The 47,983-nt window shown below is 39.9% G+C and carries 34 protein-coding genes; 6 read left to right on the forward strand and 28 right to left on the reverse strand.

Features of this window, described 5'->3' with window-relative positions; translation table 11 throughout:
• From AC07UV_RS23620 to AC07UV_RS23640, 5 genes are all read right to left on the reverse strand, one after another.
• Window positions 1-195: hypothetical protein (locus AC07UV_RS23620; RefSeq protein ID WP_495185518.1), on the reverse strand; the 195-nt coding region annotated here is incomplete at its 3' end.
• A gap of 109 nt (window positions 196-304) precedes the next feature.
• A complete protein-coding gene (locus tag AC07UV_RS23625; RefSeq protein WP_495185519.1) occupies window positions 305-1,360 on the reverse strand; it encodes a FecR family protein in 1,056 nt (351 codons plus the stop codon).
• A 60-nt stretch (window positions 1,361-1,420) separates the two neighbouring features.
• Complete coding sequence (locus AC07UV_RS23630; RefSeq protein WP_282255656.1) at window positions 1,421-1,969, reverse strand: sigma-70 family RNA polymerase sigma factor; 549 nt, start codon at window positions 1,967-1,969, stop codon at window positions 1,421-1,423.
• Between the two features lie 230 nt (window positions 1,970-2,199).
• Complete coding sequence (locus tag AC07UV_RS23635) at window positions 2,200-3,399, reverse strand: transglutaminase-like domain-containing protein (RefSeq protein ID WP_495185520.1); 1,200 nt, start codon at window positions 3,397-3,399, stop codon at window positions 2,200-2,202.
• Window positions 3,400-3,597: 198 nt separating this feature from the next.
• A complete protein-coding gene (locus AC07UV_RS23640; RefSeq protein ID WP_495185521.1) occupies window positions 3,598-4,596 on the reverse strand; it encodes a hypothetical protein in 999 nt (332 codons plus the stop codon).
• Between the two features lie 590 nt (window positions 4,597-5,186).
• Here AC07UV_RS23640 and AC07UV_RS23645 point away from each other — a divergent pair.
• Window positions 5,187-7,724, forward strand: coding sequence for a TonB-dependent siderophore receptor (locus AC07UV_RS23645; RefSeq protein ID WP_495185522.1), 2,538 nt, complete (start codon window positions 5,187-5,189; stop codon window positions 7,722-7,724).
• A gap of 88 nt (window positions 7,725-7,812) precedes the next feature.
• On the opposite strand, the gene AC07UV_RS23650 is transcribed toward AC07UV_RS23645, so the two are convergent.
• The gene (locus AC07UV_RS23650) at window positions 7,813-8,001 is read right to left on the reverse strand and encodes a hypothetical protein (protein ID WP_282255660.1); all 189 of its coding nucleotides are present in this window, start codon (window positions 7,999-8,001) and stop codon (window positions 7,813-7,815) included.
• Window positions 8,002-8,204: 203 nt separating this feature from the next.
• Between AC07UV_RS23650 and AC07UV_RS23655 the strand changes: the two genes are divergently transcribed.
• On the forward strand, window positions 8,205-9,251 hold the full coding sequence (locus AC07UV_RS23655) for a hypothetical protein (protein ID WP_495185523.1): 1,047 nt from the start codon (window positions 8,205-8,207) through the stop codon (window positions 9,249-9,251).
• A gap of 419 nt (window positions 9,252-9,670) precedes the next feature.
• On the opposite strand, the gene AC07UV_RS23660 is transcribed toward AC07UV_RS23655, so the two are convergent.
• From AC07UV_RS23660 to AC07UV_RS23675, 4 genes are all read right to left on the reverse strand, one after another.
• Complete coding sequence (locus AC07UV_RS23660) at window positions 9,671-11,902, reverse strand: glycoside hydrolase family 3 C-terminal domain-containing protein (RefSeq protein WP_495185524.1); 2,232 nt, start codon at window positions 11,900-11,902, stop codon at window positions 9,671-9,673.
• Between the two features lie 463 nt (window positions 11,903-12,365).
• A complete protein-coding gene (locus AC07UV_RS23665) occupies window positions 12,366-14,312 on the reverse strand; it encodes a right-handed parallel beta-helix repeat-containing protein (RefSeq protein WP_495185525.1) in 1,947 nt (648 codons plus the stop codon).
• Window positions 14,313-14,374: 62 nt separating this feature from the next.
• A complete protein-coding gene (locus AC07UV_RS23670; protein ID WP_495185526.1) occupies window positions 14,375-16,654 on the reverse strand; it encodes a hypothetical protein in 2,280 nt (759 codons plus the stop codon).
• 38 nt (window positions 16,655-16,692) lie between these two features.
• Window positions 16,693-18,945, reverse strand: a complete 2,253-nt coding sequence (locus tag AC07UV_RS23675; protein ID WP_495185527.1) for a hypothetical protein — start codon at window positions 18,943-18,945, stop codon at window positions 16,693-16,695.
• A gap of 562 nt (window positions 18,946-19,507) precedes the next feature.
• Here AC07UV_RS23675 and AC07UV_RS23680 point away from each other — a divergent pair.
• Entirely contained in the window at window positions 19,508-20,389 is an 882-nt protein-coding gene (locus AC07UV_RS23680) for an AraC family transcriptional regulator (RefSeq protein ID WP_282255666.1), read from the forward strand.
• On the opposite strand, the gene AC07UV_RS23685 is transcribed toward AC07UV_RS23680, so the two are convergent.
• The 13 genes from AC07UV_RS23685 to AC07UV_RS23745 form a co-directional block, all read right to left on the reverse strand.
• On the reverse strand, window positions 20,376-20,807 hold the full coding sequence (locus AC07UV_RS23685) for an L-rhamnose mutarotase (RefSeq protein ID WP_495185528.1): 432 nt from the start codon (window positions 20,805-20,807) through the stop codon (window positions 20,376-20,378). The two genes, AC07UV_RS23680 and AC07UV_RS23685, sit on opposite strands and share 14 nt — an antisense overlap.
• Window positions 20,808-20,886: 79 nt before the next feature.
• Window positions 20,887-22,446, reverse strand: coding sequence for a sodium:solute symporter family transporter (locus tag AC07UV_RS23690; RefSeq protein ID WP_495185529.1), 1,560 nt, complete (start codon window positions 22,444-22,446; stop codon window positions 20,887-20,889).
• Window positions 22,447-22,466: 20 nt separating this feature from the next.
• Window positions 22,467-23,639 (reverse strand): enolase C-terminal domain-like protein, encoded by a 1,173-nt coding sequence (locus AC07UV_RS23695; protein ID WP_495185530.1) that lies wholly within the window; start codon window positions 23,637-23,639, stop codon window positions 22,467-22,469.
• A complete protein-coding gene (locus AC07UV_RS23700) occupies window positions 23,636-24,532 on the reverse strand; it encodes an aldo/keto reductase (RefSeq protein WP_495185531.1) in 897 nt (298 codons plus the stop codon). The genes AC07UV_RS23695 and AC07UV_RS23700 overlap by 4 nt, the downstream gene beginning before the upstream one ends.
• A gap of 32 nt (window positions 24,533-24,564) precedes the next feature.
• A complete protein-coding gene (locus tag AC07UV_RS23705; protein ID WP_495185532.1) occupies window positions 24,565-25,101 on the reverse strand; it encodes an RNA polymerase sigma-70 factor in 537 nt (178 codons plus the stop codon).
• Between the two features lie 269 nt (window positions 25,102-25,370).
• Entirely contained in the window at window positions 25,371-26,714 is a 1,344-nt protein-coding gene (locus AC07UV_RS23710) for a MutS-related protein (protein WP_495185533.1), read from the reverse strand.
• A 187-nt stretch (window positions 26,715-26,901) separates the two neighbouring features.
• Window positions 26,902-28,515: a glycoside hydrolase family 43 protein gene (locus AC07UV_RS23715; protein ID WP_495185534.1), complete on the reverse strand. Its 1,614-nt coding sequence runs from the start codon at window positions 28,513-28,515 to the stop codon at window positions 26,902-26,904.
• Between the two features lie 134 nt (window positions 28,516-28,649).
• Window positions 28,650-31,061: a hypothetical protein gene (locus AC07UV_RS23720; protein ID WP_495185535.1), complete on the reverse strand. Its 2,412-nt coding sequence runs from the start codon at window positions 31,059-31,061 to the stop codon at window positions 28,650-28,652.
• A gap of 72 nt (window positions 31,062-31,133) precedes the next feature.
• Window positions 31,134-33,137 carry a DUF5054 domain-containing protein gene (locus AC07UV_RS23725; protein WP_495185536.1) on the reverse strand — a complete coding sequence of 668 codons (2,004 nt, stop codon included), beginning with the start codon at window positions 33,135-33,137 and terminating at the stop codon, window positions 31,134-31,136.
• A gap of 352 nt (window positions 33,138-33,489) precedes the next feature.
• Window positions 33,490-35,355 (reverse strand): RagB/SusD family nutrient uptake outer membrane protein, encoded by a 1,866-nt coding sequence (locus tag AC07UV_RS23730; RefSeq protein WP_495185537.1) that lies wholly within the window; start codon window positions 35,353-35,355, stop codon window positions 33,490-33,492.
• Between the two features lie 25 nt (window positions 35,356-35,380).
• Window positions 35,381-38,554 (reverse strand): SusC/RagA family TonB-linked outer membrane protein, encoded by a 3,174-nt coding sequence (locus tag AC07UV_RS23735; protein ID WP_495185538.1) that lies wholly within the window; start codon window positions 38,552-38,554, stop codon window positions 35,381-35,383.
• 285 nt (window positions 38,555-38,839) lie between these two features.
• Window positions 38,840-39,094: a hypothetical protein gene (locus AC07UV_RS23740; protein WP_495185539.1), complete on the reverse strand. Its 255-nt coding sequence runs from the start codon at window positions 39,092-39,094 to the stop codon at window positions 38,840-38,842.
• 147 nt (window positions 39,095-39,241) lie between these two features.
• Window positions 39,242-40,642 (reverse strand): MFS transporter, encoded by a 1,401-nt coding sequence (locus AC07UV_RS23745; protein ID WP_495185540.1) that lies wholly within the window; start codon window positions 40,640-40,642, stop codon window positions 39,242-39,244.
• A 77-nt stretch (window positions 40,643-40,719) separates the two neighbouring features.
• On the opposite strand from AC07UV_RS23745, the gene AC07UV_RS23750 reads away from it, so the two are divergent.
• The 3 genes from AC07UV_RS23750 (at window position 40,720) to AC07UV_RS23760 (ending at window position 43,477) form a co-directional block, all read left to right on the forward strand.
• Window positions 40,720-41,568 (forward strand): AraC family transcriptional regulator, encoded by an 849-nt coding sequence (locus AC07UV_RS23750; protein ID WP_495185541.1) that lies wholly within the window; start codon window positions 40,720-40,722, stop codon window positions 41,566-41,568.
• A gap of 522 nt (window positions 41,569-42,090) precedes the next feature.
• On the forward strand, window positions 42,091-42,666 hold the full coding sequence (locus tag AC07UV_RS23755; protein ID WP_495185542.1) for a Crp/Fnr family transcriptional regulator: 576 nt from the start codon (window positions 42,091-42,093) through the stop codon (window positions 42,664-42,666).
• 115 nt (window positions 42,667-42,781) lie between these two features.
• Window positions 42,782-43,477 (forward strand): type 1 glutamine amidotransferase domain-containing protein, encoded by a 696-nt coding sequence (locus AC07UV_RS23760; protein WP_282255683.1) that lies wholly within the window; start codon window positions 42,782-42,784, stop codon window positions 43,475-43,477.
• A gap of 155 nt (window positions 43,478-43,632) precedes the next feature.
• Here AC07UV_RS23760 and AC07UV_RS23765 read toward each other — a convergent pair whose 3' ends face one another.
• The 5 genes from AC07UV_RS23765 to AC07UV_RS23785 all read right to left on the reverse strand — a co-directional run bounded on the left by AC07UV_RS23765 (window position 43,633) and on the right by AC07UV_RS23785 (window position 47,906).
• A complete protein-coding gene (locus tag AC07UV_RS23765; protein ID WP_495185543.1) occupies window positions 43,633-44,076 on the reverse strand; it encodes a tetratricopeptide repeat protein in 444 nt (147 codons plus the stop codon).
• A 62-nt stretch (window positions 44,077-44,138) separates the two neighbouring features.
• Window positions 44,139-44,630 carry a hypothetical protein gene (locus tag AC07UV_RS23770; protein WP_495185544.1) on the reverse strand — a complete coding sequence of 164 codons (492 nt, stop codon included), beginning with the start codon at window positions 44,628-44,630 and terminating at the stop codon, window positions 44,139-44,141.
• A 457-nt stretch (window positions 44,631-45,087) separates the two neighbouring features.
• Window positions 45,088-45,930: a hypothetical protein gene (locus AC07UV_RS23775; protein ID WP_495185545.1), complete on the reverse strand. Its 843-nt coding sequence runs from the start codon at window positions 45,928-45,930 to the stop codon at window positions 45,088-45,090.
• Window positions 45,931-46,048: 118 nt separating this feature from the next.
• Complete coding sequence (locus AC07UV_RS23780) at window positions 46,049-46,795, reverse strand: hypothetical protein (protein WP_495185546.1); 747 nt, start codon at window positions 46,793-46,795, stop codon at window positions 46,049-46,051.
• 19 nt (window positions 46,796-46,814) lie between these two features.
• Window positions 46,815-47,906: a DUF8184 family protein gene (locus tag AC07UV_RS23785; protein WP_495185547.1), complete on the reverse strand. Its 1,092-nt coding sequence runs from the start codon at window positions 47,904-47,906 to the stop codon at window positions 46,815-46,817.
• Window positions 47,907-47,983 lie beyond the last annotated feature (77 nt).

Below are 47,983 nucleotides of genomic sequence, written 5' to 3' on the forward strand. Positions count from 1 at the left end.
CTCGATTGAAGTCAAGAGATTTTTGAGCCGAACCTCTTCAAATCGTAAAGAAACCGTTTTCTGCGCTTTAGATTCTTTCGCTAGACCAGTTGCAACACATGCGAATAAGAAAATGATTAAAAATTTGGCCATTAACAACCATTTTAGGTAATACGAGATAGGCACATGATAAAGTACATGTGATTTTTTTTTCATAATTTTGGTATTTAATAATAATCGATTGGCATCCTACTTTCCTAGGGTCCGATGCCATTGGTTAAAACGTATGGGTATTGCTCACTATGAGGGATACCCTCTTTTAATTTTACTTTACATAAAGTGTATCATTTAGGGTATAGTAATTTAGTTTTATGCCGGTTCGCTTGATCATATCCAAGAATTCCTCGCTCGTTGTTTCTTCGAATATACCAGTGACATGCTGTTCCGCCAATCGCTCTGTTTTGATAACAACAGGTTTTCCAAACCAACGTTCCATCTTTCGGGCAACGGTATTAAAATCATCACCTTTAAGCACCAGACGGTTCTTCATCCAGAGTGTTTCCGTAGCTTCAGTCTCGACTATATCAAGTTTTTCAAAAGCTACCTGCTGCTGTATAACAGCATGCTTGCTTTTATTATGGCTTGGTTCCAGCACCGAATTAACCACAGAGATTTTGTTTCCCGGCAGGAGTTCATAGGTTTTTGTTTGCTTATTCTCCACGACTTTCAGTTGTACCTTACCTTCAATTAGCGAAGTCGTTGTTATATTTTCATATGGAATTGCACGGAGATTAAATTTAGTACCCAGTACGAGTACCTCTGCGTGCGCTGTCTTAATGGTCAAAGGCAAATTTGGATTCTTGGCAATCGAGAAGTAGCCCTCCCCTATTAATTGCAATACCCTGTCAGTTTTCCCAAATCCACTTTTCAGTCGCAGGGTGCTTTCATTATTAAGCCAGACCTCAGATCCATCACTTAATTTGATCGATTTACGTTCTCCCTTTCCTGTAGCAATTGTTTGCCATTCTGAATCAATATTTACCTCTTTGTCTCTTTTTATAGACCAAAAAGTCAACAATCCAAATACCATCAAAACACTAGCTGCAATGGATATTATTTTTATTTTTTTGTAATTTAAAAAGGGGTGGACATTAGAATCCCTATCGGCAACCAATTCTATAGGTTTTGACTTTTCATAGATAATCTCGGCCTCGATATTTTGCCGTTCCTCCTGCTCACTTTCCAAGAAGGCAATTAGTTGTCTTTTATTTTCATCTGCTCGCAGTAAATCATCCAAAACACTCCTTTCCTCTGCTGTGAGCGTTCCTTCAAGCAATCGATTGGCTAAAAATAAAAAGTATTCTTCTTCAGATGAAAACATACGCATTCGGTGTATTTGTGATAGAGACACCGAAGCAATACAAAATCCCCAATAAAAAAATTACTTTTTTTCTTTCATGCAGGCCCATAGTTTTCCAAGGGCTATTTGAATATGTCTATCTACAGTTTTTTTAGATATTCCCATCGTTTCCGCAGTCTCCAAATACGTCTTCTTTTCTTCCTTCACCAATTTAAACGCTTCTTTTGTTTTTGGCGGCAAACATTCTACAGCCTGTTGTATCCGTTGGATGCTTTCGGTAGATATCAATATATCTTCAGGTGTATTGCGATCGATTAATGTATCTTGATATTCAATGCCATCTGTTAGTACGAGCTGACGAACCCGGAGCAGGTTCAGGCATTTATTTTTGATCGCCCGAAGGAGGTAGCTTTCGAGACTCACGATATTCATAAGATCCGGTCCTAAGTACCAGATTTTCCAAAGTACTTCAGAAACTACATCTTCAGCCAATTGTTTATCTTTTATAAAAGAAAATGCATTACTTTTTAGCACCCCATAATTAGCCAAAAAATAGGCCTTAAAAGAGTTCTCATCTCGATGAATAGCAATATTCCTCTTATTTTCTTCGGATAAAGGTTTCAAATACATTGGTTGTGTCACAATTCGATTGGCAATTTAAACAAATTCGGTTTAAGATTGCAAAAAAAAAGTTACATAACCTGGTTTTCTCAGCTTTAATCGCAATTAGACAGCTGTTTTTCTCCGACAGGAAATACCAATAAAAAATCTTAGATAAAAAAACTCGCTCTATTATCAGATTCTAAAGGGCCATCTGACAAGAGAGCGAGTACAATTTATAATTAAAAAGATTTTGTCTTCTAATCAAGGAAAATGGTTACTGTCATAGGATCATTCTCTACCTTCACCTGCTTTTCCACTGTACCTTGTTTATTATTATATTTAAGCGTATAAATTTTGTTTTTTTCTACTGCAAACTGCAACCTGTCGTTTGCATCTTGTCTTGCATCTTTGGTAGAACCTCCGCCTACTTGATCCTTCCCTTGAAAGATATCGATATTACACTTTTTCCGATCTTCGGGTGTGGTCTTGTCCTTACTTTCGTAAGCAATAACATAAATTGCCGTATGCTTATTGTCTATGTTAATTTGTTGCTGCTGCTCGTTATATAAAGCTTTATAAGTAGGCGTTACATTCACCCCATTCACATATTTCAAGTTTGTATCCCAAGCTAAAGGAAAGTATGTTTCTGCCGCTTTGAAAGAAGAAGCATAAATGGCATGCTCCCGGTTACTTGCATCCGCTTTGCCCGCATCCGCTAAGAACCAAGAACGATTCAGCTCTTTATCGGGGTAATATTCTGTAAAATACCATTTTCCATCTATCCAGACCTCACACCAGTTGTGATTTCCACGATTGTCAAACCAGTTTAAGGTTCCCGCTACCCTGGATGGAATACCCACTGCACGAAATGCATCAGTCAACAAGATTGACAGCCCACTACAGGAAGCCATCCCTTGATCAATGGATTCCGCGGGAGATTGATCCGGCCGTTTTCTTTTTGTGTTATAATCAACCATAACTTCGTCCCGAATATTTTTATTGACAGCGGCGATGGCCTCACGAAGTGTCTTACAAGACTCCACATACTTTGAAAACCTATTAAAGAGTTCTTCACGCCATTCGTCCCGATTTTCATTGAGCACGGCATAAGGCAATACCTCATTTAAAAAAATGGAATCTGGTAGTTGTTTCGTCCAAGGGAACTTCTCTTTTGCCCGATAGGCCAATTCAATATTGCGCAATAAGAAATCGCTGCTTAAGGATTCCAGATCCCGTTGTGGCATATAGGAAATTAAGAAGACTGCACCTTCCTTCATATTTTTGGGCACGTCTTTGAGCACTTTTTCCAATGAAGCCCTATTTTTCCCTGCTTTGGAAAGGGCTATTTCAAGAGGTTTGTCATCCTGTTTAGCATTGGTGCGCGTATCTGCTGGCTGCGCTAGACATAAGTTAAAAAGTGATACCAATAGGGCAAAAAATAAAGAGCGTAGTTTCATAGTAATTCAAAAAAATAAAGCTACTAATTTTTGCTGAGCTATTGCAAGCCATCGCCGCAATAAAAATGGCATGAAATTCGATAGATAGAGTAATAATTAACTGTATAAATAAAAATGAAAAGAACTAAAATTACTTTTAGCCTTGGTAGCGAGGACACTATTGATTACATCATACGGAAATAGTACGGTATAAAAACTTTAATTACCTTTTTCCTCACGGACAAGAAAATCATAGGAATACCAAAACTTCAAAGGTGAAAAATTGTCTAAACTTCTGAGCGAATAACTGATAGGGAAATCAAATGAATTACTTTGTTTTTCAAACTCTTTTTTAAATTCTGTTATCAGTTTAGTTATTTCTTGCAGACCGCTTTCGCGCTTGATAAAGCTTTCTCTTTTACCACCACGTAAATAAATTAGCAGATCCGAAGCGTTTAAAATTGTTTCCTCCTTCTCCGTCAGTGGTTGCCCTTCCAATAATTTATCAAGTGCATTTTTGAAATCAATCCGAGGATAATCGCTTTCTCCCATCATAATCAAATGCGTACCGTAATTCACAATATTTGTATAATAGGGATTAAAACCAGCTTGTTTTAGCTGAGCAACATCTTTACGGCCAAAAGCCGAAGAAAACTCATTGAATTGTGCCATTAATGAAAATGCAATATTTTCACTTCGCATCAAACAGCTATAAGCTCTTTTGATTGTTGTTGAATCATGGTGTTCGACAAGCTTTAAAACACTATCTACGTCAGGGCTATTATTGAGATGATAACGGATTGATTCATAATCAAAGAAATCTGTTATGGAAAAACCTGACATCGTCAGCTCAGTGCTTTTATTTTTACGGGCATAGGAACGAATTCCGTCGAAGGTTGGAACGATCTTCGCATTTGAAATAGCGGAAGTGGTAGGCACAACTGTAATTTTAAATGGCTTATAACGACTACGAAGGGAAGTTAGCTTCACAGTCGGTATAGTATCTTTCAATCCCCATACTGTTCCCAGGTAGAAATTTTTGTCTATAGTTTGATCTACATAAATCTGGTTTACTGAAAAACCAACAGAACGACCTATAAATTGAAACTTTTTGGCTAATGCAGCACCGTCGATCTCCATGGAGTCTGGATCACCTTCTTCCTTGTCACAACTGGACAATAGGAATAAACCGAGCAATAGTACAAAAAGATATTTCATAATTCAAAAATTACTCGTTCCCCAAAAGTCGAAATATCTCCATGTTAACAACGGAAAGGCTAAAGGCTTTTGGTTCTTTATCAAAGATATATAAAAATACCTATCCAACCTATATAAAAATCAGAATAACAAAGGAATAAGATAAAATGATCTTTATCGCAGGATAGCATTAGTGTCTTGAACAGAAAATTCAGTGATGGAAAGGATTATGACGATACAAATTTATAAAAAGTGAAAGCCGCTGGAATGGGGAATTCCTAACGGCTTTCTTCTAACCTAATGAAAAACATCGATACCGTGATCGGTACGGTGTTGATCTCCTAGTTCCAAATATATCAAGTCTATTTTTCCTGTGTATCATTCATTTACAATCCGCGCTTGTGATTTACGATTCGTAGTGGTTAATAAAAATATCGTATACATGTTAATATCAATACATTAAACACCAAAACAAGCAAATATTCCAGTATTATTACCTACAATAGTACTGCATAAAAGGTCTGTTATTTTTTTATTTTAAATCAGTCTAAATAACTAAATTAATTGTATGTTTGCGCCGATAAATAATTTAGACTAATTCAATATTAACAATGAAAAGATCTCTTCTGGGGCTTATCTTAAGTCTGGGATTGGTAGGTGCGACACAATTGGATGTGTCGGCGCAAAGCAAGGGGGTACATGGACGCGTCAAAACCAAAGATGGCGCAGCGATCGAGTCAGCTACAGTAACCATTACAACACTTGGTAGATCAACTTCCACCGCCCGTGATGGCAGTTTTCATTTCCCCGATCTTCCGGATGGGACCTATACCATTCGAATCAAGAGCATAGGCAACGCTGTGGAAGAACAAACAATAACTGTTAAAGATGGTAAAGCGCAGGCAGTTCATGTAGCGATGAATATTTCTGAGTCGCAATTAGAGCAGGTTGAAGTATTTGGGTATAATTCCCATAATAATAAAACGGTCAATGTTGGAAAAGCTGGTATTATTGATAAAGACTTGCCGCAAAGTGTGCAGATTATTAATAAGCAGATCATTACCGATCAACAAATCAACAGATTGAGCGATGCGCTCAAAAATGCGAATGGTTTAGCCATGGGTGCAAATCGTGGTGGTGTAAATGAAAACTTCTATGCGAGAGGTTACAGCTTGGGAGCAAACAATATCTTTAAAAATGGCGCGCGTACAAATAATGGTGGTTCAATAGAAGCCAGTACATTAGAGTCCGTTGAAATCCTTAAAGGAAGTGCTGCTTTACTATATGGTGGTGTATCCGGCGGTGCGGTCGTTAATCTGGTTACCAAAAAGCCTAAGTTCTTCTATGGCGGAGAAGCTTCAATGCGTGTAGGTAGTTATGACTTTTATAAACCTACAGTCGATGTTTATGGCCCAATTTCAAATAAAGTCGCTTTTCGCATGATAGGCACCTATGAAAAAGCTGGCAGCTTTAGAGATCAGGTAAAGTCAAAACGAACTTATGTAAACCCATCTGTATTATATAAGATTTCCGATCAAACGGATCTAAACTTTACATTTGATTACTTGAAAAGTGATTTCACACCAGACTTCGGAATAGGGACTGTCGACGGCAAATTAAATCAATCTGTCGGAAGAAATACATTCTTAAATGTACCTTGGGCTTATAACAATACAAATACCTCAAACGGTCAGATCAATTTTAATCATAGATTTAACGAATCTTGGAATTTAAATGCGATCGCAAGCTATCAAACCTATGATCGTGACTATTATGGTTCTGATCGCATCCAAGCGGATAAAAATGGGATTGCTCCCAGAAATTTGACAAGATCCAAATCAAACGAATTTACAGCCAACCAGCAGTTAAATTTAACCGGTATTGTAAAAACAGGTTCTATTAAGCATAAAATTCTAGTCGGTGCCGATGCAGATCAATCGCATTCAAATGTATATGCGTTTTTTATGGAGGGGATTAATTATTATGATGACAAAAAAGTATTAAAGGCGAATGCTTACGATTCGATTTATGTTTTCAATCCGAGTCAAACAGCCCAGCATATGGCTTCAGGCCGTGGATTGAGATCCGATATCCCCGGGGCTGATTTGTTGACAAAAACCACAACAGATATCTATCGATACGGTGTATTTCTACAGGATTTAATCGAACTGAATGAGAAGTTTAAAGTTTTGGCCGGAATACGCTATTCGTATCAGCGTACGCCTAATTCTGAGCGATTTACTTACAAAGAAAATAAAACAGAAGACGTTATTACGAAAGATGGACAAGGGAATCCAATGGGAGCCAAAGTTGATAAAGCATGGTCACCTAAATTCGGCTTGATTTATCAGCCAATACCTTCATCAAGTATATATATCACTTATGCAAATAATTTCACCTCAAACTCCGGCTACGATATCAACTATCAACCTCTGGCACCATCAATAATTGATCAATATGAAGCCGGTATCAAGAATGATTTTTTCAATGGTCGTTTATCTGCGAATCTTGCCTGGTATAGAATCAATAACAACAAATTCGCTCAGCAGCTGCTACTGAAACCGGATGGCTCTGAAAACGGCGATGCCAACATGAAGGAATTTTCCGGAAAAACAGCTTCGGAGGGTCTAGAAGCTGAAGTAACGGGAACATTATTACCAGGTCTAAATGTGACAGCAGGTTATTCCTATAACTATATGCGTTATACCCATACAAATCCAATTTCAAGCTATACAACAACAGTCGGAAATGACACAAAAACTGTAGAAATTTCTGGAAGTGAGGAAAACGTACGTTTAGTGGGTACCACTGCTCATACCGCAAATGGAACAGTATTTTATACTTTTCAACAAGGAACTGTCAAAGGATTAAAACTGGGCTTCTCTTCTTTTTATACTGGGAGACGTAATGCCGGATGGAACAATACGAAAGTAAATATCCGAGATGGTGTAAATCGTCTAATTTCTGTCAGTCCCTTTACCACAATTGACTTTTCCGCCGGATACAGTTATAAAAATTGGAGTATTCTTGGAAAATTGTCCAATATCAACAATGCATTTAATTATTACATCCACGAAAACTATAGTGTAAACCCTATCCCACCACGTAGTTTTATGGCAACGCTTTCGTATAAATTCGAGAAAAGATAGCGATTATTTTTTCGATCTAAAAGAGGGGTGTTTTTACATAAAAAAGCGCCCTCTTTTTTCTATTTTGCGGATTTCAAACAATAGGACCTTATGCTTCGTTTTTATTTCTTTTTAAAAAATCAGTTGACAATAAAGCAGTAATGGATGCCGCCGCCAACGCAGAGATTCCAATATTTAGCGTACTGACCAAAAAGTGATCGGAAAGTGAATACTTAATACCATAATAAGTGATGACGTAAGTAACCAGATAAGTGATAAATGCTTTAATAATTTCCATAAACTAATAATAGGATACAGCTAAAATAATTTCCCCATACAAATATAAAGCGCCATTTACAGTTGTTTTTCCTGCTCTTACAATTCGCCGCAGATGATTTATGATTCGTAGTTCTGACAGTGATTTTTGCACAGAATTTTAACTTTATGAGTAAATAATATAAAATATAATACCTATTTTCAAATCAAATTAAAAGTAAATCGATGAAGTCATTCAAACATCAATATCCACTATTGTTGCTGATGCTATCATTTGGTATGACAGCATTTTCTCAAACCAAAGAAGAACTCAAAAAAAAGTACGAGAACAGCAGTATAGATCAAGAGCTCAAGAAAAAGATGGCTACGGAATTCGTCTTTCCTGACAGCTTAATATTGCCTCCTTTACACTATACCAATTCCTATTATGTGTTGGATTCGGCAATCAATGATTTCCAATCTATTTCCATCGATATTATAGTGCAGGACGATATACCAGATCACTATTCATTTTATATTTCCTCTTTTAATATTGCGCTGAACGATATTCCTTTGTATTGCGGTATTCAATCTGCTGGTGGTGGTATTAGTGTGAAGACAGGCAAGGAGCAAGAAATCAAATATAACGGTATCTTTTCACGCTGGTTTGAACGGACGAAAAACGCATTGAAAACCACAGGATATTATGCCAGTTCAGACGCCGAAGGTGATTTTATTAGCGTCCGCAATACAGTGGGATGGCATAAGGGATCTTATCGGATAACGCTAAAAAAAGAAGGATATATTCCCGGCAAGGCAGTACCTGATTCGATCAATCACAAAGAGACCTATTTCAGTTGGGGAGATTATGAGCACTCCTGGATCAGCATGTATGTTGAAGATTTAAGCAGCAAAAAGATCACCAACGTGGGGTCTTTGGCATTCCCGGGTAAAAAGATTAAAATGGAGAAACAAATCATCTCGTTCTTAGAACAATACAAATACTTTATAGATTTTGCGCAAAGACCGAGAAATCTGGAAGGGATGAATGTGATCCGTTATGACAAATTACCTAAAGTAACCATTATACAGAAAAATTTACGGATCAATGGCAAAACGGTCCATCTTGAGAAGGTGCCCACATCCCACAACCGTACACATAATCCCGAACAAAGTAAGGTAGCCGGAGAAATGCCCATCTTATCAAAAGACAGTTATAATCCTTCCACTGGTGAGTTAACATTAGAGACGGGTCTATTTGTTGGATGGCCAAAGAAACGAGAAACAGAATAAATGGAAAAATTGCTAAAATCCAAAACCAACAAAACCATCTTACAGAACGGTTTTGTTGGTTCACCTTAAACTTAGAACAGGTTATTTGACCATTATTTTTTTCAAGATTCATTTTGCCACTCGCATTGGCATGAAGGTTTACAAATCCACAGGTAGTCGCCACCTGTTTTCCAGGTTTATCTTGCGCATCCAACTCGAAATAAGTGGCTTTTACCTCAGCATGTACTGGAAAAAAACGGAAGTTATCCAATGTTATTTCGTTCTTTATCGTGGCGTATTGATCGTTGATAACCGGTGTTGTCCAAATACGGAGAAGGATAACAGTACTGGGATCATTCCGAAAATTGCTTTCATTTATTATTATTTATTCGTTCATTATTTAAAGACATGCATCTATACAAGTCTTCTTCTATATTGCCTTAATAAGGTCGATACGCTGTTCCTTGCATTGTGATTTCACGCTCCACTCCAACAGATTTCCCCGGTTGACCGCCTCCGATATATATTTTCACAGATCCCATTTTTTGTATCAATTCACCTTTTTCGTTTACCAAGGCCAAGTCTTCTGGTGTCAGTGTGAAAGTTATTTTTTGAGAACGTCCTTTTTTGACGAACACGCGCTGAAATCCCTTTAAAGCACTGTTTGGAACCTTATCGTTCCCTTCTTTCGGATGAACAACATATAATTGTACAACCTCATCTCCATCACGCTCACCCGTATTTGTAACTTGTACCGTGACTTGAATATCTGTTCCCGTTTCCACCATCGCCGGAGCATTTAGCTGATCGTATTCAAAATTAGTATAGCTCAGGCCGTAACCGAACGGATAACGTACTTCACCTTTAAAGTAACGGTAAGTTCGGTTTGCCATCGAATAATCCTCAAAATCAGGTAAATCGGCATCACTCTTATAGGTTGTTAAAGGCATACGGCCCGCGGGATTATACCGACCAAAAAGCACATCGGTAATGGCATCCCCAGCAGCCTGTCCACCATACCATGCCTGCAATATAGCATCGACATGTTGCGATTCCCAGTCAAAACTCATCACAGACCCCGACATATTAACCAAAATAAGAGGTTTTCCTGCCTTCCTCAGTTCTTTCAAAAGCGTAGTTTGTACCTCAGGAGAAGCCATAGTAGAACGGTCGCCGTTCACAAAAGCACCATAGCCCGCTGCGCCTGCATCGCCTGCTTCACCTTCATAATCTGCAGTTATACCACCAACAAAGACAATAACGTCTGCTGCACTAGCATTTTTAACAATTTCTTCAAAAGAAGGACCGCCATCTATTTTTTTCATGATTTCAGTTCCTGCGAAATAGTCAATGGCGATTTGCTTACCATAACGTTTTTGTAAACTACTCAATGGGGTTATGATTTCTGAGGGGGTACCAAAATAATTGGCTAACTGCGCATGTCCATTATTGGCATTGGGGCCGATCAAAGCAATTCTTTTTATTTTATTGGGGTCAAGGGGTAGAATACTGTGCTCATTTTTCAATAGCACCATAGACTCCTGTGCCATTTTATAAGCATGTGCTTTATGTGATTTACTTTCGATAACCTCACGACCGATCTTCGCATAAGGCACGAGCTCCTGTGGATCAAACACGCCCAATTGAAACCAGATCTGTAAAAGTCGGGTCAAGGATACATCGATATCTTTTTCAGATAAAGCACCTTGCTTTACCCCCTGTTCCAGCAATTGATATAAATTGCCACATTCAAGATCTGTTCCCGCTAATACGGCAGCACTAACGGCCGCTGTATTATCCGGATGTGTATTATGCCCACTGGCAAAATCATTAATACCGCCGCAATCCGATGTCACATAACCTTTAAAACCCCATTGCTGACGTAAAATATTATTGAGCAACACATTATTTCCGCAACAAGGCATTCCATCCAAACGATTATAGGCGCACATGATACCATGTACCTTAGCTTTTACGACCAATTGGCGAAACGCAGGAAGGTAGGTATCCCAAAGATCATAAGGTGTTACTTCGGCATTAAAAGAATGTCTGTTATGCTCAGGTCCGCTATGCACAGCATAATGCTTGGCCGCAGCAACTGCCTTTAGATAATGCGGATCATCCCCCTCCAGTCCCTGAACAATTGCTGTTCCGATCTGTCCCGTTAAATAAGGATCCTCACCATAAGTTTCCTGTCCCCTTCCCCACCGTGGATCGCGAAAGATATTGATATTAGGTGTCCAATAGGTCAAACCCCGGTAACGTTTACCTGTCTTTCCGGTCTTTAAATCCTCATTGAAAAGCGCCCGTCCCTCAGTCGACGTGTAATCACCCATCTGTCTGACCGCTACCGTATTGAAGGTTGCAGCCATCCCTATTGCCTGTGGATATACAGTTACCTTTTCTGCTGTACGGGCGACACCGTGCAGTGCCTCATTCCACCAATCGTATGCTGGAATGTCCAATCGTGGAATTCCTTTAAACTCATGTTTCATCATCTGCACTTTCTCGGATAAAGTCAGTCGTGCAATCAGATCTTGTATACGTTCTTCGCGGCTCTTTTTCATATCTAGGAAAGCATAATTTTTGCTTTGTGCCATAGCCTGCTTTCCTCCACATACAAGCAATAGAAAAAGTATAGTCAATTGCGAAAAACAACAGTTAAATTTCATCGTTATATTTATTAATCAGTAATGATTTTCTCTTTTCAATTGTTCCAAAACAGATTATCTTTATATCCACCATTGCAAAGTCGAATCGGCTAGCGCCCTGTTGATCAAATCAAATTGTTTCGTTCCAGAGGCCAACTACAGGACAATGTAATCTAGCGAACAGCCGCCAGATAAAAGCGGTCTCCTTTTTTCCTATCTATTTGTAGCCGGTTTCCTTTCATTAACAATGTCTTTTTCCCGTTTTTTTGACAGGAAACCTGTTTACCCGGCCAGGGGTTATCCAAGATCAGCGGCAGTCTCTGTTCACTTGAAATTTCGACATAAACGACGGGCCCATTTTAGCTCCAGCCGGTGATCCATATTTAGATAGGTACTTAAATCCATCGCAAGCTATAATGACCTCAAAGAAAATAATCTTAAGATCTGACGATTTTATCATAACACTTTGTTGGGAAATTATCGGTTAACGTGGTAATTTTTTGGATTCAGACCATATCAATTGCGGTTTATCCCCTTTACTGATATATTCAAAAGGTCCGGGAAATGGGTTAGACGGCTTTCTTTTTTTGCCAAAATAGTCGCGATCAATCTGAAGTGTTGATCCATCATGATTCTCGAAAGGCAGTTGCGAAATTACCGTTGGCAACAATAAATTAGAAGTCACCAGGTTCCTTTTTTGTTTTAACCATGTTTCGGAGAATGGAAATAATAGATAAACCTTGCCATCTTTTTCCATCACCTTAACTTCAGCTACTTCATTGGTATCAATTAATGCTCCCCTTTCCACCGCAGCATGAAGCGTATAGGATTTCATTCGCTGCCCGGCATCTGCGTGCACCTCGCCCATACGCGTATTTATCTTATCTGTGGTGAGCCCAACACTCCCTTCTGTGTACACATTTCCCTTAAGTAATACCGGAAGATAAGCTTTTGTATAATCGCTAATATCCGCACCTTTTGCGAAAATATTATTGATAAATTGTACATCGCCGCCTGGATTATCTTTTAGTGCTGTAAGTATTGTTGAATGAGGTCTTTGATAGGGTGTCAACCGGCTATCGTAAGCAATAACATCTATTTTTCCCGCAAAAAAATTATGGGCAAATGCTGTCCCCTGTGCATTCATCAACAGGCTTTTTGGCGATAGCATGATATTATTGGCTACGACAGTCGGGCCGTGTGTCACCTCTAAAAATAGATCAAGATCATTTTGGTACAATAGATTATTGCTGACCTGGGCCCCTTGGGCCATCCAATCTAGCCAGATTGCCTTATCAGTCCGAAAGATGCGATTATTACGAATATTCACATCCACTGCACCGTGAAATTTTATTCCGGCCATCTCGGCTCCAGTAAATAAGCGTTCGATATGGATATCATGGATGGTATTGCCTTCGACTGTACTAAATGCACAGCCCATGCTCCCCACAACAGCAGCCTGTTCACAGTATGCAATCCTGTTATTACCTACATAATGACCACCAACACTGTCTTTGTTCCAACCAAAAGCAAGTGCTCTTTTTATTGTGCCGACATAGCCTTCGGCAGACTCCGTATCTTTATTATCGTAGTTATCGCCATATTTTCCCAATGCAATTCCAACACATTTAGAGTACTGTATGGTATTGTTTACGATGCGCCAGCCCTTGCTCCAATGTGTACCCAAAAGTCCCTCCTGCTCGGCTGTTGGCGGAGCCCAGTTGGTGGCTGCCTGTTCCAGTACAAAACCGTCCACGGTAATGAAATTGACAAAGGGTTGGTCGGGGTAGAAAACCCGACGGCGCACATTAATCTCTACTTGTTGCTGATTAGGATCTGCATGTGGAAATCGAGCCCATATTGATGTCTTCTCCTGATCTACCGAAGCCCACCATCCCTCCTTGAATGAATGATCTTTCAAGAGCTGTTCTTTAGAAGCGGCTTCCATCAGCCAATGTCCATTGAGATAAACTGCTCCGCGATGATATTTACGTTCTTTGGGTGTGGGCCAAAACCAGTCCCCCCGAATCTCCTCCTGATAGGGATTGAAAGCACCAAAGAATGAATTGGGTAATTCCAATTGCCAGATATCGTCTTGTAATAATTTCCAACCTTTCACTTCTTCCGACCCCTTGATGACTACCTTTGAGCCCTTCGCCGCACGGTAAGTAATCCGTTTTGTCTCCGAAAGCCCACCTCGTGGTGGAACAATATGCTCTCGATAGACTCCTTCATGGACTGTGATGATATCACCGGGCATAGCGAGCTTCGCAGCCGCCATGATGGTTCGAAGCGGCTTTTCCCGCGTACCATCCTGCCCATCTTTACCCCCGGTAGCAACATGATATTCCTTAGATTTCGATTCCGTTTGAGCGACCAAAGAACCGAAACTTAAGAAGAAACAACATACGATCAACAACTTTACTTTCATTCGCATCATTTAAGTTTTAGTAAAAGCCTGTATTCTGTATAAACGGAACTCAGGCTTTCTTTTTAATAACCTTTTGCTCGTGTCAATTTTGACAGGAGTTTTTTACCTGAACCATCTTTATTCACACGATAAATATTCCAATGATCTTTATCCAATTCCTCCAGTCTAAAGCTCTGGCTTGGATCCACTAGATTCTTTTTCACCCATCTCGGAAAGGCATTTGCAGCACGTGCATTTTCCCAAGTACGGATTGTCTTGAAAATAGCATCCTTCTGTAGACAACTTTCCACCTGTTGCTGATTCAATTTCAGGCTATAAGTTGAACCCGTGCCTACAGACATCGCCTGGATATGTTCGTACTCTTCGACAGTGGATTTTTCTGTAATTGGGAAATTCCCACCCATACCTACCGGAAAGAAATTGGCATAGCAAACGTCACGTAAATCTTTACCCTGACTTGTCGCGCTCCCCCATTCCCGCGTCTGCGCATCGTACAGGTTCTTTCCTCCGCCAACATTCCATATACTTTGGTAATGCCAAGATCCCTCTGATAAAGTAGCACCAGTAAAGCGAATATCTGCTAGGCCATGTTGTTTCGCCCGTTCAAACATTTTACGGAAAAAACGTTTTGCGGAATAATAGCCATGACCATTGTTAAATAGAAATTCCTGACCGTCAAAATCATAATAGCCCAGACCATTGATCGCACATACATCGGCATAATATTCGGCTATTTTATCCTGTAATTGTATATTCGGGATCAGGCCATCATAACCATAGTCAATGGTAACCTGTAGTTTATATAAAGTATCTTGCGCCTGATGAGCACTAGCCGTTGTTTTCCAATATCCTCTTTTTACATTCAATAGTCTATATGGTTTGGTGTCGCTTACACCCAAATAATGGATAAGCTCTTTTCCTATTTTAATCATATTCAAGCTTTTGACGTGCCCTTCCCAGCTTCCGATCTCCTCCAAATGCGTAGGGTCGTCTACATAGATTAAGGTATCAGTGCTACTGATACCTTTTGCTAGAAGTCTTTTTTGCTGATACCAGATGCTGTCACTTGGAACGGGGCTCGCATCTTTTGTTCCCGGAGCCAGGGAATTTGTAATCGGCGTACGACCGATCACGATATTATGTTTAGCTGCTAATGCAGCATATTCCTTATGAGAAAGCGCATTCCCCTTCGAGAATTTCAACGGCTTATGTTCAAAGTTTTTACCATCAATATACCCCTCATTACCACGGTCTGGACGTAGAAATCCTTGGTCATACAAACTGATTGCCTTAAATCCCAAACGATCTGTATATTTGATCATATTATCGTAATGGCCGCCTTCAGTCAATATATCTGGTACATAGGCCGCGGGATCTTTCACCCACTTGCCATTTACTGTAGGGTATGGCAGACCTTCTTTACGCACAATATCTTGCACGACATCCATCAAAGCAGTACTATCAGGACTACCCCAAAACGCGACCGTGGACCCGATAAAGTCGACTCCGGGAATAGGCTGCACCTGCAAATGGTTCGGCTTATTGGAAGGCATGTTCGGGATCAGCGAATAATAGACTTCGCGTGGACTTCTACGATCACGGGATTGGTAAGAAATTGAAATCCGTCCATTCTTATCAACCTCAGCCGCATTTCCATACATAATCCGATAATAGGGTTCTTTATGTGCATAAAAGGCGACATCACTGATACCGTTCCCCCCTAAAGTAAACACTTGTCCTTCGTGTAAATTATTTGGCAAGGGAAAGCGTGAAGCATCCGGTGAATGGATAATATACTGAAACGGAGCCGCATCACCCTGAATATCTGCCGTTCCGCCCAAAGTATTATCATTTAAGGCCAGCATACCGATGGCATAATTAACGGATTCACTTGTATCCCTACTTACACCGATAATCTCCCCCAATAAATTGGTAATGTTTGTATGATAAGAACCCCATTGAATCGCCTCAATTTCCTCCGAATTGGTCAACGAGAGTAATTTCATCTTGAAATATTTCGCTTGGGGTAATATGCTAATTCGTGCTGTAGAACCGTTCGGATAGCATAAAGTCATAATCTTATCACTTGCAGAATAACTAGCTTGTTCCGGATAGTTGTATAGTCGTTTCTTGGCATTATAAATCACCATTAAGGGCGAAGGTTTGTCTGCTGGGCTAAACTCACGGTTCGGTTTCTTTGTCATGTTCTGCATGCTCGTGATATAGCCCTTCTGGTCTATCACAATTTTAAAATAATCGGTTTTTAATGTTGTCTGACTATATCCTGCAGCTGATAGTGCCATCAACCCGAGACATAGTATTTTAGTTTTCAAAAATTTCATTAGCTTTATTTTTAAACATCTTATATGTACAGCCTTACTTATATCGTTATCTGAACCGTATCTCCGGCTTTTATCTTAATTTTTTTATTCCAGTCCAAAAAAGCATTTTCTCCCAAAGGTTTCGTTGCTTGGACGGCATCTTCTGCCAGCACCGAGACATTCGCTTCATAGATTGTAGGATTGTACAATGTCATAGCTAAACCCTGACTTGTTTTCTTGATCGCTTTCACGATAATATGATCAAAGGCGTAAGCTGTTCCTTTGTCCTTGCGGACATAAATACCAGGGATTTCCAGAGCCATCAGTGCACCATTGGTTTCATTCCAACCTGTTTTACCACCATCACCGCGTGAACCCCGACTATCTGCATCACAATACGTCAGGCGTTCGGTAATCTTTCCATTTGGTTGGATACCTTCTGCATGAGCATGGATAACATCACGGATCAGGTCAGCGTACAAGCTTATTCCGGTTTCCCGGAAAAGTTTAAATAGCACATCACCGGACTGTGTACAGAAGCCTGGAGCACCATGCTTATTCTGCGTGCTGGCCCACACAGCTCCTGTTAGATTAGCTCCTAGCTTAGCCAGAGCTGTATTTTCGGGTAGCTGATAGGGAAAAGATACTGTCCATGAAGCTGTGTAATTTGCTAGATTTTTTGACTGTTCCAGATACATCCGGTTTCCGGTTTGTTCAAAAAGTGTCATCAACGAAGTAGTCAAAGCGATTGCAGTTTCGGAGTCCGCATTTTGGAGTATATCGCCACAGGCTCCCGAAGTAAAACCAACCAGCGCAAAATCATCATAATATTTTTTTGCAGCCTCTTTTGCAATCAGCAGATAATTTTCGTTTTTAAAATAGGAAGCCGCCAATGTGAGTCCCGCGACAGCCATCGCTCCTCCCGTGGTATTATAAGCTGCAACTTTACCAGATTCAACGGCTAAATAATTACCCCAGGTTCCTTCCTCATGCCAAGTTTTCACAAATGCATCCGCAAGTTGCCGAGTTGAGCTTTCCCACTCTTTGACAATCAAAGAAGATTTACCCTGTTTTTTCAATAACATAAACTGCTTCACCATCCAGTACAGTATATCGGCATTTTTACGCGTCAATCCAATACCTGGATTTAGTTTGGCGCCATCCCGATAAATAACCTGTCCGTCTGAACCAAGCACATCATAGTAATAACCACTAGCTCCACGCCCCTGAGGAAGTGCAAAATTGAATGTGCTGTTCACTCGTCCAAAATGTAAACTATCGCCCAGCGCAAGCATAGGATAGGTATTGATCAATCCACCAACCCAGCCATAGGACATCCAATCTGCGTTTTCAGGGCAGTAAAATCCTACCTTATCTTTTGAATAATAACGTTCATCAATATTTTTTGCCATGCGGGACAGGACTTCACTCATCGGCATTAAATTACGAGGAGTCGTTTCGCGGAGATGCAATTTTCGCTCCTGCATAAAACGATCGTAGAGGCTAGCGACATTCTCGGCTTGAAATTCTATCCTAGTGACCCGAATCTCAAGTTCATCACCTGGGGCTACAGTTATCCCACGATCGGGGCTATCGCTAAAACCGATAAACTCGGGTTTACGTGATCTTACTCCAGGAGCACTGACAACAAAACTAGCCATGCTCCGATCTGAGCTTTCTTCAACAATTAATGCATGGTCTTTCACCTCACTTTTCCATGTGATACCTTGGTCTGTAAAAAGAAAAACTCCTCTTTTTTTCTTACGGTCCAGATAAGCCATCACGGGCGTGCTGGTATTACTTATATTGACCTCCAATTGGGAGCGTGCGCCAAATTCAGGTGAAAGTTGCGGAATCGGATTGGACGTCAATGCCAGATCCTTTCGATAATAATCCGTTTTGTCTAGACCCGTCGCATATTCGCGGTTAACAATCCGTTGTCTATTGCCATTATAGACAACAGCAGGAATCATGACAAAATTGTCACTAGACCAATCATATGCATCAAAAGCTACGGCTACCCCCACATCTTTCATCGCTTTTTTTGCTTTGAAGATAAAACGGTAGGTAACTTGATCACTATTCTTTTTTCTCAGAACTTCCTGCTTCACATGCCAATTGTCGGAATGAATGCCTATCACAGAACTTTCCTTTAATTTTGCACCCTCATAATGGCAGTCCAATAAACGGAATACCACATTTTTATCCTGTTGTCTGGGTAACCAGTCCTGCGAAAAACTACTGAATGTAGTCACACAGAACAACAGGCTTCCAACTATTCTCTTTAACAATATATTGTGTTTGTTTCTCATCTATTAGATTTATTATTCTGCTCATTAGTCGCTGGATAACATAATAATCGGTCCGTAATAACAGCCCAACTCCCACACAGGCCAAAAGATACCCTAAATTGTATCGCGACTTTTTCCATTTCTATACCATACAGTTTATGCAAATTACTTCTAGATCTTTTCATAGATTTGCTTTATCACTTGATCCACAACAGCATCGATTACTACTGATTATTTCTACCACAACATTGCAAAACTTATGAAATTCACATCAAGATCATCACTGTATTTCAATTTTATTCCCTGTTACGCTGAATTTATACTTTCCAGGCCATAAATAAACGCAGTCTATTGAATCTGGTTATTTACATCATTTACATAGCTCAGGTTATCCGTAAATTTCGCGATTATATAAAAACCGAACCACCAATAAATTGCTCTTTTATTATGTTATTTTGCACAGGACTTTTAATACATGAGCATCTCAAATGCTATAAATTAACAAAAATTTTCTCTACCTTTAACTAAATTATGCAACCGGTTGCTATAACGCTAGGATTTTTAACAATTTAAAGCTTTTATTATGATGCAGCATATTTATGAAAACTTTACATTTCCACCGGATCAATCATTTACCGTCCGTAGTGAAGAACTCGAAATCAAGAAATACACTTCTTTAAAGTCGCACTTGAATTTTGAAATTGCACTCTTGGAAAATTGTATGGGAAAGCGATTTATTGGGGATCACATTGAAGATTTTGAGGGTGATGAATTGGTACTATTGGGTAGTTATCTACCACATTGTTGGCAATATTATAATACCGTTGATACAAACAAACCCGCAAGTGCTACCATCATACATTTCTACCCTGATTTTCTGGGAAAAGATTTATTGACTAAGCCAGAGGCTATCCTCCTCAACCAATTGTTTATCAATGCTGCAAAAGGGGTTATATTTTCCGGCCCTATCGTCAGACAGGCCAAAGAAATCCTCAAAGAAATGTTGAACACAACGGGATTATCCCGTGCTGTATTGATGCTGCAGCTTCTAGACAAATTAGCCTTATCTAGATCTTATAAAACTTTATCTTCTCCTTCATTTAATATCATTGAAAATTCCAGTGATGCAAATCGGATCAATCGAGTTTTTGACTATATATTCCAGCATTTTAGGGAAGATATCACTTTACAGGATGTGGCTTCTGTTGTTCCCATGTCTTCCTCGGCCTTTTGTCGTTTTTTCAAAATGCAGACCAATCGGACTTTAGTAGATTTTATAAAAGAAATACGCATTGGTCATGCAGCCAAACTATTGATGGAAGGCAGGTACAATATTACAGAGACCTGCTATAAAAGCGGTTACAATAATATTTCAAACTTCAACAAGCACTTTAAGGATGTCAAAGGTAGCTCACCTCGTGAATTCCTAAAGCAATACCGTACGCCAGAAGCTATTTGTTTTTAAATTCGTAAAAAAGATCTGTTTCCACCCATGTCTGCTCTTGGCTGGTTCCACGAATACCTTGCTGGTATGAATTCATAAGGAGGTTCCATTCGGCACATTTCGGGCTGTAGGATTCGGCTATCTTACCCATCTTTGCCAGATCGGCACCCGAAGGTACACGAATTGTCATAACAATCAGTTTATCGAAACGGTAAAGTGCAATCCGCTGGTAGCCTGCCTTTTTAAAACCAGCTTCCACTTCAGGCCATACCTGCTTGTGATAAGTCAAGTATTTCTTTAATTTCTTGGCATCGTCTACAATATTGACAACAAAGACATGCTCTTCATAGTTTGACAACGGAGATTTTGACACCTCTCCTTTGCACATTACAAATAAAATAGCGCTACATAGCCCTAATAACCGAATAAGGATTTTCATTTCCAATTTGTTTATTCCATCAGTAAATGGTGCGATGTGTTGAAACCAGATTAGATCGGATACCAATTCACGAATAATGTCAATTAAAATAAATATAAATCATAATCATAACAATCGCTAAACCAGCCCAGCTCAGCCAGACAGATTTAGACTGCCCTTTTGTCTCTCTTTCTTTTCGTTCAAACAAAGTTGGTATTTCCATATTATCTTTGGATTTGGTCAAGAGTGACACCGTAACAATAACTAGGCTCAATGCGACAAAAATATAAAAAGAAAGCATTAAAAAATGCGGCCAGTAGCCCTGATAGGGATAATTTAATACGTGGCAGACACCAAGCACCAAACAGGCCAGGCCACCTCCATAGAGTACAACTTCAGCAGCAATGCCATTGACACCACGCCAGATAACTCCCCAAAGAAAGACTACTGCCAGTGGCGGAGCCAGAATGGACACCAAGCCTTGTGTCAGATCAAAAAAACCCTTTCCGGAATAGGAAAATAACATCGCTATTCCAATACCTACCAATGCGGCCAGCACCGTTACCCACTTCCCCATACGTGTTTGCTGATTACTGTTCAGCACTTTAAATTGTTGGACCACATCTAATGTAAACACCGTACAGAACGAATTTAAGCTGGACGACACCGTATCTACCAATGAAGCGATCAACGCCGCGATACTCAAACCCAATAAACCGTGTGGCATCAATTGCTTAATCATCGTAATATAAGCATTGTCTGGCGTAGTGTCCCTAAACAACACAAAGCACATGATACCCGGCATAATAAATATAATCGGCATAATAATCTTAAGTGCACCGATAAATAAAGCTCCATATTGTCCTTCTTTTAGGTCTTTCGCTGCAAGCACTTTTTGTACAATCGTCTGATCCGCACACCAATAATAGATGGCCACCACAGGGTAGCCCAATACGATACCTATCCATGAATATTCCGGATTAGAGGCTGGCAGAAATAATTTCCAATAAGATTCTGGGGTTTGACTGGCCAGTGCATCAAGAGAACCAATCTTTTGAAAGCCAAGGAAGGTTAAAATAACAGAGGATATGATAATGATCACAGACTGAAAAACTCCGGTACGAACGACAGCCTTCAATCCCCCTATTGCGGTAAAACTTGTAGCCACTACGGCAATGATTACGATGGCTGTAAATAGCTGGCAACCGAAAATACCGGAGATTAATAATCCCCCCGCATACAGAGCACTCCCCAACCATACGACCAATATGGAGATCAAACTGTATACAATAAGGAAGTTATAAGATCTTTTGCCAAAACGAATTAATAGAAACTGTGGGATCGTACTTATTTTGGCCTTCAGGTAGTAAGGTAAGAAAATCATCGCCAGCAACATCAGAAAAACCCAGGCAAGCAGCTCGAAATTACTAGCTACAATGCCATGAGAAAATCCAATACTCGCAAATCCGATCAACATCATTGGTCCTGCATTGGCGCCAAAGATAGAGAAACCGATCTGCCAACACTTCAGCGACCGTCCACCCAAAAATATATCTTGTTGATTTTTTTCCTTCTTACTGAAGCGAAAACCGATATAAAACAGAGCTATTGCATATAATACTAAAACCAGATAATCAATACTATTAAATGTTAGGCTCATTAGATTCTATTTTTATGGTGCTACATGCTAACTAGCGGGTTATATCCAGGCACGTCCTGCTTTAACCAGACCTGCTCTCGTACGATTTTATTTTCCTTAAAACAATATTCCCAATCAATCCTTACAGGCAATCCTGCTGAATCTGGCAAATGAAAATACCCCTTTTCCAATGTCGGTCGAATCATAAAATACTTTTCTAAACCATACATCAGGGAATACAAATATTCGATTGTACTGTTTTCGCTTGCTGTTGTCATTAAAAAGCTCGAATATAAGGAATACCCACCAGAAGAGAGCTGCAAATTACGTTTAGCACATAAATCCCGGACTTCCATCCATTCTCTTATGCCACCAAACTGGGTTGGTACTGGTTGTAAATGCTTGACACCACAATTAGCCAACATGGGAAAGATCTTGGAAGTACGCTCAGATTCACCATAGGCCACAGCTACTGATGTACGCTTGCAGAGCTCTTCAATCTGATCGTATGCCGCAGAATGTAAAGGTTCCTCAAGCCAACATAATTCATCTTCGCCAATGGCATCTATAAATCTAAATACATCTGCTGAAGACCAGATCTGATTAACATCCACAGCCACTTGCATCTGATCCCCCGCCAATTTACGTACATGTTTTACCCGATCAATATCATCGGCCATATTCGTTCCGAAATCCTTACCGATCTTCATTTTATAACAATCTACTCCAGCATCCAAAAATAATGCAACCTCATTTTCTAACTCCTGCAATGTATAATTGGTTCCCCCTCCACTGCCGTAGATCTTTACCTGATTTCGTTCCCCACCGATATAACGATACAGGGGTATACCTTGCCGTCTGGCCGCCAAATCGTGTAGGGCCATGTCGACCTGTCCCAATAAAGCAGAGGCTGCGCCTTTAAATCCTTCATTTCGGATAGACCAATACAACTTTGGAAAAAACTCCTGGTAGGACATGCCTTCACAATGAAATAATATCGGAAATAGGCAGGTTTCTAATATATTGTTGTAACTGTTATATACAGGAGCTTCACCAACATAACCCTCAGCATCCTCAATACGGATGATCGATAGACCGAAGCTCGGGAAAGGTCCCATTGTTGCATCTTGAAAAGGAGTTATCGTCGCGACTGGTTCTAAGACTCGAATACTGATTTTTTGGATATTAAAAATCTCCTGTTCTATTCTATTCATTTATTCTCGTTAAACGTTTGAAGTATTTCATTATAAATCGCGACCGGCAGAGCACCGTGGCTAATCGCATTAAGGGAACTATTTAGTTGATATTGATTTGCAGCTCCTATTACAATTTTGAAAGATGCAGGTATTGTGTATAAAAATCGTAATACCATTACATCCATCTGCATACCATACCGTTCCGCAATTGCATGCACCCGCCTGGCCTGTTCCACCGCTTTGGGATCAAGCCAGGCGGGTATTGACCGAGAGAATTTCCTAAAATTACATCCCAACAATCCCATATTCAGCGGGCTCGCAGCATAGTACTCTTTTTGAGCTTGCACACATACCGGAATAGTGCTATAAAGTGCATCTAGATTACAGGCGTTCAACCTATTATACTCCATTAAAACATCAAATTGCCCCTCTACCAAAAATGGCGCGAACCATTCTGGTAGGTTACCACCCAGGCCGATCTGCTTCGCTAGGCCCTGTTCTTTAAAACGTAACATCTGACGTACGACCCCTTCGGCCATTTCTGGTGCTACAACCGCAGGTTCATGTAAAAAAAGTACATCAACCTGTGGTATTCCGAGTCTAGCTAGACTATCCTCTAGACTCCTTTCCATACCCGTTGTCGAATAGTCATAACGAGCCTCGGTAGCAGTATCGCCTTTTAACCGGCCTACTTTGGTACTAATCGCAGGCTTTGCTCCTGCCCATTGTTTTAAGGCTATTCCAACAAAACGTTCTGCGCTCCCATAAGCCGGGGCTGTATCCAATACCATAATTCCTTGGGACAAAGCGTCAAATATGGTTTGAACAGACTCTTCCTCGTCCACAGCTCCCCAGGCACCTCCCAATCCAGCTGTCCCCAATACTACCCTATCTATTCCCTGATTGTACATGTTATTTAATCAAAAATCCAGCATCTAAAATACTAAGAAGCCACCATATAATCTTTTAAGCTAACGGTCAACACTTTAAGTGCTTTGGTAATATGATATTCTACCCCTTTAAGTGATATACCCATCTGCTGCGCAATTTCTTTACCGCTAACGTCGTGTTGCCGGCTCAACTCGAAAACCGTTTTTGTCTTTAAGGGCATCGTAGCCAATGTCTGTTGCGTTATTTCCTTAATCTCTTTCAAAAAAATTTGTTCCTCATTTACTTTATTTGGACAGTCAATTCGCAGCTGCATTTCACGTTCATCCCAATTATCCAAGGGTTCAATCAATTGCCGATGGATTCGCTGATGCTTCAGATGATCTAGTGCTTTATTTCTAATCACCCTTAGCAGAAAGCTTTTAGGTGACAGCAGCATCTCTTCTTGCATGCGTAACCATGTTACCATCAGTGCATCAGCAGTGATGTCCTCAGCTACTGCATCAATATGGACAAAAGACTTAGCGAATAAAAAAGACCGGTAGTGATACTCCTTAAATAATTGATCAAAATGCTGTACTATCTGCTTCATGACATAACTGAGGATGGCGAATTGTTCTAATCGTTGATGTAAAGTTTCAAATATGTCGACACTACAACTAGGTCAAATTTGACCATTATTAGTGTTTTCTTTGCAAAAGCCTACAGCATATATTTGACCAAGAACTTGTCTTATAAAAAATGACAGATAAGCAAAACTCTTCGTTATCCATTATCTGCAGCTTCAATCTATTTAAACAGTAATGAGTTAGTGAAATAAAAAAGGGCAAAATAGCTAAGCTATAGCATCAAATAAAACGATCAGTGACCCCTCTTAGCTTCCCGCAAAATATCAAATACATGTTCTCGCCGCAGAAGCCACATGCCTAGTTTATCTTCGGCCACACCTTCGGAAAGCTGGTAGGTAAATAGGAGTCCTTTATCCTCATCTAGCCTGACACCCAAATGTTTCATTACGGTGGTTCCTCCAGCTAGCGAAGATGAGATTTCAGTGATATGGGAAGATAATAAGAATACACTATTGTCAAATTTATGAAGACAGTTGATGAGTTCTAATGTTGCCTCACTGGCATCATTGTGATTTGTGCCCTTAAATAACTCATCCATCAGCACAAACATCTTTTTACCCGCAGCAAGTAATTCAGCTAAGTGTTTTACACGAAGTACCTCATTAAAAAAATGGCTCGCACCGGCATTGATATTATCGCCTAGATTTATTGTCGCTGATATCCCATCAAACAGCACAGTCTCCATAACATCCGCAGGGACAGGAAAACCAAGATGCGCCAAATACACACAGGTTCCAATGGTTTTCAATAAGGTAGACTTGCCCGTCATATTCGCGCCCGTGAGATACCATAAGTTACCACCTCTTTTTATTTCAATATCATTCTTGACCGGATCTTCTAGAAAAAGATTATACGCTGCAGCTATTTTTATCATATCGGAACCTAAATTTCGGTCGTCAATACTAGGGAAATTAAGAGGCTTACCCTTGGTAGCTTGAGCCACACCATACAAGGCGTCCAGCTGATATAAAACTTCGAATACTTCCCGTATGGCATTTCGCTTTATATTCCTAAACTGATAATCATATTTAATCATCAGTTCCAGGGACAGTTTATTTTCCAACAGTTTTTCAAACTCAGTCTGATCGATACCTTCAAGTACACAGTCAATTTTATCGCAGTAATTAGCTATAATATTTCTTGTGGGATGCTGAGACCTAATGGATCCGAGAAATACGTTGATATAATCTATGATTTTCGCTATTTCATAAATAGAGCGTCTGATTAATAGATCGCGTTTTTTGAAGTCTAGTGAAAGAAAATTTGTCGATACCAGTTCCAAGTAATAGGATGTTTTGGTTGCTGAATAGGGCTCCAATGGTAACGATAAATATTGTTCCAGATCTTGCATCATATATTTATCCAGAATATCCGTAATATCCACATCCTGCATAAAACGAATAATCCACTGTCTATCTTCTATTTCAGATTTGGCGGAAAGCGGTTCAAGAAAATACGTATACAGAGTATCTCGACCACCCAATGTAATTGTACGGTCGAAAAAATCAACCATATCTCTATACTGACTGTTCGTAACATTTAAATCTGCTAAGGTCTGTTTGTCAACAATATTCATATTTTCTCACGGTACTGCTTCATGGGTGGTTCTTGGTACTCTTTTCTAAACTTACTTAAAATCACTGTCATTGCCAATACTGTATCAGAATAGTTATGCGTTTTGTAAAAAGCAACAAAAAAGCCTAGCATCGTCAAATGATACTAGGCTTTCGTGTAAATATCAGCTATTATTTTTAAACGTTATTTTACTTATTGGTAAACCTAAACCAATTAAAGTCGGCATAGCCGTCCACCCCTTCAGCACTTTTACTATAGTTGAACAGTGCAAAACGGTTTGCTGTCCAAGGTAAGCCGAGTTGCATGGTTAAATCATTTCCAATGACATAAAAATTTTCACCATCGGTGCTATAATAAAATTTCGCAACAAATCCCTTATCGGTCACACGCGCTCTCACCCATAGTTTGTCACCTTCAAAATTCTCTTTGCTCTCAATAATCTTATCATCATTGCTCATGATAATTTTTCGTTTGCCATTGACCTGTTCCACAGCGACGAAAGCATAAGGAAATTCAAATACCCCAAAACCGGCAACATTTCCATTTTTTAGTCCTTTTAGATCGATTTCAACAGTACCTTCCGAACTCGGTCCCTGCACACGTTGTGTCAAGGTATTACGGGCCGTTTTTAAAGAATCTGCACGTGAAGCATGTAAACGCATATAGCCTTTACGTTCTTGAAGTGACCATTTGCTATTATCAGGGTTATGATTCCATTGCCATTGTAAGCCCAGTTTACTTCCATTGAATTCATCTGTCGTCGCTGGAGTTTTTATCGGATAGGTCTTTCCGACATTGGGTTTCTTATACGTAATGACATCCTTGTTACCTGTTCCGAGCATCGGCCATCCATCTTCCCATTTGACAGGCAAAAGATGAGGGACCCGACCTATGGCACCACGATCCTGCATGATAACAAACCACCAGTCCCCGTTTTTCAACTGTACCATACCACCCTGATGTAAACCGTTTTCGGGATAAGAACTATTATCATTGAGAATCAATTTGTGTTCATAAGGACCATAAATATTATCGGAACGCAAACAGATCTGCCAGCCCTGTGTTCCACCTGCCGGACAGGTGATATAATACTTGCCATTGATCTTGTACATATGTGCTCCTTCCATTCCAAAATGTCCACCAAGCTCGTTGGCATTCTTGAAACTCCCTTGCCAAATTTTAACTTTATCGCTCTTCACAGATTTAACATCTGCATTTAGTTCCGTTAGGTATAATGTACCTTGACCATGAACGACATAAACTTTACCATTATCATCAAAGAACAATCCCGGATCATAAAGGTATTCAGGAAAGATTGTCCGTTTCCAGGGACCTTCAGCTTTATCTGCCTCACAGATGGAAAAATTACCTTTTTCTCGCCCCCAACCATATGGTGTACAGAATCCAGCGTAGAATTTTCCATTATGCTGCTTCAAGGTCGCCGCCCAGGAACCATTCAAGTACAAAGTTCCTCCTTCCATATTATAACGGGGATCTTCTTCATAACGATCTACTGCATAACCCACCATTTCCCAATTCACCAAGTCTTTAGACTTCACAATCGGTGCCCCAGGTACATAGTGCATACTCGTCGAAATCATATAAAAGTCATCACCAACACGGATAACATCTGGATCGGGCCAATCACCCCAAAACAAAGGGTTGGTAAACGTTCCGTTTCCATTGTCAGGGCTCCAAACCTGTTGTGCCGACACCCGGCCAAAAATTGATAGTGTCAAAGCCAGCGCAAATCCCAGTTTTGTGAATGACTTACAGTAGCGCTTCATTATAATTGTATTCATATTTATTTAATTCGTTGTTATTATTTATTGAAACAGGGACATTTCGGCCAATCCGGCCCTCCCCTCAGATACCTCCAAAATATTGACCGGGATAAATTTACTTTCGATACTCACCTATGTCTTAACGCAATGTGCTACCTTTTCGTTAAACTTACCGATTCACCTTTCATACGTGTATTGTATCTGATGATAACCTCTGGCTTTTCATCCCCATTATTGTCACAAGAAAATGCGATAGCAGAACCACCCTTTGGCAACACGGCGGTCCCCTCCACAGATAAATCAGTAATAAGACGATAATTCTTGTCTGTCAATATCGCTTTTCCTTTATGATCCAATAGGATATACTGATCTTTTTCTAGTTTCCCAAAGATTTTGACAATCCCTTTATCTGTTTTAATAGAAGGGTTTTCGATCGAACCATCGCCCTCTACCTTAATTCGTAAGGCGAATGTGCTTTCCTCTGGCGACTCCCATGACCAATCTGCTCCCCCTGGTTGTCCCGGTTGCATCGAAGAGAGGTCACAATGGAATCTTTTGGAGACAAATAATGGATAAAGCATAAATTTAGTATCATCAATCTTTTCCAAATGCCATTCGGTCTTTGGATCCTTCAGCCTGAGTTTTTGTTCGGCCGTAAAAACATCGGCCAATCGCAGTTGATCCCAATTTTTCATGCTTTCCAATAACAAGTCTATCTGTCCATGTTGCTGTAAAGTTTTCATATCGATACTCATGGCATATCCTGAGTCAAAACCTGCGGATTCGGAGAGTGCCCATTCCAGATCTTCCAAAGAGGTGGCTTCAAACTTTCTATCCGCAAGCCGTACCAAAAACCAACCCAACATTCGTGGGAACAAGTTGCGATAAAAATAAGCTTGGTTCTTGATCCGATTTTCGACCTGCCCCGTGCGCATTTCTTCGCCCCAAGGCTCACCCCAGTTCATCCGGGTATGGATATGCCATAAATAATGGTCGAGACGACTGGCATCATTGATGATACCAGTTTTATTTTCAAGACCTTGATAGAAATCAGCCACAAATTTGCCTGTTGCATAATAATCCTGTCCGGTATACATGCAGCCCTCCAGACCATCAAATGAAATCTGTTTCACACCTGTTTTATTAAAAATTGTGGTCAGTCTTTTAGCGTATTCATCCTGAAGCGTTAAATCCGGAAATAAAGTCTTATAAGGATAATCCCATAATTTATAGACACTTTTCTCTAACCCATGGCTTGCTTTTTGGGTATCAAAAGCTCCCCGCACACAATTGGTCAATATCCATTGATCCCCCTTCTTTTCGGCTTTGCCATAAGTAATCAGTTCGTCCTCTATCTGTAGCGTATTGAGTGTCAGCGGTAAGGAAAAAAGCTCACTATTCTGAACAGTGATCTCTTGCTGATTAGCATCCAATGCCGCAATGAGTTTCAATTCGCCTTGTTTGAGTAGATGCTTGCTAGGGATGGGTGTAACATAAGGATCATTCGTTGTCGTAAAGTTAGACAAGGTATGAATACCAATATCGATTCCCCACTGTGCAGCCCTATCGACCAATTTTTTCATGCCAGCATCAGCTTCTGTACTCAATTCTTTGCGCCACTCGAAATGTCCCCAATTAAGAAAAGGATCGGGATGGTAAAGATTTTTAAATCCCGCGAGTTTTGTCTTTTCTAACGCAAAATCCAAATTGGTAGCGGAAAAGTTTGTAATCAAGTATGAACGCATCGCCTCACGCGAGAGCTTAGCCCATTCCCCTTCGATCATTGGATGGGGTAAGCCCTGCTCCTCCTCCACTCTTCCGATCCGCTTTAATATCTGGCTTCGTTTATCACCGAAGAGTGCTACTTTAGCTCCAACGATTAATCCATCGGGACCTTCAACAGGCAAGGTCATCATATTGTTCAATCCTTTCACCTGTTGCAATTCCCTCTCACTCCGATTTTTGGCAGACAACTGAAATATAGTTCCATTTCCAGCATCCACGGCAGCAAAATGACCAAAGGAAATACTAGCGACGGACAGGTCACTACTTGCTCCCTTATAGCCAAAAGTTGTACTATAATTCCCAATATAATCTTCGGGAATACCGGCAATGGTTTTAACATGTAAAGACTGCATGCCAAAAGCCAGATCTTCCCCCTGAGCTACCCCTACGACCTCACCAACAACCTCGTGAAGCTTAATTTTTACAGGGCCAAACACCAGCAACTTATAAGCCGGTGATAGCTTTAGAACTTCATAGGTAATCGCTTCCTTATGTTGACCAACTTTCAGTTCGACAGCCTGACCGTCCTCCATCGTTAGCGAAAAACGATCCCCATTAACCTTAAGCCCTTTTGGTTGTATGATTTTTTGATCTTTATAGACCGATAGGATCGGATATTTACCAGCCTCAAGAAGCTCCTTGCCGTCTACTTTAATTGAAGTATAGTAGCCCTGCTGGTCAAAGTGTATATGCGTTAAGTTCGTTTTTACTTCTTGCGCCAATACAGGAAATCCCAATCCCGAGATCAATAAGCCAACTAGAAACGTAATATTTTTCATCGTATATAATCTGTTTAATCGTATATAATTTATATGTAAATAACTACCCATTTGTATTCAACCTCAATACGTTTATTTTGCTTGCTGCGGTATCAATTCTATATCAAATCGGTATGTCATTGTACCACCAAACCACATTCTAAAATTAGTTCCCCAAACATTGTTAAATAAGCAAAAATGCAAGCCCCCATTTATATCCGGTTGGCGTACTGAATAATTTAGCAAATCCCGCTCGCCAACGGCTACCAACAACGCATCTTTACTACGAATACGTATTTTACCTACATTCGTCACAATATCCACGTAGTGATCCAATCCATGAAGTTGCCTATTTCCTCCTCCCACAACATTCAAAACACGTACTGGTTGGCCTACTTTTTCAACGAGTATATCCAGGACATCCTTTGGATAGAAGCTCAGCCAGTATGCTTCAGGTAAACGGTTAGCCGGTTTATCCACCAAGGTGTAGCTCAACTGGATATGATTTGTTGTTTCATTGAAATGATAACTGCTATAGATCTGTTTTGGGAGTACCTGTTGTTCGACCCCATCTCCCCCCATTAGACTCAAACTATTGTATATTTCATTTTTAGCGTCATTATAAACAGATTTCTGAAGAGAGGCTACCAAGGTACGGCTTCCGGACATATCCGAGGTTAGTCCCGGTTTTCCAAAATCTCGAATCGCCCAATCTACTTTTTGCGTAATATAGGAATCCATAAAACGGTCAAATTCCTGAGTCGAAAAACTCTGATAGCTAAGTTCCCCCATTTTCATCCGAAAACCTTTTTTATCCAATTGGAATGATCCATCTTCGGCGAATTGCAGGGAGCTATCTTTTCCTTCAAACTTGGGCTTAGGAACCAATGCCAATTGCTGTAGAATACTTTCGGCTTCTGCGCGCAGATCTTTTGGCAAATATTGCAATGACCGTTCAACATGGGCTTCCTTTTCAGCCCAGGAATCTTCTATTTTTTTGAACTCAGGTAATGCTAATGCCTGGGTAAAATCTGAAAAACGATACTTATCCCAGTGCTGCAAATGTGTCTTGACATCCAAACCCCAGGTATGTTCGGCCACGAGCCCCAGATGAATGGCAAAGCGGATAGCAGCATCGCTATTTGGATTTATAAGACCATCTTGAACCCAAGTCTCATAACATCTGGATAAGGCTCTAAACCGGGCCATCATTAAAGGCGAACTTCCGAAGCCATGTATCCAGGTGTCGCCGATCTCTTGTGTCATCACAGGGAGCTTATTTCTCATTGGTCGTAATACATCGGCTACATCACTCAGTGTTGAAGCTTGTAATATAGCGTTTGGGTAACGTTTCTGGAGGGATGCATAGATTTCTTTAACCTGCTGTACTTTATGTGGTCCATGATTATCGCCGGTAAATGCGATGGCCATGGCCGTCTTTCCGTCAGGCAATATCATGTCACTACCGTAATCCTTTTGGTACATCAACATCACTTCGCTACCATCGGGACTTTTCCAGCGACATAGTGCAGGAACATTTGGTACCTTGCTCGCCGGATTTACGCCTATCTGCAGAAAGTCAATGTCATTATTCTTCAGCAAAGGAACGATTCCTCTTGTATGGCCAGGGACATCAGTCATCTTTGCTGCCCGCGTTTTTTTACCAAACTGGAGATCTAATTTTTTGGATAACTGCAACATCGTTCCAAAAAGTGCTTTATTCAGGGATTCCGACTCCACCGTATAGGGGATTGCATTCCACACAATATCACCACGACGAATAGCTGCTTCCAACCTAGCTTTGTTCTCCGTACTTGCCTGTTCCAAATAAGTAGCAATCAACCAGGAGCCTGTTGTCCATACATAACGCTCCTTTGCACCAGAATTCCGAAGGTCCTCAGCGACGGCAATGGCTTTGGGAATAAATTCATTGATATAACGTTGCTCCACCACCGAACTAAGTTCGGTAAATCCGATGTCGAGATGTGTTTTGAAGATCAGGTGTACCTTTTGAACTGCATCATTTTGCTGCTGTCCAAAAGCAAAAAAAGAGGTCAGTACAAAAAAACAGGAACAATAAAATTTTCTGCGTTTCATGGTTAATATTAGGTTTTTCTTATATCAAATATCGTTTATTTACTAACAAGACGATTGAAAAGGAGTAATCCCTAGGCGAAAATTGAGAATAACAGAAAAATATATTCCTATAAAGAAGTACATACCTATTACACACCGTTCAGACAAAATATCCATTGTTACACCCTATTTAGGTTTAGTTAACATTGGCAAAAAAGAAAAGATAGAGGAACACTATTCATCAAAAAGGGCTTGTACAAAAATGTACAAGCCCTTTTTTCTATTATTATTTTAACGTCTTTTTAAACTTAATGGTAAGCAACATTCAAAGACACCATTAGCTACAGCGCATTAACCGAATTATAACCACTCACTATTGCAAGGGGTCAAAGGTCCCACCCCATTCTTTGTTCTGAGGGAGTTGATCTGGTTCAATAGAAATTTGTGCAGGATTTAAAGAATTAAACCAGTGTTTGAGACTGAGTTTATAAAATTGATTAGCGGAAGCCGTTTTATCCAAGTTTTCAATAACGACAGCAGAGAATTTCGCTCTTACCGCAGCATTCATAATATTATCTGTATTTCCTGGCAGGGCCTGACCTTTATTTAACATCAATAATAACCCTTTTCTAGTACCTTGCGCATTTAAGATATCATAGCGTTTCCATCTTCTTAAATCAGGGTATCTGAATCCTTCAAAAGCAAGTTCCACCTGACGCTCATTTATAATTATCTGACGGAGATCTGCCTGTCCAATTGCTGTAATACCATAATTTATCGCTGTCCCTGCTGCAATCCCTGCACGTTTACGAATAGCGTACAATGCATTTAATGCTTCACCACTCCGACCAGTTTCATTTGCAGATTCAGCAAGATTCAAAAGAAGCTCAGCATAACGCATTGGTGAAAACCAGCTTTTCGCATTGGCCGCCACTCCCACTAAAGCATTTCTATCCAAAAGCGTATCTAAACCTTTACGTTGAAAAAAACCAGTTACACCATTTTCATCCCCATTTTGGATCAGTGGAGAAATTCCTGAAAACAAACTATTGTCTCTTGCTGGAAGCACGGTACTTGGCGTTGCTGTTGCCTTCCAAGTCCAGGCCTGCCAATAAGAGCGCGACCGCGGAGTTGTCATTCCGATAACATTGACATCTGGTGTTGGATATACTGTACCCCCACACCAGATAGTTGCATAGAAACGATCATCGCGATTGGTGTAAAAATCTGTTAAGAACTGTTGATTATAAGCTGGATTGGACAATTGGTTCTGATCAAGCTGCATTGGACTGCCATCACGTTTAGGATATGCAATCAATAAGGGAAGTATCGGTTGGTCATTGTTCGTACTTCCATTCGTGAATGCAATAGGTCTAATCGGCGCAAAATTCATGTAACTATCGGGATAGTAATACTGCCTAACCATAATCTGCTCTTTATTTCGAGAATACCAGATCAATCTATAGTTTTCAAACAGTCCAAAACCCGCAGCATCCGCGGCTTGTACCGCAGCTTTTGCTGCATTATACGCATTTGTCCATCTCGCTTGATCGTTTGTTGCATTAAATAACGGACTGGCATACCACAAAAGAATCCGCGCTTTAAGGCCTAAAGCTGCTGCACGATTTATACGGCCATAGTCAGCCCCACTGTAATTGGGAGGCAAAGACGAAGCAGCTTCATCCAGGTCCTTTACGATCTGTGCAACACATTCGGAGGTTTTACTTCTCGGCACTTTCAATGAATTGAGGTCGCTACCATCTTGTGTATGCAAGATCAAAGGTACACCACCGATCGAACTTACCATCTCCCAATATTTCCAAGCCCGCCAAAATTTAGCCTCACCGATCAACCTATTTTTTGTTGTTGCACTGAGTACCGATTCCGATACATCCGCCAATTGATCCATAAAATAATTGGCTTTGTCGATATAGGTATAATCCAAATTAGTGAAGTTGACAGCTACATCAACGATCCCCTGCTGGAAACTTCCTAAATTTCCTCCCGCTGCGTTTATACCTTCGTCGGCGTTCGCTCCACTTCCAAGCTCCCAGCGTGGCATAAGACCACCATATATATCATTTAAATAGGCCTTGATCAGAACAGAATCCGTCCAGACATTCTTGGGGTTTATCGCACCAGTATTTTCGTAATCTAATCCTTTTGTACAAGATGAGGCGCCTAAGGCAACTAGTATTACAACATAAAGAATCGACTTAAATTGATTTAGATATTTCATTTTGATTTCCTTTTAATGTTAAAATTTAGAACGTTAAACTGATTCCGGCATTAAATGACTTAACAATAGGGAAAGACGTCCCTCTATCCATCTCAGGATCATAGAATTTTTTATTGAATTTACTGATCACGAAAAGATTAGATCCTGATACATAGAAACGAATATTGTTCGCATATTTCTTATACCAGCTTTGCGGAAGATTGTAGGCAATATTCAAAAACTTTAAGCGCACGAAACTTGCATCGGCCAACCAAAAATTACTTCCGCTCGTATTAACCACTCTCACCTCATCATTTGCACTGTAGCGATAAGGTAACCATGCGCTTGTATTTTCTGGGCTCCAGGATTCGGCAGCCCAAGGTCGCCACATCCGGTTCCACTCTACACCGTCACTCAAATTATTGAAAGACTTTTTATAACCCAACGAACCATTGAAATTAGCGCTGATACTTAAGCCTTTCCAATCGGCACTTAGGTTTAATCCTACAACTTTCGGATTATTGCTCTTATTTAATACAGTGATGTCATTCTCATTAATCGTATTATCTCCGTTGAAATCTCTATATGCAAATTGTCCAGGTTTAGGTGCATTGCCTTTAAAGTTATAGCCCGGGTGAGCTGCTAGCAAACCATCGACATCAGACTGTGTTCTAAGCAGTTTATCCACTGTATATCCAGTGATCATATTGGAAGAACGGCCATTACCAATTAAATTCTGATAATCATACGTGATATTTAAATCTCTTATGGTATACCAAGAGTTTCCATAAGTGAAATTAAGACCGATATTATAGTTCAGATCGCCTGTTCTGTTTGCGTAATTCACACTAAGATCGACACCATTCGCCTTCATTTCTCCGTAATTAACAGAGGGTAAAGGTCGGCTGAAAGTAGGTGGAGTAGATTGAATTCTTGTACTTAAAATATCATAAGTACGTGTCTCCCAATATTCAGCTGTTGCATTAAAGTGTTTCAAGAAACTGATATCGACACCAAAATTTTTATTCTGGTATTTTTCCCAGGTAATGTTTGCATTTGGAAGAACATCATATTGTATACCTGGATTGAGTGTTGGTATTTCGCCAAAAATCGCACTATTACCAGTCACATATTTATCTTCATATTGCCAGCGTTTGGCATTTGCATCATCTTTTCCCGCATTTGGGTTTATTGCGACGAAGTCATTACCAGTTAATCCGACCGAAGCTCTGATTTTCAATGATTCTATTCCATTTACATTTTTAAAGAAATTTTCTTTAGAGATTACCCAAGCAGCTGAAACAGATGGGAAAAAGCCCCATCGTTTATCCTTCGGAAAATTTGCAGAGCCATCGTAACGGTAAGCAAAAGTGGCGACATATTTATCCGCGTAGTCGTAAGCAAATTGTCCAATATAGGATTTACGTCCTACTGTTGGTAAAAATCCATAAGCATTGTTAATTCTCTTTGTCGCTGTACCGTTTACAACGCCCGAACCACCTGTGGACGCCCACCATTGGTCTGTCATATAGATCGGAAAGCCATTGATGGTTGCATCTATACCATCATAGCTTCTTTCCTGTCTTTCATAGACCAATGCTGCATTGACATGATGTTGGCCAAAATCTCTTTCAAAGTTTAGTTGTAAGTTTGTTTGGTCTTCTTGGTTCCATGCAGCCATTTTCTGTATACCTGGCGTATGGTAAGTGAGGCGCTGGCCAACGATATTATTTAGATCCCAAACCACAGGTTCTATCTGAGCCAGCTGATAGTAGGTAAAAGGATGTGAGTAAATTTTCTGATTACTATTGTTAAAGGTTTTGATGTAACCAACTTTTGCACTTAAACCCTCCAAAAACGGCATTTTGTAGGTCAGACTCAAATTTACAACTGACTTAAGACCTTCTGACTTATTATAACCAGAGAGTCCTTGTGCCTCTCCAGATTTATTGGAAATCCAAAAATAATCTACTGGTAAACCTGAAGCCGTGAAAGAGGGCATATAGGGTTGCCATAGTAACAGTTTGGGAAACATATCTCCGGACCAATCTCCTTCAGGTGAATTAAATTTATTATTGTTCAAACTGAGACCAGCAAAAACCGAAACGTTTTTGGTTAAATTGGCCGTTATATTGGTCCGTACATTATACTTTTTTTCGTTGGTGTTCTTGATAAAAGTTTCCTGATTTACATAGGAGGCGCCGATAAAATACTGAAGTTTATCCGTACCTCCAGATGCGCTTAAATTATGCGTAGTAATGGAAGGGTTTACATATACATCTCTTAATTTGTCAAAACCATATCCTTTACCACCACCAAAATCTCTGTCTTTAAAATAAGCTTTTGCAGTCTCTGTCCAAGGTGTATTTGCTGGACCACCAGCTTCACCCCAGATTCTGTTTTGAATCTGTCCCCATTCCATGATGCTCGTTAACTCCATATTCTTTCCACGAACATCCCGCCCAGTATTCACCGAGTAGTTGATAGAAACTTTTCCCGCTTTCCCGCGTTTGGTCGTAACCAGCACAACACCTGCACCAGCCCGGGCACCATACGCAGCTGTAGTCGCAGCATCTTTTAAAATAGACACTTCTTCAATTTCATTAGGGCTTAAATTGTTGAATTCGGCAGCATCGATAGTCACCTTTCCATCAATGACATAAAGTGTAGGTGAAGCATTCCATGAACTCGCTGTCCGTATACGGATATCGGGTTGTGCTCCGGGTATACCACTCGGTGTGGACACATATAAACCCGGCATGCGACCGGCCAATAGATTTCCAACAGAGGTAGTTGGAATCTCAATATCTGCTTCCTTAAATTTAACCGATGCGACAGAGCCGGCCAAAAGGCCTTTCTTTTGTGTGGTATAACCGACAACTACAGTTTCATCCAATGTTACTGCGCTAGGAACCATCTCTATGACAATACCCTGCTTCGCCATCACAGTTATAGTCCTGTATCCGATCATGGATGCTTTTAGACTTGATCCTTCGTTTGTGGTAATCGCAAATTTGCCTACAGCATCTGTCTGTACAGAAGAAAACGCTGAATTTCCTTGCGCCCCTACGATAACAACTGTAGCTCCTGCCAAAGGAGCTCTTTTCTCGGAGTCAATGACTGTCCCTGATATCTTAATTTGCGAAAAAACATGGTGGGATTGCAATAGCATGAAGACAATTCCGAGCAACCGTAGGTGCATTTTTAAAATTTCTTTCATAATTTCTAGTTTTTTGGTTTTTCAGAGGCATATTTTAATAATACGTCCGTCAACAACAAATAAAAGCGGAATATTTCGCCCAAACCACGCTAATCTTAGCAAACATCTATGTTTTTTTCACTTATCTATTCAGCTTACAAATGGGTCGATCGTTAACAAAAACGCCCTTCACAACATGCTGTGGAGGGCGTTGGATCATAGATATGGATCGTTTTTGTTACAAGTATCCAGCCTATGATTATCCTGTTTAAGTATTTTTTTGCTTCAGGGTCTACGCGGAGATTGCTACAACCAATGCTCGATAAGATGAAACCACAAAGCCTTTCCTTCTTTAATCAGAAAAACAGCAGACGACCTGCGTCGAGTAATGGTTTCTCCCGTTAATTGTATTTCGACATACGTAGCCAGCGCATGATCATCCGAACAGGCTATTTCGATATTTTCTAGGTATACTCGACGATCCGGAAATATACCGTATACCGTGGGTAACCAAGTTATAAACGAGCCCAATGGGATCCGATTACCATCACCGCTCAGCATTTCAAAATCAGCTGAAAATCCTGAGAGGATCCTTTTAGATAGTTCTTCCCTATTTGCCTGCCCCCCCTCTAAACCAAAGTTCGATGTCTGTACAGAAGCTTTCCAATACCAATTTTGCTTTTTCTTTATTCTCCATTGTATTAAAATTTATTTATCAATTGTATTAAATGCATTATTTCTCAGTTCAAACAATCTGCCATTGATGAAAAGACTAATGGTCTGAAACAATGCAATTGTTGCTATTGCCAGCGCAAAGGCTTTGGGAAAACCTACAGTCGCGATCAAACTAAAGAATAACGTTCCAATGATAGCACCGCCAGTGACCCCGCCTATCTGCATACTGATACTGACCAGAGCGGAGGCCTGTCCCGCCTTATCTTTGGGGACAAGGGCAATAGCGGTACGCATCATCACGGGCATCATCGTTCCATGTCCCAATCCCGCTATAAACAGCGTAATATGTGTTGCAAAAAAAGGTTGTTGTCCGTAATAAAACAGCAAGGCTGTCCCCAAAAAACCTCCCATGAGCAGTGTCAATCCGCTATAAATAAATGCATTTGTTGTCAATCTCAATCTAGCTACAAGCAGTGGCCCCAAGAAGAATGCTATGCCATAGGGAATAATTGCAAAGCCCGTATCTATGGTATCCCAATGTAAGAATTCCTGTAAATAGTAGGGATAACTGATAAACAGTCCCGCAGTAAAATTGTACAGAAAGATTATTGGTAGACAAGAGGCGAATTGCCGATTGTATAATAAAGTGGGGTCGATCAGAACAGGTCGCTGCAGTCGATGAGCAGATACCTCATGCTTAAAAAATTCATTCAGTAAGATCGCTCCGGCCATCATTACAGCAAATATCCACCAAGGCCAGTGATATCCACGACCAAAAATAAGCGGACAGATCAACAGCAATAAAGCAATAATCAGTAGTAAAGCACCTTTGTAGTCAATGCCAGACTCCTTTTCAGTACCATTGTTGTCCATCGTAAAATGAATACCGATAATGCAACAAATTGTGACAGGCACATTGACCAGAAAAACCATTTCCCATGATAAATTGCCCCAATGTGTCATTAATAATACCCCACCGAGCAACTGACCAGCCACTGCGGCCAGTCCAAATACGGCGCTGAAAAGACCAATAGCTTTGGGCTGTTCATTACTATTAAAAAGTACACGGATAGAAGCCAATACCTGTGGGGCAAGCAGTGAAGCTCCTATTCCCTGAATGAATCTTGACACAATAAGAACGGAAATATTCGGTGAAAAAGCACAGGCCAAGGACGAAAACAGAAAAAGGTACAGACCCCATATAAATATTCTTTTGCGTCCATAAATATCCCCCATTCGTCCACCACAAACAATCAAAGCGGCATAGGTCAGACCATAAATCGCGACCACAAGCTGTAATTGCTGATCACTGGCCCCAAAAACATTCTGTATCGCAGGTAATGCCATATTGACAATAAAATAATCCAAAGGAGATAGAAAAGCCCCTGCCACGAGGAAGCCTAGGGCTTGCCATCGCTTCTTATAAATATCCATAGTTATTTTTTATGCAAAATTAACCTCCATTTATACCGTATAAATTGTACTTTTAAAGGAATATAACGTATAAATAGATGAAGAGCGTACATACAGAGCGGATCGGAGTCCGTGAGCTATCACTGATCAATACATCGGAGACCATCCGTACAAAGACATCCTTATCTTTTGTTTATGTAATTCAGGGGAAGGGAGCTTTTACCTATGATGGGCATACGCTTGCCTTTGACATTGGGAAATTTATCGTTGTTCCACAACATCAGACTTATCATTTTGAAAGTACCCAAGCCAAACTGATATTCATTCAATGCCCATTGGCTTTTGTTGATAAAATACGTCTCGAAGCAGATCGGATAGAAAGTTGTGAAAACCTATACAAACTACAATACATCAGCAACAGTTACCATGCACGTGCGGGCTGTGTATTCAAGGAAAAATCGGATGAAAATTTTGCCGAAATGCTCGTTCTTCAGATTGCAAGAGAATTCAGAAATAAAACCGGCGATTACCTCATCATCCGAAACAGCATTTCCATTCTCTTGAACTTGATCGCTCGAAATCTCATCGGACAGGAGCTATCTGATATCCAGAAAAATCAAAAGGCCTTCTCAATTTTAAAGATCATCACGTACATACAGCAGTATGCCAAAGACAAAGAGAAAACCCGCATTCAGGAGATAGCCTCCCACTTTGGTATAGCTAAGAATTACTTCGGTGAGTATTTCAAACAACAGACCGGTATATCCTACCAAGATTACCTACTCGATTACCGATTGAAATTGGTCGAAACCTATCTGCGGTATAGCAGCATCCGCCTCGGAGAAATTGCACATGAATTACAGTTCAGTGACGAAAGTCATCTTTCAAAACTATTTAAAAAACATAGAGGGCTTACGCCAAATGAATATAGAAAACAAAAGTCTTAATAAAAAAAACACCCGATAGCATGGGGTACTCCGGGTGTTTTAGCCATATTATTAACCTATTTTATGAAAAGTGCCCGTGATGGGCAACACTAAAGTAGAAAATAACTTTGTATAAACAAAATAAAAAATGAAAAAAATCGGTTTTTCTTATCACTGCTAAACCGGTTGAACATTGATTTAGGCAAACAACGTATTCTTCTTTATCTAGTGCCCAAGCTCGGAACTAATTAATCCCAAATCCTATAATAACACCATAATTACAAGGGATTAATAGGGGGTTAACAGGGGGTTAGCAGGGGTAATTCACTATTAACCCCCTGTTAATTCGGTATAAAAATAGTCTTATTTCACTTTTAATTTATAGCATGATATCAGCTTGGTAATAAGATATATACTAGAATGCTGTTCTATCCTCCCTTTCTAGTGAATATCCAAGCAGATGTAAGCACTCCCAAAAGGAGATACACCGCGCTAGGATTACGAGATTTTGCTTAATTTTAGTTCATTAAATAATGATAAGCTATGACCGGTCGAGAAATTCTCAGGCAACATATCAATAAAACCGTCCAATTGAATGATGAACAATTTGATTATTTCTTTTCTTTTTTCAAACCGGTATCCTTTAAAAAGAAACAATCGATTATCACCATTGGTGATAAGGTGGAATGTGAATATTTTGTCCTCAATGGCTGCCTAAAAACTTTTGTGGTCAATGATGAACAAAAAATGCATATCCTACAGTTTGCCACACAAACCTGGTGGGCATCTGATTATAATGCCTTGCACAACAATACGAAAGCAACGGTCAACCTGGATTGTGTAAGCGTCGCGGATACGCTTTGTCTATTTGCTGAGGATCGTGAACGTGTATGCAAGGAAATTCATGAGGTTGAAACATTTTTACGATGGCGTTCGAATAAGGGGTATATCGGTCTGCAAAAAAGAATTCTATCCCTGCTCAATAATGACGCCCGCAGTCGTTATGAGGATTTGATGCTCCAATATCCTGAATTGTACAATCTTGTGCCAAAACATCTGATTGCAGCCTATCTTGGGGTTTCCCGTGAGACGCTCAGCCGGCTCTATCACAACAAATAATGTGATCTATGTCACCAAAACAAACCTTTCTTTAAAATGTGATGTATATCACATAAGGGTCTAACGATTTATGCCCTATTTTGTGTTATCATTTAAACAATTAATTTTTTCAAAGATGAAAAAAGAGAACTTAAAGGTATTGGTCGTTTTGACTTCACATGACCAACTGGGAGATACAGGAGCTAAAACAGGTTTTTGGGTTGAAGAGTTTGCAGCCCCCTACTATGTTATGGCCGACGCAGGAGTTGCTATAACAATTGCTTCACCCAAAGGCGGCCAACCGCCCATTGATCCCAAAAGCGCACTCCCCGATTTCCAGACAGCAGCAACAAAACGTTTTGATGCAGATATGGAACTTCAGAACAAACTGGCAAACAGCATTGTCTTAGCAGAAGTTAATGAGCAGGACTATGACGCGATCTTCTATCCGGGCGGCCATGGGCCACTCTGGGACCTTGCAAATGACAAGACTTCCATTGCTTTGATCGAATCATTTTGGAAACACAACAAACCCGTGGCCGCTGTTTGCCACGCTCCTGGTGTTTTCAGGTTTGTTAAGAATGTCGATGGTAGTCCATTGGTACAGGGCAAGAAGGTAACAGGCTTTTCCAATTCTGAAGAAGATGCTGTACAGTTGACAGATGTCGTCCCTTTCCTTGTTGAAGATGAACTGATCAAACTTGGCGGACACTACAGCAAAGGCGAAGATTGGGGCAGTCATGTCGTCAGAGATGGTAAACTGATTACCGGCCAAAATCCCGGCTCATCAGAAGAGAGTGCGAAGGAACTACTAGCCTTGCTGGAGCAATAAAATGCTATCAAATGTAATAGCGTTTCCATGTTGAATATACAAAGATACGTTAGGTTATCGGCGATGCTAATAACATAATTAGAAAATCCCATTTTTATACGTTGAGAACGATAAAAATGGGATTTTTGTTAGCTGTCGCCGAATGACGTATATCTTTACTCAACGAGTTTCGTTTCTAACTCCTTCAGATTATTGGCGCTTGTGATATTTCCGAGGTCGGCGGCCTGTTTCCAATAGAGCTTTGCTTTTTCAATAACATTTAGTTTAAAATAAGCCACCCCCAGATCGTTTAACAACATTTTACGATCATTGTGACTGGGCTTTCCTATCTGTAGATATTTATCAAATTTGACAATCGCTTTTTGAGGAGCACCAGATTGCAGGTAAATGGTTCCCGAATATTTCAATGCTTCTCCAATATCAAACTCTTCAGCTTTTTCAAAATAAAACAAGGCTTCCTTGTATTTACCCTCCCTAAAATATTCTTTCCCCTGATCCAGATACTTCTCTCCATCACTTCTGAACAAGAAATAGTAAGCCATTCCACTGAATAGAAGAATTAATCCCAAGATTGCGATTACTTTTCTAAAAATCTCCATACAACTGTTAACTATATTTTTTTATTTATTTAATTCGAAAACCGCATATAACAAATACCCACCTATACCCTTTGTAAACTAAGCTGACTTAATTGGATCAGCTGTTGGATTTCCCTCAATATAGGTTCCACATTTTTGGTTCTACCGATACGCTCCAGCATTTTTATGCTTTTATTATCCTTTGTTACCACAATGATGTCAGTTCCATTGTGTAGGGCAATAGCAAGATGTTTGAGGGTTTCGAATTTTTGGATTTCTTCGATGCGAATCTCCTTTTTGAATAGCCCAAAATAAGATTTGCTCATTGTGCCCGCTGCACAATCGATGGTCATCTGCTGGGCAAAGATCCTAATCTGCACACAAAAGACAATAAGCCCAAAGATCCAATACCAATTCTTTTCACCAAAAATATTTCCATCTTTAATTCCTCCGATTAAAATACCAATGGCCATAAATAGCCAGAATAAAGCTAAGCAAAGCGCAAAATAACCAATCCTTTTAGAGGTATATCTACTGCCGTCCTGCGTAAAATATTTATAATTATACTCTTCCATTTTCATTGTGTTTTTATTTAGGGTTTCACCTGGTTTAAAAAATTATTTACGATCAAATATAGACAACAATAGATTTGTATTTAGGTCCATTTAAAATCCGATAATATCCATTTAATATTCGCAAGGATTGAGACAAATCAGCTCACAGAATTACCAAGATCATGTGAAAGACACAAAACGCGGATACAACTCATCCAGTGTAAAAAAAATCCGCAGTTTATTTTTTAACAAACAAACTGCGGATCAATCCTGCTAATTTCGTAAAACGTGTACGCTCAACAAATTCCGAAAAGTCTTTTATTTAGCAGCAGGGACGGACCATTCATAAATGAAATTGTGCTCAAATTTGCCTAAATTTCGTAAACTTCGGAGCGAGTACATCACCGGATAAGCATATTCGTTCTTCGTATCTTCGTACGCCTTCACAAACTTATCCATTGCTTGAAATATCTCGCGTTCACCTGTCGCTTTCAATAGGAGCTTTTTCTTTTGACCGTCCTGTTCTGAGGTAAACAAACAGGGTCGTTCGGCCCAATATGTTTTTTTGCAACGAATTAAGTTCTTTATTCGAGAAAACTACCCCCATTGTCTCCTCTAGCTGCTGCTCAGAATCAGGTCCCTTCGCAACCAACATATAAGTACGTCCATAAACCACGGTATTTACATAATAGAGATTAGCATCAGCCAAGGTTTTCGCTTCATCCATAGAAATCAGTTCCTCAGGCTTAGGCAACGACATATCAATGCTATAAGTCGCCTGATTACTAAAGGAAATAATGGCTGATTGACCTGCACCAACCTTGGAATCGGACTTTCCTAAATCCTTTACACTATTCAAAAGAGCCAAAATATCTTTTTGAAAACCAAATGGTACGACCAGTGTCTTGAAATCTGAAATGGGATGCCAGATACCTGGAATAAATTTATCATAAATAGAAGCAAGTTTTTCCATTTTTTCACTATACCGGCGCGTTGCCGCAAACGAAGGTAATTCCAGCGAAGTCCCAACGTATAATCCAGAAGAAATACGAACTGGCAACTTTGTATACTTTGTAAATAGTTCCAACTTGAGCCTTGTATCTCCATCAATTGTGTCCACACGGAACATATTACCCAGGAAAATCTGATCCATAATATCTTCGTCAGTACTGAATTCCGAAAAGGACAATGCTTGTTTGGTAAGTTCCAGTACCGGTTCTATTGGTTTCTCAACTTCACCGTTATTTTTTGCCTCTTTCTTGCATGAGCCCAAGAAAAAAGCAATGAATAGCACACCGAGGCAAGCCCTAGGTTTACACATAGATTCAGAAATTTACACAATACACTAAATTAAAAATATTAAAACGAAATAATATCAGTAAAATAAACATATTTAAAGAAAAATAATCAACCTAAAGACACTAAAATTTCAAAAAAAACTATCCATCATATTGCATCGTTAGTATTTCACGCTCTTGCATTCCAACATCCAAAATATGATCGGGCATATACTCATCGCCAATGGCTACCTCGGCATATAGACAGCCATTATCACTTATGATAATTTTTAGCCCTAATACCTCCAGCGTGTCATACCAATCTATATCGGCTTTTTGCGGCATGCCGCCAGCTAATTCCTGGTTATAAAATAGGATCAGTTTTTTTTGACAATCAGCCATCCAAAAAAGATAGTCATTGATCCGATCAATATAATCCTCCGGTTTACATATAGCATAGATAAATACTTTCACCTTTTCTGCTTTAACGATCTTGTTGAATACGATAATATCTTTTTTTATGCAAATAAGATTTTCATCAATCGCAGATACAACAAAATCCACAGGTTGAAGTGCAATTGGGGTATTTCTATGTTTAAGCTTTCTGAGGTCTTTTATTATAAAATTATTCTGATGAGATTTTGCTTTTGACTCCAGCGTATAAAGTTTGGCGATATTTTTCCTATCCGCCAATTCCATATATAACTTTGCCAGATCGTAAGCCGATTGATGATAGCCCAAAAATGTATATACGTTAACAAGTATCAAATCCTGATCTTTTGTTCGATCTGCTTGTTGTAAACGATAGAGCAGATCATACATTTTTGCAATACCTTCTTTCGAATTACCCGTTTTTCGACATGCATCAGCACATTCAATATAGGTGCTTTGATAATCTTTTTCCATCATATATGCTTCCCTTTTTAACTTAGTTATCAAATCTTGATTTAAATTCCTCCCGTTGTCGAAGAACGTCTGCGAGAATTGTCCATATAAAATCATAGGTTCTCAGCTCATAGTTTAACGTCAGGCTTTCTATCTCTGTTGCGATCACATTATTCCGTTGTTCATTTTCGTACGCAAATTTTTGACTTCCTGTTCTCACAGACACAGTCGTACCAGTCATTGTCAATTGATCGATCTCAAAGTATTTCCAGTTTGGCACCGCATAAATTACGATAAACTTTTCGCTTACAATCGCCGGATGTGATGCTAAATCATCACTATGCTGAAATTTATTGTTTGCATCAAGTTCTTGTACCAAGATTTTCATGCCAGTCCCTTCAGTAAACATATTGATGATACTGTTATTTTTATCGTAGTTAAGTGTCTTAAGACATGTCAAAACCCCTTTAGTAAGTTCCAGTTCCAAATTGCAAAAATTTGGCTCTGGGGGAGGTAGAAAGGCATTTTTGTTGTTTAAAGTGCCTATCGCTTGTAATAGTATGCTATCTACAGGTTTTTGTGCTTTTAGAACGATCGTCTTAAAAGCACCAGCAGTCAGTACATCAAAAGACAGTTCGGTATAATTGTCATTGACCTGCAAATCGAAAACTGACATGCCATAACTATCGCCATAAGGATTTTCAACAAACTCAAAACAGCCCTTGTCTTTTCTGTATTCCAAAATAACACCGTTGTTGGCCGTTGAACCAATATACAATCTGAATGCATCTAAGCTGTGTGGGTTATGCTTCAGATAAAAATTATTCGTTTTGATTATTTTGGACTTGGCTCTTTTCATCCCGAATACAAAGGCGGCTTCCAGAATAAAATTGCTGAGCTCCTCGGTATAGCCATTATAGATAAATCCCCAAAGAAATTCAAGATCCTCCTGCTCCTGTTTAAATGTGGAAAGCTGTTTAAAAATCCATTTTATGCTTTTAGAGATTTCCTTTTGTTGCTTATTGCTCTTCAGCAGCAGCTCAATATATTGATCTAAATCGTCTGCGCAATCCTCAACATTCTTTATACTGAAATAGCGATCCTCTTCGTTTGCCTGTTCATAATCAGCCAACATCTGATTTATTATGGGGCCTTTTATTTTTACTGAGAATTACAAAAAGGTCATTATATTGTTGTTATGCAAAATGTATT

Source organism: Sphingobacterium sp. GW821-FHT03E03, assembly GCF_059420745.1.

What these genes read in the sequence shown, in the direction of transcription:
- AC07UV_RS23685 (WP_495185528.1), bottom strand. Translation starts at nt 20,807, where the DNA reads ATGAAAATCCTTATTCGGTTATTAGGGCTATGTAGCGCTATTTTATTT.
- AC07UV_RS23735 (WP_495185538.1), bottom strand. Translation starts at nt 38,554, where the DNA reads ATGAAAGAAATTTTAAAAATGCACCTACGGTTGCTCGGAATTGTCTTC.
- AC07UV_RS23630 (WP_282255656.1), bottom strand. Translation starts at nt 1,969, where the DNA reads ATGTATTTGAAACCTTTATCCGAAGAAAATAAGAGGAATATTGCTATT.
- AC07UV_RS23680 (WP_282255666.1), top strand. Translation starts at nt 19,508, where the DNA reads ATGATGCAGCATATTTATGAAAACTTTACATTTCCACCGGATCAATCA.
- AC07UV_RS23640 (WP_495185521.1), bottom strand. Translation starts at nt 4,596, where the DNA reads ATGAAATATCTTTTTGTACTATTGCTCGGTTTATTCCTATTGTCCAGT.
- AC07UV_RS23775 (WP_495185545.1), bottom strand. Translation starts at nt 45,930, where the DNA reads ATGTGTAAACCTAGGGCTTGCCTCGGTGTGCTATTCATTGCTTTTTTC.
- AC07UV_RS23625 (WP_495185519.1), bottom strand. Translation starts at nt 1,360, where the DNA reads ATGTTTTCATCTGAAGAAGAATACTTTTTATTTTTAGCCAATCGATTG.
- AC07UV_RS23650 (WP_282255660.1), bottom strand. Translation starts at nt 8,001, where the DNA reads ATGGAAATTATTAAAGCATTTATCACTTATCTGGTTACTTACGTCATC.
- AC07UV_RS23745 (WP_495185540.1), bottom strand. Translation starts at nt 40,642, where the DNA reads ATGGATATTTATAAGAAGCGATGGCAAGCCCTAGGCTTCCTCGTGGCA.
- AC07UV_RS23725 (WP_495185536.1), bottom strand. Translation starts at nt 33,137, where the DNA reads ATGAAACGCAGAAAATTTTATTGTTCCTGTTTTTTTGTACTGACCTCT.
- AC07UV_RS23770 (WP_495185544.1), bottom strand. Translation starts at nt 44,630, where the DNA reads ATGGAAGAGTATAATTATAAATATTTTACGCAGGACGGCAGTAGATAT.
- AC07UV_RS23780 (WP_495185546.1), bottom strand. Translation starts at nt 46,795, where the DNA reads ATGATGGAAAAAGATTATCAAAGCACCTATATTGAATGTGCTGATGCA.
- AC07UV_RS23645 (WP_495185522.1), top strand. Translation starts at nt 5,187, where the DNA reads ATGAAAAGATCTCTTCTGGGGCTTATCTTAAGTCTGGGATTGGTAGGT.
- AC07UV_RS23730 (WP_495185537.1), bottom strand. Translation starts at nt 35,355, where the DNA reads ATGAAATATCTAAATCAATTTAAGTCGATTCTTTATGTTGTAATACTA.
- AC07UV_RS23765 (WP_495185543.1), bottom strand. Translation starts at nt 44,076, where the DNA reads ATGGAGATTTTTAGAAAAGTAATCGCAATCTTGGGATTAATTCTTCTA.
- AC07UV_RS23695 (WP_495185530.1), bottom strand. Translation starts at nt 23,639, where the DNA reads ATGAATAGAATAGAACAGGAGATTTTTAATATCCAAAAAATCAGTATT.
- AC07UV_RS23660 (WP_495185524.1), bottom strand. Translation starts at nt 11,902, where the DNA reads ATGAAATTTAACTGTTGTTTTTCGCAATTGACTATACTTTTTCTATTG.
- AC07UV_RS23755 (WP_495185542.1), top strand. Translation starts at nt 42,091, where the DNA reads ATGACCGGTCGAGAAATTCTCAGGCAACATATCAATAAAACCGTCCAA.
- AC07UV_RS23705 (WP_495185532.1), bottom strand. Translation starts at nt 25,101, where the DNA reads ATGAAGCAGATAGTACAGCATTTTGATCAATTATTTAAGGAGTATCAC.
- AC07UV_RS23675 (WP_495185527.1), bottom strand. Translation starts at nt 18,945, where the DNA reads ATGAGAAACAAACACAATATATTGTTAAAGAGAATAGTTGGAAGCCTG.
- AC07UV_RS23655 (WP_495185523.1), top strand. Translation starts at nt 8,205, where the DNA reads ATGAAGTCATTCAAACATCAATATCCACTATTGTTGCTGATGCTATCA.
- AC07UV_RS23740 (WP_495185539.1), bottom strand. Translation starts at nt 39,094, where the DNA reads ATGCTGAGCGGTGATGGTAATCGGATCCCATTGGGCTCGTTTATAACT.
- AC07UV_RS23670 (WP_495185526.1), bottom strand. Translation starts at nt 16,654, where the DNA reads ATGAAATTTTTGAAAACTAAAATACTATGTCTCGGGTTGATGGCACTA.
- AC07UV_RS23750 (WP_495185541.1), top strand. Translation starts at nt 40,720, where the DNA reads ATGAAGAGCGTACATACAGAGCGGATCGGAGTCCGTGAGCTATCACTG.
- AC07UV_RS23635 (WP_495185520.1), bottom strand. Translation starts at nt 3,399, where the DNA reads ATGAAACTACGCTCTTTATTTTTTGCCCTATTGGTATCACTTTTTAAC.
- AC07UV_RS23690 (WP_495185529.1), bottom strand. Translation starts at nt 22,446, where the DNA reads ATGAGCCTAACATTTAATAGTATTGATTATCTGGTTTTAGTATTATAT.
- AC07UV_RS23720 (WP_495185535.1), bottom strand. Translation starts at nt 31,061, where the DNA reads ATGAAAAATATTACGTTTCTAGTTGGCTTATTGATCTCGGGATTGGGA.
- AC07UV_RS23665 (WP_495185525.1), bottom strand. Translation starts at nt 14,312, where the DNA reads ATGAAAGTAAAGTTGTTGATCGTATGTTGTTTCTTCTTAAGTTTCGGT.
- AC07UV_RS23710 (WP_495185533.1), bottom strand. Translation starts at nt 26,714, where the DNA reads ATGAATATTGTTGACAAACAGACCTTAGCAGATTTAAATGTTACGAAC.
- AC07UV_RS23785 (WP_495185547.1), bottom strand. Translation starts at nt 47,906, where the DNA reads ATGTTGGCTGATTATGAACAGGCAAACGAAGAGGATCGCTATTTCAGT.
- AC07UV_RS23760 (WP_282255683.1), top strand. Translation starts at nt 42,782, where the DNA reads ATGAAAAAAGAGAACTTAAAGGTATTGGTCGTTTTGACTTCACATGAC.
- AC07UV_RS23715 (WP_495185534.1), bottom strand. Translation starts at nt 28,515, where the DNA reads ATGAATACAATTATAATGAAGCGCTACTGTAAGTCATTCACAAAACTG.
- AC07UV_RS23700 (WP_495185531.1), bottom strand. Translation starts at nt 24,532, where the DNA reads ATGTACAATCAGGGAATAGATAGGGTAGTATTGGGGACAGCTGGATTG.